Source organism: Fretibacterium sp. OH1220_COT-178, assembly GCF_003860125.1.
Taxonomy (GTDB): domain Bacteria; phylum Synergistota; class Synergistia; order Synergistales; family Aminobacteriaceae; genus CAJPSE01.
This window is the reverse complement of record NZ_RQYL01000005.1, coordinates 1-57671: the sequence shown is the minus strand read 5'-3', so window position 1 is coordinate 57671 and position 57671 is coordinate 1. Positions and strand designations below refer to the sequence as shown.

Sequence of the window (57671 nt, the reverse complement as noted above, 5' to 3'; positions counted from 1 at the left end):
CGAGACGGATCATGCCGCCGAACGCCTCCGTGTGAATGCGGACCCCGTGCTTGGCCGCAACCTCCCGGACCCGGCGCATCATCAGCCGGTCGTGATCCGACAGGGCCACGGCGACGTCCGCAGCCGAGGGACCGGAACCGAAGATCGAGGTCAACAGGACGAACGGCGCAATGAAGACCCGAATGCGCCCGTCGGCCCCGCCGTTCCAAGCCTCGATGACGGCCTCGGCCCCCTCCATCATCCTCTCGAAGGGGACCTCCACCTCGTGGCGGACGCCGTCTCTCCACCGACTGAACTTCCGCGGGAAGGGCGGATTGCAGGGGCCGACGGCCACGATCCCCCGAACGCCCACGTCGGCGTAACCGCGTGCGTTGTTGCTTCCAAATATCGGGTCGTCGCTGCGTTGAGCCGAGCTGATGACGCTGACTCCGCAGGTCACCCCCATCTTCAAACGCTCCAGCGCCGCCAGGCGCGCCTCGACGTACCAGAATTCGTCCGTCGTGTAGTGATGGTACGTCGGCGTCGCGATGTGCATCCAATGGCTGCGGGTGTCCGCACCGATCGTCTTGAGGAGCGCGTGCCCCGCGTGTCCGTGGGCGTCGATCAGTCCCGGCAGAATCGCCTTGTGAAGGCAGTCGATCTCCCTCTCGGCCCGGTAGGCCGCCTCGATCTCCTCCGCGGGACCCACGGCCGCGATCCGCGTTCCCTCCACGGCCACGGATGCGTTCTCCAGAATGCGCCGCTTCGGGTCCATCGCGATCACGGTACCCCGTCTCAGGACGAGGTCCGCGTGCTTCCTGGTCCCATCCAAAGTCATCAAATTCCGACTCTCCCGTTCCATCGCTGTGCCCCCGGACGGGGCTCAGCTCAAAAGCCGCCCCGTCCCCGGTGACGCCGTTATCTTCTCCCCGTCGAAGACGACCGCACCACGCACCAGCGTCGCCGTGACGCGCCCCTCGAACTCCATCCCAATGTAGGGGCTGTGCTTGTTCTTGTGAAGCAGCATCTCGGGGGCCAGCGTCCACCGCGCATCCGGATCCAGGATCGTGAGATCCGCGTCGCTGCCGATGCGGACGGCCCCTTTTCGGGGATAGAGGCCCATCAGGCGCGCGGGGTTCTCGCAGACCAGACGCACCAGGGCCTCCACGCTCATGCCCCGACGCTTCACGCCATGGGTGAAGAGCGCCGGAAGCATCGTCTGAACGCCCTGCACCCCACCCCACATGTCCCAGAAGCTGCCGCTCGCGGGGTTCTTCTGCGCCGCCGTCGAGGGCGAGTGGTCCGAGGAGATCACGTCCACCGAACCGTTCAGGACGCGCTCCCAGAGGCCCTCGATGCTCTCGCGGCTCCGCACGGGGGGCGTGCACTTCAGGACGCCCTTCAGGCGATCCAGATCGGCGTCGGAGAAGATCAGGTAGTGGGGACAGGTCTCCACCGTGACCCGTGCTTCCCCCCGGGCCCGGGAGGCCCGGTCGATGACCTCCGGCAGGGTGGCGTGACAGATGTGCACCCGAGCCCCCGTGGAGCGGGCCATCTCGAGCAGCGCGTCGACGGCCAGAAGCTCGGTGACGGGCGCGTGGGCGTCCAGAAAGTCGCGTGCGCCGCTGCGCCCTTCCTCCCGGGCTCTCCGCTCCAGGGACGAGGTCAGGCCCTCGTCCTCGCAGTGAACGCCCACCAGAAGATCGCTCCGTTTCGCCTCGATCAGGCCCCGGTAGAGGACCTCCGGCCGGGCGTAGGGGAAATCGTTGCCCGCAAAACAGGTGAACGCCTTGAAGGCGATCGCCCCGGCATCACGCATCGCGCGCAGCTCAGAGACGTTGTCGTCCACCAGACCGCCCCACAGGGCGTAGTCCACCACCGCGCGCTCCGCGGCGGCGCGTTTCTTGAGCTCCAGAGTCTCCACCGAGGTCACGGCCGGAGCGCCGGAGAGCGGCATGTCGACGACCGTACCGACCCCGCCGGCCGCAGCCGCGGCGGTGCCCGTCGCCATGTCCTCGCGTTCGGGGAGCCCCGGGTCGTTGAAGTGGACGTGTGCGTCGACCACAGCCGGCAGAACCAGCTTGCCCGCCGCGTCGAGGACGCGCTCCCCCCCGCCGAGCATTCCTCTGGCGGCCAGGGCCGCGATTTTACCGTCGGCTATTCCGATATCGGCCTCGACGACCCCCGAGGGGGTCGCGACGAGGCCGTTCGTGATCGTACAGGAAAAAAGGCTTGTGTTCATGGTCAGTTGTTTGAGGACGATGTGGAGCCATCGACCTCTCCGCCCAGGTAGGCCTTGCGCACCCGCTCGTCGTCGCGCAGGGCCGCCGAATCGCCCTCCAGGGCGACCCGTCCCGTCACCATCACGTAGGCACGGTGGGAGATCTTAAGGGCCATGCGGGAGTTCTGCTCCACCAGGATGATGCCGACCTTGTCCTCTCGGTTGATCTGGACGATGGCTCGGGCGATCTCCTGAACGAAGATGGGCGCCACCCCCAGCGACGGCTCGTCCAGCAGCAGGAGCTTGGGACGCGCCATCAGCCCGCGGCCGATGACGAGCATCTGCTGTTCGCCGCCGCTCATGGTCCCCGCAATCTGGCCGATCCTTTCCTTGAGCCGGGGGAAACGGGCGAAAACCTGTTCCAGGGACTCCTCGATCTCCGCACGCTTGCGGCGCAGGAAGGCCCCCATCAGCAGGTTGTCCTTGACCGTCATCAGCGGAAAGACGTGACGCCCCTCCGGGACCATGGTGATCCCCCGCTCCACGATCTCCTCCACCGAGAGGCGGTCGATCCGTTCGCCCTCGAAGGTGATCTCGCCGGAGTCCAGACGGCGAAGCCCCGTGATCGCGCGGAGCACCGAGGTCTTGCCCGCCCCGTTCGCCCCTATGAGCGTCACGATCTCCCCGCTCTTCAACGAGACGGAGACGCCGCGAAGCGCCCGAACGCAGTCGTAGGTGATGTTCATATTCTTGGCTTCCAGCATCAGAACCCCACCTCCTCATCCTCACGGCCAAGGTAGGCCTCGATAACCGCCTCGTCCGATTGTATCGCGGCAGGGACGCCCTCCGCGATCTTCTTGCCGAAGTTCAGCACCACGATCCGGTCGCTGATGCTCATGACGGCGGGCATGTCGTGCTCCACCAGCAGCACCGTGACGCCCCGGTCGCGAATGCCGCGCACCATCTGCATCGCGTGCTCCGTCTCGTCGGAGTTCATGCCGGCGAAGGGTTCGTCCAGAAGCAGCAGTTTCGGTCGGGCCGCCATCCCGATGGCGATGCCCAGGGCGCGGAGGTAGCCGTGCGGCAGCGTGGAGGCCAGCATCTCCTTCACATCCCCGAGCCCCAGGTAGTCGAGGATCTCCGCGGCGCTCTCCCGGAAACGGGCCTCGTCGCTCCGCGCCGCCGGAGTCCCGAGGAAGAAGCCGGGCAGGGATGCCGTGCTCTGCAGGTGGTGGGCCACCACGACGTTGTCGATGGCCGTCATGTTGCGGAAGATCGTCGTCTCCTGGAAGGTCCGGACGATTCCCTTGCGGGCGACCAGATGGGGCGACATCGAGGTGATGTCCTCCCCCCGATAGACGACCTTGCCGGAGCTGACGGAGAGGAAGGACGAGATCAGCTTGAAGAGCGTGCTCTTTCCCGCCCCGTTGGGGCCGATGACGCTCAGGATCTCCCCCTCCGTGACCGAGAAGGAGACGTCGTTCACGGCCGCCAGTCCCCCGAAGCGCTTGGTCAGATTCCTGACCTCCATGAGCGGAGCGCTCATCTCTCCACCTCCCTTTCTTCCGGGGCAGAGTCATCCGCGCAGACGAAATGGTTGCGCCCCCAGGGCAGTTTGAGGCTCAGAAGCCCGTTGGGCAGCCAGAGCATCATGCCGATCATGATCAGGGAGTAGATGAGGGGCTGATACTGGTTGAGCCCCTGGAGCATCTCGAAGCTGATGAAGAGCACGAACGTCCCGACGAGCGCCCCCCAGACGCTGCCCAGGCCGCCGAGGAAGCAGTAGAGCAGAAAGTAGGTGGAGTCCTGAACGGTGAAGGACGCAGGATAGACGGACTGCTGCATGGCGACGAAGAACGCGCCGCCGACCCCGGCGAACGCGGCGCAGATCGCCAGAGCGATCACGCGCAGCCTGGGGACGTCGACCCCGAAGGAGGAGGCCAGGTCCTCGTTCTGCTGCAGGGATCGGAAGAGCCAGCCCAGGCGGCTGTTGACGATCCTGTAGAGCACGGCGAACCCCACGATGAGGAGGAGCGCACCGAGGTAGTAGAAGGCCAGGTGCTTGTCCACCGTCGCGAAATCGGGCACGAGGGTCAGCCCGCCGATCTTCAGCGCCCCGGGCAGAGGCAGGTTGAGGATGCCCTTGGCCCCGTTGGTGATCGAGGGAAAGCTCTGGGCCGCCAAACGCGCCGTCTCCGTCAGGCTCAGGGTGATCATCGAGAAATAGACGCCCTTCAGGCGCAGCAGGGGCATCCCGATCAGGATGCTGAGCAACACCGTCACGACGACGGCGCCCACCAGGGAGGTCCAGAAGGAGCAACCCAGCCGGGAGACCAGGATGGCGGAGGTATAGCCCCCCACCAGGGTGAAGGCTCCCTGACCGATGTTGATGCGGCCGATGTAGAAGATCAGCCAGACGCCGGCGCTGATCACGCTCAGGACGGACGCGGTGGTCAGGACCCCGAGAAAATAGGGTTTCCCTTTGAGGACGAGGGGGATCCCCACGAGATAGATCAACAAAAACAGCGCGAGCAGCGCGATTTTTTTCGGTTTCATGAGTTCGCCCTCCCTAGCTGACGGCCTTGCCCATCAGGCCGTTCGGACGCAGGGCAAGGAAGACGATCAGTGCCGCGAAGATGATCAGGTACGTCTCTCCGCCGGGGAAGAAGTAGTAGCCCCAGGACTCGAGCATACCTAGAGTGAGCCCGCCGAGTATGGCCCCCGAGATGGCTCCGGCCCCGCCGATCATGACCATGATGAAGGCCTTGACGGAGATCCACTGCCCCAGCCCCGCGTTGACCCCCGAGATGGGCACCAGCATCGCGCCCGCCAGGCCGGCCAGCATCGCCGCGAGGGCCCAACCCAGGATGGCGTAGCGTCCCACGTTGACTCCCATCAGGCGGGCGGTCTCGGCGTCCTGAGCCATGGCCCTCAGGGCCCGGCCGGGACGGGTGTAGCGCATGAAAAGGATGAATACTGCGATGAACAGGCAGGAGAGGCCGATCACGAGAAGCCTTCCCTTGGGGATGAAGACGCCGCCTACGTTGAAGACCCCGCCGATGACGGCGGGGACCCCGCGGTGCTTCTCCCCGAAGAAGATGAGGACGAGGCTCTCCACCATCATGGCCGTTCCGGCGGAGAGAAGCATCGAGCTCTCCTCGCGGGCGCTGCGACGAAGAACGGGACGGAAGAAGAAAAGCTCGAAAAGACAGCCCACCGCGGCCAGGGTCAGTGCGGACGCGATCAGGGCGACGAAGAACGGCAGCTTCATGCCGCCGTAGATGTAATAGGTGACGAATCCGCCCAGGACATAAAGCTGTCCGTGAGCGAAGTTGAGGACGTTCATCAGGGCGAAGATCAGCGTCAGCCCCAGGGCGATCAACGCGTACTGAGCCCCTGTGTACAGTCCGTTAAACAATACTTGTCCCAAAGACAATCCCTCCTACCGGGACGGCGAGGCCCCGGATCGTTCCGCCGGAAACGTCCTCTGCCAGGGGAGAACGCCGTCCGACACCAAGATATCTCGACAAGCTTCGAGGCGCACTTCGAAAGCGCGCCCCGAAGCCTCCCAAACCGGCGAAAGAAAAAATCAAAAAACACCTTCGCCTCGGAAAACAGCCCTATCCCGTTCCCCAAGTCGTATGCGGGCAGGGCGGGCTAAGACACGCGACCGTTCTCTCAGAGGGCCGACACTACTCCGCGCTGCCGACGAAGAGGGTCTTGAAGTCCCCGCCCTCGAAGACGGTGACGACCATGGGGATGGAGATCTGGCGCTTCTGGCCGAAGTAGGGCGTGCCGATGTAGTGCAGGGGCCTGTTGTCCTTCAGGTAGGGGTTGGGCATCGTGAAGGTCTCCATGGCGGCCTTGAACTTCTCCACGTCGTCGATGGCCTCGGGACCGGCCTGCTTGAGGGTGTTCAGGATGATCTCGAGCGCGTAGACCTTCGTCCCCGCCTCGTCGTTCCACTCGCCGGCGACCTTCTCGTACTCCTTGATGAACTCCTCCATGTAGTCGCTGCGGATCTCGGGGGTGCTCGCGCCGCCCACGGAGATGAATCCGTTGGCCGCATCGCCGGCCAGTTCCGCGATCACCTTCGCGTCCTGGGCGGTCTCCGTGCTGAGGATCCCCTCGAACCCGAGCTCGCGCGCCGTCTTGATCAGAAGGGGCGTGTCCGCGGGAGCGGCTCCGGAGAGCACCAGCAGGTCGGGCTTCTTGCCGACGACGCTCGACATGACGGGGAAGAAGTCCGTGGTGCCGGGCTCGTAGGTGTCCTTATCCGCGACGATCTCCAGCCCCAGTTTCTTGGCGGCCTCGACGCCCTCCTCCCTCTGGTTGAGGGACTCGGAGTCGTTGCGCGCGACGAACGCGATGGTCTTGATGCCCTTCTCCTTCATCAGATAGGAGTAGATGACGGGCCCGGCCTGGTAGGAGGCGATCATGCCCAGGATCGAGTTGCTGGCCGGGGCGGTGTAGAGCTTCTTGGAGAAGGCGTAGGGGATGCTGATGGCCTTGCCCTTCTCGATCACGGGGACGATGGCCATGGAGGTGGGGTCGATGTTGGGACCGATGATGTAGCGGATCCCCTCCTCGTAAATGAGCCGCTCGGCGCCGGACACGGAGACCTTGGGATCGTTGCGGTCGTCGACCGCGACGATCTTGATCTTGTAGGTGTCCTCCCCGATCTGGAATCCGCCCTTGTCGTTGATCATCTTGGCGGACGCCTCGGCGCAGTAGCGATTGACCAGCCCCCAGGAGGCCGCCGGGCCGCTCATGACGCCAAGCACTCCGATCTTCAGTTCCTTCTCCGCCGCCAGCGCGGCTCCGCAGAGCGACAGGGAAAGCAGGACAACCAGAAGCGACGCGAGGACCTTACGAGACCCAACACAGAACTTACCCATTACAAAAACACGCTCCTCTCGCGGGACAAGACGTCCCAATCCAGACTCCACGGCGGCCGGGGGTCGACCCCATTCTCCGCCCGGCGGAGGAGGGGAATCCCCGTCCCCCGCCCGCACGCGCACTGCTTTGTTCCCTCAAAGGCGAAGGGCGCTCTTTGGAGCGTTCAGGCGCCCCGACGTCTCACCAACTGCCCGCACCCGAACGGCGCACGAACGGCGCCGTCGCTCCAGACGACCCGGCCGCGCACGATGGTGGTCTCGGGCACCCCCTTGCCCTCCAGCCCGACGAACGCCGAGATGCGGTTGAGGTATTGAAGGGATTCCTCGGTAATCCTCCACCCCCGGTTCGGGTCCAGAATCACCAGGTCCGCGTCCGAGCCCACCCGGATCGTCCCCTTGCGCCCCCAGAGGCCGAAGATCCGCGCCGGCCCCTCGGAGAGACGGGCGGCAACGAGCGAAGGGGACAGGCCGCGGCGGTGTACGGCACGGTCGAAGAAGACCGCCATCAAACTCTGGATGCCGCTGATCCCGCCCCAGGCCTTGAACGCTCCCTCCGATTCGTCCTTCTCCTGCGGGGCGCAGGGCGAATGGTCGGAGGCCACGCAGGCCAGGGTTCCGTCGACGACATAGTCCCAGAGCCCCTCCCGAGCCGCCGAATCCCGCAGCGGAGGGGCGCACTTGAAGAGCATCCCGCGCTCCAGGACGTCGTCCTCCCCGAAGACGAGGTAGTGCGTGCAGGTCTCGCCCGTCACGGACAGCCCCTCGGCCCGGGCCCGACGGATCAGCTCCGCCACCTCGGGATGGCTGACGTGGCAGATGTGGACCCGCGCGCCCGTCGCGCGAGCCAGCTCGATGACCCCCGCGGTGGCGATGCGCTCGGCATCGACCGGACGGGATCGCAGGAAGTCCGGGCGCCCGGTCCTTCCGGCACGAATCGCGCGGTCCTCCTCGTGCCGGATGATGGAGTAGTCCTCGGCGTGAAAGCCCAGCAAGCCGCCGAACGATGCGGCGATCTCCAGGGCCTCGCGGACGACCCCCAGATCGAGCGTCCGGTAATCCGGGGACACGGGGCCCAGAAAGACCTTGAAGGAGGTGACGCCCGCCTCGTGGAGCTCGTGCATCCGGTCGAGGTTGTCGCCCGTCAGACCGCCCCAGAACGCATAATCCACAAGGGCCTTCTCCCGAACGGCCTCGTGCTTGCGGGCGAAGATCTCGGCGTTGGTCAGGGCGGGCTCGTTCTGCAGCGGCATGTCCACCACCGTGGTCACGCCGCCGGCCGCCGCCGCAGCGGTCCCATGGGCAAAATCCTCGCGCCAGGTGAACCCCGGATCGTTGAGGTGCGCATGGACGTCGATCGCCCCCGGCAGGACGAGCTTGCCCGCCGCATCGAGAACCCGGTCGGCGCGGACATCCTCCCGAGCGCCTGGAGAGAGCAGTGCGGCCACCCGCCCATCCTTCACGACGACGTCCGCCGCATCGACCCCCTCGGCGGTCACGACCCGACCATTTTTGACCAGCAGATCGCAGTTCATTTCCATCGCTCCACGAATCCCTCCGAGACGCCCTAAATCTCCACTCCGCCCGGCAGCGTCCGCACCTTGGCGCGCGGAGCCTCGAAGAGCCCCACCTTGCTGCTCGTGTAGCCGAGGCTGTGATAGGCCTCCGCCTGCTTGAGAGCGGCGGACAGCCCGTCGATGCAGACCACGCCGCCCGCCTCCTCGCCGATCGCACGATCCCGGCCGGAGAAGGAGGCCCCGCCAAGGCAGATCACCTCGGCTCCGTCCTCCTCCACGGCCCGGCGCGCCTCGAGGGCGAAGACCCTGTTGGCCTCCTTGAGGTTGTCGAAGGACTGCTTGACATCCATCGTGTTGACCGTTCGGACCGAGGCGCACAGGGCCTCCAGCCCGTAATAGCGAACCAGGCTCTCGATCACGGGCTTGAAGCGGTTCAGGGGGGAGAGGATGCTGAAGCGATGCCCGAAGGTGCATGCCGCCAGCATGGAGGACTGGGCGATGCCGTAGACCGGCTTGTCCGTCAGCTCGCGGGCGGCATAGAGGCCGGGGTCGCAGTAGCAGGCGATGACAAAGGCGTCGTAGTCCTCTTCATGGCGCTTGACCAGCTCGACCGTCGCCAATGCGCCGAAGGCCGCGTCGTAGTTGCCCTCGATCACCGGCACGCCCCACTCCGCACAGATCACGTCCACCGTCGTTCCGGGGTTCACCAGGCTGCGGGAGACGTCGCGGATTTTGTCCGTGATGTCTCGGTTCATGTTGGAGTTGATCACCAGCAATTTCATTTCGATACACCTCTTCGTTCCGGTGCCGCGGGCATGCCGCGGATACTTGGGGAATCGACCTTGCCCCCGGCGTCGTCAAAGCTGTTCCGGATGCCCTTGCCGGACGTTTGCAGTTCTTGGGGCTCAAGAGGTTGATCCCCGAGCCCCAAGCGATTCCCTAAATCTCCACGCCGCCGGGCAGCGTGCGCACCTTGGCGCGCGGGGTCTCGAAAAGCCCCACCTTGCTGCTCGTGTACCCGAGGGCGTGATAGGCCTCCGCCTGTTTGAGGGCCGCGGACAGCCCGTCGATGCAGACCACGCCGCCCGCCTCCTCGCCGATCGCGCGGTCGCGGCCGGCGAAGACGGCCCCACCCAGACAGATCACCTCGGCGCCGTCCTCCTCCACGGCCCGGCGCGCCTCGAGGGCGAAGGCCGTATTGGCGGCCTTCAGGTCGTCAAAGGACTGCCTCACGTCCATATTGACGGTCCGGACCGAGGCGCACAGGGCCTCCAGTCCGTAGAACCGCACCAGGCTTTCGAGCACCGGCCTGAAACGGTCCAGGGGGGAGAGGATGCTGAACCGGTGCCCGAAGGTGCATGCCGCCAGCATGGAGGACTGGGCGATGCCGTAGACCGGCTTGTTCGTCAGCTCCCGGGCGGCATAGAGGCCGGGGTCGGAATAGCAGACGACGATGAAGGCGTCGTAGTCCCTCTCGTGGCGCTTGACCAGCTCGACCGTCGCCAGCGCGGCAAAGGCCGCGTCGTAGCTGCCCTCGATCGCGGGCACGCCCCACTCCGCGCACACCGCATCCACCGTCGTCCCCGGGCTTGCCAACCCCCGGGCGACGTCGCGGATCTTGTCCGTGATCGCACGGTTCATATTCGAGTTGATGGCCAGAATCTTCATAGCGATACCCTCTCAGGATCCCGACGCTGCGGTCATGCCGCGGTCCGCGTGGGATCGACCTTGCCGTCGAAGATGTCCCGGTTGAACTCGCCCTCGCCCTTCGCGATGATCAGGGCGATCAGCGCGTCGCAGTCGACGTTCGGGATCGTCGTGATCATGCCCCGGAACCAGTCCACGCTCGCCAGGATGGCGATGCCCTCCGCAGGAAGCCCCAGGGTCGGCATGAGGCTCGCCAGGATGATCAGGGCCCCGCCCGGAACCGCCAGGGTACCCATGCAGGCCAGGGTGGAGATGGCGACGACCTGAATGGCCCTGCTGAGGGGCATGTCGATGTGGAAGAACTGGGCGATCATGATGCTGCCCATGGACAGGAACAGGGCCTGTCCCGCGCTGTTGAGCACCATGCCCAGGGGGTTGACGAGGTTCGAGATCTTCTTGCTGACGCCCAGCTTGTTCTCCGAGTCCTGCATCTTGACGGGCAGGGATATGGCGGAGGACGTGGTCGTCGCGGCGACCAGGGTCATCTCGCTGAGCTTGGCGGCCAGCTTGAAGGGATTGACCCCCACGTAGACCGCGGTGACGGCGATCATGACCACCATGATGAGGACGACGCCGAGCGCGATGCCGCCAAGGTACTTGGCCAGCGGAAGGATGATGTCGAAGCCCAGGGACCCCGAGACCCAGGCCATGAGCGAGAAGACGCCCAGGGGCGCGGTCCTCATGATCACCTTGATCATGGTCAGGAGGGACCTGTTGAAGACGCGCAGCCCGTTCAGCAGGGAGCGGTCTCCGTCGTCCCTGACGTTCAGGCTGACCGCCACCCCCAGCACGATCGCGAAGACGATGACCTGGATCATGGAGCCCTTGGCCATGGAGTCGACGATGTTGACGGGGAAGAAGTTGAGGATGACCTGCGTTATCGTCTGAGTCGGAGGCTGGACCGGATTCGCCGTCTCCATGGGCGGGAGCCCGACGCCGGGCTGGATCGCAAAGGCCAGTCCGAGTCCGACGACGGCAGCCAGGACCGTGGAGATGCCGAACCACGCAAACATCTTGAAGCCCAGCTTGCCGAGCTCCTTGGGGTTGATCTGTCCCACGGCCTCCAGGACCGCGCCGAGGATGATCAGAGGCACGGACATCTGGATCAGACGCAGGAAGATGTCGCCGAAGATCTTGATCGGCGCGATGCTCGGCCCGACGATGTATCCCGTCACCATGCCCAGCACGGTGGCCAGAAGGATGCTGTGCGTCAGGGAAATTTTGAACTTTTTTGGGGTGGCGCTGGTTTCTGTCATCAATCGATTCTCCCTTGGTAGGTTATAGGTGTGAGGTACGCAAAAAACTGAGGTCCTCGAACATCGTCACTGCCAGCCGATCATCTGCGCCACCACCAAAAATCCGCTGCCCAGTAAGGCTTGGATGAAAAACAGCGGCAGCATGAAGCGCAACCAGCGGTCCCAAGGGACCTTGGCCAGAGCCAGAACGGCCATGAAGTAGCCGGAAGTCGGGAAGATGATGTTCGACAATCCATCCCCAAGCTGAAAGGCCAGGATGGCGACCTGTCTGGTGACGCCCACCAAATCCGACAAGGGCGCCATGATGGGCATTGTGATGACGGCCTGACCGCTGCCCGAGGACACCAGGAAGTTGAACCCCGTCTGAGCCAGGAACATCCCCACGGCATTCACTGCCGGCGGGATGTTCTGGATCATCTGCGCCATATAGTGGATCACGGTGTCGATGATCTGCCCCTGGGTCATCACCACGGCCACGCCGCGCGCCACTCCCATGATCATGGCTCCCAGCAGGACCTCTCCGAACCCTTCCTCGAAGGCGCGGCAGATGGCATTGGGATTCAGGCCTCCGAGTACCCCGGAGACCAGTCCGATGGCCAGCAGCATCCCGGCCATGTGGATCATCTCCCATTTCCAGGCCAGGACGCCCCAGATCATCCAGGCAAACATCAATACGGCTGAGACCCCCGCCAGCATCTCGCGCGTCGTTGCCTTGGTACGTGTCGTCTCCCCCTCGGCGGCAAATTGCGCCCGCCAGCGCTCGTCGACCTCGCGTACGAGGCTTTTTGAGGGATCCTTTCGGACCTTCCCCGCGTAGCGCATGACGTAGAGGACCGTGGAAAAGGTCAGAACAACGAGCACAAGGAAGCGGTAGCTGGATCCGGAGTAGAGCGGTATGTCGGAGATCTTTTGGGCCAGGCCGACCGTGAACGGGTTGGTGATCGCTCCGGTGAAGCCGGCCGTCGTAGCGCAAAGCGCTGTAGCGGCGGCTGTAATGGAATCGAACCCAAGCGCCAGCATCAAAGGCAGGATGATGGGCACGTAGATCAGCGAAAGTTCCTGGGTTCCTATAAAGGCCGCTATGGCGGAAAAGACCACCATCAAAACGGGGATGACCAGGATGCCTCGCTTGGACATCCGTCGTGCCAGCGCTGCGACTCCGATGGAAATGGCTCCGGTACGCTTGACGACGCCGAACGCTCCCCCCACACAGAAGGTCACGGCGATTACGGCCGCAGCCTCCGTGAACCCCCGGGGAATGGACATGAAGATGCCCAACAGGTCCACCGGGGTGTTCTCCACCCGACGATAGGAGGAGGGGTCCACCATCATGCGTGTGGAGCCTTCCACTTCGATAGGGACGCGGTTGTAGAGGCCTGCGGGAACGATGCGGGTACAGAGAGCCATCAGAACGATAAAGAAGAAGAGGATGGCAAAAATATGGGGCTCGGCAAAACGCGTTTTTCTGTTGAGAGGCATTTCCTTCATGTTGTTTTCACCTCGTTTCGGGATCGGGGACAAGACGCTCCCTGGAGACTGCCTTTGGAACGCCGTACTTTCGGTGCCCTCAAAAGCGGAAGAAAAAGACGAGGCAGTCCCCTTAGGACCTCCTCGTCTTTATATTGATAAGCCTTTTGTCAGTCCACACCGACCATTCCGGCGATCAGCGCCATGCGGATGGGAACGCTGAAGGCCATCTGGCGGAAATAGAGCTGGAACTCGCTGTCGTCGATCGCGTAGTCGAACTCCACGTCGTTGCGAGGCAGAGAATGCATGATGCCTACGACCTTGCCGGTCTTCTCCTTGATCTTCCTGAGGCCGTCGAGGGTGATGTAGAACGGCTTGATCGTGTCCAGGAAGGCCGCGCGCGCCGCAGGGTCGTCCTTGGGCACGCTGCATCCCGGAAGGTAGCAGGCGTCGACATCAGCCATGCACTCCATGTACTCCTCGTTGCTCAGGTCGTTGTGCACCGTGACCTTGGCCCCCGTCGCCTTGATCTTGTCCATGATGACCTGCGGGATGGGGTTGACGCTCGTCCCGACGTACACCAGCTCCGCCCCCATGGTGGCCAGCCCCAGGGCGAAGGAGTGACCGCTGCGCGCCCTGGACAGGTCCGAGGAGGCGATCATGACCTTCACGCCCTCGAAACGGCCCAGCGCCCGGTAGATGGTGTAGACGTCGAGCAGGCCCTGGGTGGGGTGCGTGACGTTGCCCCAGCCCCCGCTGATCACGGGGACGCGCGCACCGGAGAGCGCGGGGAAGACCTCCGCATCGTTGGGGTGCCGGAGGGCGATGATGTCCGCGTAGACCGACACGGTACGGAGATAGTCCGAGAGCGATTCGCCCTTCGCGGTGGAGGAACTGGTGGTGGGATTCGACTCCGAGAGTACGCTGCCGCCGAGGCGCAGCATGGCGACCTCCGTGCTGAAGCGCGTGCGGGTGCTCGGCTGAAAGAAGAGCGTCGCCAGCACCTTGCCCTCCATCAGGTTCAGCTTGGACCGCCAATAGGGCTCCAGCATCTCGCCGGCCTCGAAGAGGCTCTGGAGCTGCTGGCGCGTATAATCCGTCAAAAACTCGAAATTCTTTCCCCTGAGCCCCGTCTCGGCCAGTTTGTCCTTGATCTGAAACGGGGTGAAGCTCTTCGGCAAAGCCATGAAACGATTTCTCCTTTCGGTTCTTCGGGATCCCGCGAGACTAGATCTCGGCGTCCCGGTTGAAATCCTTGGAATAGATGTAGCTCAGGCGCTCGCGCCCCGTGGCGTAGACGGCCTGCTGCGTGAAGGGGCCGAACCAGACGAAGTCCTCCTTCTGCACCTGGACGTAGTCGTCGCCCAGAATGTAGACGCCCTGCCCCGAGAGCATGTAGGCCCCGTGCTCCTGGACATGGGTCTCGATGAAGGGGTGGCACCCGGCCGGCTCGAAGCTCAGAATGTGGAAGTTCATGTCGAACCCGAGGTCCGTGGGCAGCAGGTCCTGCAGGAAGACGTTGGCCATGTCCTCGTAGATGCGCTCCGGGATGTCGTGGACGTTGCCCCAGACGGTGCGCGCGGAATGCCCTTCGATGGGCGTGTAGCGCTGTTTGTAGAAGAGAATCCGCATCGTCCCGTTGGATTTGTTGAGGAAGTCCATCCCGACCCCGGCGGGCGAGTAGGCGTAGCCGCCCTGCTTCAGCGCCTTTTCCTCTCCGCCGATCCGGACCGTCAGCTCGCCCTCGCCATCCATGAAGTAGACGAAGGTCTCGATCCCCTCCTCGGCGCACCAGGTCTTCGTGGTCTTCGCGCCCGGCTCGACGGTCGAGATGTAGAACACGAAGCTGGCCCCGTACTTCGGAGAGGCCAGAATGGTGGTCGAAAAGCCCTCGAAGAAGGGAAGGACGTTCTTCACCCGCCCCTCCGGGGGAATCACCGTGTAAAGACCAGGTTTCACCACTGCCCGCGTCGTCAGGTTGCCCTTCGGATAACCCATTGCAAAACACCGCCTTAGCTTGATTTTTTCCGAGAAAGCCGGAAGCGGCCCCCCGCTGCAAAACGGCCCCGTTCCTTCACGACGGGGCCGCCAGAGCGACAACCCCGAGGGGGTGCGCCGTTTCCTTTTGAGAAAAGTATAGGGAAGGATGAAAGGAAAATCATTGTAAACAAGATACGAAAAAAGCGACCTCGAATTATGGACAAAAAACAACAAAGAGGAGAGCCCTCTCATGAAGAGCGGGCGTGCCTGAGCCCCGGAGCCCTCACGGAGTAAGGCTGCGACGGGAGGCAGCGCCTTTTTCTTCAGCCGCGCGGGAGCGTTGCGTCGGCATCACGGGGCCGCCGTTCCCGTAAATAATATATTCATCTCGAGCTTTCCGCTCGAGAAACGCCCCCAAAACGTGGAAATTTTGCCCGGCGGCCCCACATTTCCTCGCCCCGGGCCAGCCTGGCCTCGGGACGGCGGGAGCCCGCCCCCTATTCCCCTCCCTCCGGCCGATCGGCATCGGCGGGCTTGGCCACCCCGCCCTCGATGCGGATGCGCCCCCTCTCTTCGAGGCGCCGCAGCACGGCCTCGGCGAGGGGCCTCGGCCAGCCGAGGTGCCGATGAATGGAGTCGATGCCCGATTCCTGGGCCTCGGTCCCGCTGCCCTCGTGGTGGTGCAGGTGGATCAGGACGATGCGCTCCCGGTACTCCATCCTTTGCCGGGCCCGCCGCCGCACGACGCTCAGCAGCCCCCGGCTCGGCGACAGGATGAAGACGCCGAGAAACGAGAGCCCCGTCATCACGGCGATGCTGCCCGCGATGGAGACGTCCAGCCATGCGGCCATCCAATACCCCGCCACGGCGTTCAGCCCCCCGATGAGGGCGCTCAGGACGACCATGCGCCTCAGGTCGTCGGTCAGCAGGTAGGCGCTCGCCGGAGGCCCGATCATGAATGCGACCACCAGGATGGATCCCACGGCCTGAAAGGCCGCCACGGCGGTGATCGACACCGCCGCCATCAGGCCGTAGTGCAGCCACACGGGGGCGAAGCCCATCAGAGCCGCCAGGACGGGATCGAACGTCGTCAGCTTCAACTCCTTGAAGAACAGGGAAAGGGCGGCGAGGTTGAGCAGCAGCACGCAGCCCATCGACCAGGCCGCCCTGGGGCCGATGTCGGCGCCGCCCACGATCATGCGGTCGAATGGGGCGAAGGCCAGCTCCCCCAGCAGCACGGCGTCCGCATCCAGATGGACGGAATCCGCATAGCGTGTGATGAGGACGATCGCGATGCTGAAGAGCAGCGGGAAGGTCAGGCCGATGGCGGAATCCTCGGAGACGCGGCGCGAGTGCTGAAGCGCCTCCGCCATCCAGACCGTAAGCAGGCCGACCGACGCGGCCCCCACGATCAGGAACGGGGAGGTCAGGCTGTGCGTGGCCAGGAACGCGAGGACGATCCCCAGCAGCAGGGTATGGGTGATGGCGTCGGACATCATGGACATCCGGCGCAGCACGAGAAAGCAGCCCGGCAGCGCACAGGCGACGGCGACGAGGACCGCGATCAGCTGGATCTCAAGCGCGGGAGACACGGTCCGCCGCCCTCCCTCTCCGCCCCCGGCTTTCCCTGGCCCTGCCGAAGGCCAGGCTGACGAGCACGATCACGTCCGCGGCCACGACGATGGCGGGGCCGGCGGGAAGCTTCGCCGCCGCGGAGCTGGCCAGAGTCCCCGCCACGCCCGATACGGCGCCGAAGAGGGAAGCCAGCCCCACCATGACCCCCAGCCGATTCGTCCACTGCCGGGCGGCGACGGCCGGGGCCACCAGCATCGCGCTCATCAAAATGACCCCGACGGTCTGGAGGCCCGCGATGATGGCCGCGACGGTCATCGCGGACAGGAGGACGTTCAGGGCGCGGGTGGGAAGCCCGAGGCTCCTCGCGAACTCCGGATCGAAGCTCAGCAGCTTGAGCTCCTTCCAGAACAGGAGCGTGAGGGCCAGCAGCACGGCCCCCGTGACCGCAATGACGAGGATGTCGCCCTTCAGGAGGATGGCGGCCTGGCCGAAGATGAAGCGCTGGAGGCCCGCCTGGTTCGAGTTCGGGATCTTCTGCACGTAGGTGAGCAGAACCAGCCCCAGCCCGAAGAACACCGACATCCCAAGGGCCAGCGCAGTGTCGAACCGGATGCGGGAGTAGCGCACGACGCCGAGGATGAAACCGGTGGCCGCCAGTCCCGAGCACAGGGCTCCGACCAGCAGCCACACGGTATCCTTCGTCCCGGTCATCAGAAAAACGGCTGCGATGCCCGGCAACGCCGCGTGGGACACGACGTCCCCCAGCAGGCTCTCGCGGCGCAGCACCGCAAAGCTGCCGATCAGCCCGCTGGTCATGCCCAGCAGGGCGGCCCCCAGGGCGACCACCTGAAAGGTGTAGTCATGAAACAGGGAGAGCGCGCTCATCACGCGTTCTCCCCCAAAAGCGTCTCCGTGCTGCGGTAGGTGCGCCTTATGTTCTCCTCCGTGAAGACCTCGTCGGTCGGCCCCGCTGCGATGAGGCGCAGATTGAGCAGCACCGCACGATCGAAGTAGCTTCGGACCGTATGGAGGTCGTGGTGCACCACGACGACGGTCTTCCCCTTGCCCTTCAGGAGCTTGAGCAGATCGACGATGATCCGCTCCGTTCGCGCGTCCACGCCCTTGAAGGGCTCGTCCATCAGGTAGAGGTCCGCCTCCTGAGCCAGGGCCCGGGCCAGAAAGACGCGCTGCTGCTGCCCTCCGGAGAGCTGGCTGATCTGCCGATCCGCGAAATCGGCCATCCCCACCTGGGACAGGGTCTCCATCGCAATTCGCCGGTCCGCCGCTCCAGGCCGCCGGAACCATCCCAAGTGCCCGTAGCGCCCCATCAGGACCACGTCCCGGACCGTCGCGGGAAAATCCCAGTCCACGCTGCCGCTCTGTGGCACGTAGGCGACCCGTTCGGCATGAATGCGCACCTCGCCCGCGACGCAGCGCACCAGATTCAGCACGGCCTTGATCAGGGTGCTCTTGCCCGCGCCGTTGGGGCCGATGACCGCGGTCAGGCTGCCCCTGGGAATGCCGAGGTCCACGTCCCAGAGCACCGGTTCGATATCGTAGGCGACCGTGAGGTCCTCGACCTCCAGCGCCCAGGGAGCCTCTTCGGTCAGCTGCATCTTTATGTCCCTTCCCTTCGTGCTCACGGGTGCGACCCGTCCCAAGCCATGCCCGGAAATGCAGGTTACTTCAGGGCGCCCGTGATGGTGTCGACGTTCGCCCTGACCGTCAGGATATAGGTCTCGGCCCCCGAGCCGGCCCCGCCGAGCGAATCGGAGTAGAGCTCTCCGCCGATGCCGACATCGAAGCCCTTGGCCTTCACCGCGTCCTGGAGGGCCTCGATGGTCTTGCGCGGAACGGAGGACTCCACGAAGACCGCCTTGATCCTGCGTTCGACGATGAAGTCCGCCAAGGCCCTGACGTCCGCGGTCCCCGCCTCGGCCGCCGTGCTGATCCCCTGAAGTCCGCGCACCTCGAAGCCGTAGGCCCTGCCGAAGTAGTTGAAGGCGTCGTGAGCCGTGACCATAACGCGCTGCCCCTCGGGAACCTCCTTCACTTTTTCCGTGATGTAATCCTGAAGGGCATCCAGCTCCTTCCTGTAGTTCTCGGCGTTGGCCCTGTAATCCCCGGCGCGCTCGGGGTCCGCCTCGCCCAGCCCGCGGGCGAGCTCCAAGGCGGCATCCTTCCAGAGCCGCACGTCGAACCAGATGTGCGGGTCCGGAATGCCCCCTTCCTCCGTCAGAAGGTCCGCCTTGTCGATGCCGTCGGCGATGCACACCACGGTCTTGCCCTGCCGGTTCAGGGCCGCAAAGACGTCCCCCATCTTGCCCTCGAGGTGCAGCCCGTTGTAGACGACGACGTCCGCATTCTGCATCCTGCCCACATCCCCCGCGCTGGCCTGGTAGAGATGCGGATCGATTCCGGGCCCCATCAAGGCCTCCACCGCAACGTGCGGGCCTCCGACGACCCCGGCCAGATCGGCGAGCATCGTCGTCGTGGCGACGACCCGGACCTCGGCCCAGCCGACGGCGGCGGAGAGCAGGAACAGGGAAAGCGACAGGACCCTCAGCACTTTGAAGCGTTTCATGGAAAAACCTCCTCGATTTTTGAAGCCGGCGCATCCCGGGCAATCCGCCCCGGAATTTTTCGCCCAAATAAAGTTTGACAAACAAAACTTTATTTCGAGAGGATATTATTCCCGAGAGATAAAAGCAATACGTAAAGTTGCGGAGCGGGGGAAGAGGGAGAATGGTCTTATCCGCTTAAAAACGTGTTCATGGTTCCTATTTTATATTTTAAGATCGTTTATGCTATGATAATACAATCGCAAGATGTTTTTGCGTCATTTTTTATGCTTATCCTGGAGGTGTTCCCGATAGAGGCGCGCAGATACCCGACGATACGGGAGATTTTTGGGTCCATGGTCTTCGACCGCAGGGTGATGAAGGAGAAGTTGAATCAGGACGTCTACGAGCGGCTCGTTGCCGCGATGGAGGGACGCCAGAAGCTGGATGCCGGGGTGGCCGACATCGTGGCGATGGCGATGCGGGACTGGGCCGTGGCGCATGGGGCGACGCACTGGGCGCATTGGTTCCATCCTCAGACCGAGCTGACGGCCGAGAAGCACCAGGCCTTCACCGTAGCCGGCTCCGAGGGGACGCCCATCGAGGTGTTCCGGGGATCGGACCTGATGCAGGGCGAGCCGGACGCCTCCTCCTTTCCCTCGGCGGGAAAGCGCTCCACCTTCGAAGCCCGGGGCTACAGCGCCTGGGACATCAGCAGCCCCGCGTTCATCGTGAAGAGCGCCAAGGGGGGGACGCTCTGCATACCCTCGGTGTTCCTGTCCTGCGACGGCACGCCTCTCGACCTCAAGACGCCCCTTTTGAGGGCGCTCGACGCCCTGGAGAGCCGTTCCCTCAAGCTCCTGAAGCTCTTCGGCCGCAGGGGGGTGCGCGGGGTTCGCATGACGGTCGGGGCGGAGCAGGAATTTTTTCTCCTGGACCGCCCGCGCGCGCAGGGGCGTCCGGACATCCGGTTCTGCGGCCGAACCCTGATCGGAGCTCAGCCCGCAAAGGACCAGAAGCTGGACCATCATTATCTCGGCGCCATCCCTCCCCGGGTCCTGAGCTACATGGAGGACGTGGAGCGGGACCTCGCCCGGCTCGGGATCTCCGTCGCCACCCGGCACAACGAGGTGGCGCGCTGCCAGTTCGAGTTCGCGCCCCTCTTCTCGGACGCGAACACGGCCTGCGACCAGAACCAGATCCTCATGGAGACGATGCGGAAGCTCGCCCGCCAGCACGACCTCAGGCTGCTCTTCCACGAGAAGCCCTTTCAGGGGATGAACGGGAGCGGAAAGCACGTCAACCTCTCCCTGATGGACAGCGAGGGGGTCAACCTGCTGAAGCCGTCCCACGGCCACCGGCGCAACGTCGTGTTCCTGACCTTCCTGGCCGCGGCCGTACTGGGCATCTCGGAATACCACGGTTTGCTCCATGCCGCCACGGCCACGGCGGGCAACCTGTTCCGCCTGGGCGGGCACGAGGCGCCCCCCTCCATCATCAGCGTCTACCTGGGGTCCGCCCTGACCGATCTCCTCTCCCGGCTCGATCAGGCGGACGTCTCTTTGCCGGACAGGGGCCTGATGGACCTGGGACTCGCGAAGCTGCCGGCGATCATCCCCTTCGACAGCGATCGGAACCGGACGGCGCCCGTCGCCTTCACGGGGGACAAGTTCGAGTTCCGGGCGCCCGGCGCCTCGCAGTCCATCGCCCTGCCCGTGACGATGTTCGCCTCGATCTGGGCCTGGGGAGTGCAGCAGCTTACCGAGATGATCGAGGCGCGGAGTGCGGGGGGCGGGGATCCCGTAGACGTGGCCCTGGATGCGGTGAAGGAGGCCGTGAGACGGGGGGGCAAGATCCTGTTCGAGGGGGACGCCTATTCGCACGAGTGGCACGGGGAGGCACGGCGCCGGGGCCTGATCCAGGCCGAGACCCTGCCCGGCAAGATCGACCTCCTGCTGCTGCCGGAGAACAGGAGGATGCTCGACGAACTGGGGGTGTTCCGCGCACACGAGCTGGAGGCCCTGCACGACATCCGGATGGAGTCCTTCGTGAGGGCGCTCGAGATCGAGGTGGCGATACTCTACGACATGCTGTGGGAGGGGGTTCTCCCCGCCATCTCCAGGCAGCTGGTCCTGGAGAAAAACTCCCTCTCCGCCCTGGACGGGATGGATTTCCAGGAGGCCGCCCCCTGGCGGGAGTACATTCTTGACCTGGGCCGGACCAAGGCGCTGCTGATCGCGGACGCCCACAGGCTGAACGAGCTCCGCGGCCGCATGGCGGAGCTGCCCGTCAGGGAGAGGGCGGACTTCCTCGTCGGGACGGTCGTCCCCCTGATGGAGACGATCCGCGGGCGCTGCGACGCCGCCGAGCTGAACATCGCGGCCGATATCTGGCCGTATCCCATATCGCGCAACCTGCTGTCGCTGTCGGTATAAATCCGCCTCCCGATCGCCGGGAGCGTTTTTCCCTACTTCGGGGCGCGCCCGGCCCCCCGCTTCATCTTCGCGATCCGCCCCCAGGACTCGCGCAGCCGTCCCTCCGGGATTCTGCCCTCTTTGACCAGCCTCACCAAAGTCTCGTGGGCCCTTCTCGGGAGGTCGGGATCGAAATCCATGTCCTTTCGGTTCTGGGCAAAGATCAGCAGGTCCGACCCGGCGGAGACGGCCAGCAGGATGCGCTCCTCCAGACTGTAGCTCCGCGTCAGGGCCCCCATGTCCAGATCGTCCGTGACGACGATACCGTTCCAGCCCAGGCTCTCACGCAAAAGGCCGGTCACGATCCTCTCGGACAAGGAGGCGGGCAGAGCGGGGTCCAAAGCGGCGTTGAAGATGTGGCTGGTCATGATCATGCCCCGCCACCCGGACGCGACGGCCCGGCGGTAGGGAATCAGCTCCTCCTCCCTCCAGGTGTGCGTGACGTCGGCGGCGCCGATGTGCGTATCCGCGGCGGCGCTGCCGTGCCCGGGAAAGTGCTTCAGACAGGGGATGATCCCCGCGGCCCGCAGCCCCTCGGAGAACGCGGCCGCGTGCCGGGCGACCGCTTCGGGATCGGCGCCGAAACTGCGTCCGAGTGCACCGATGGCCGGACTCTCGGGATTGACGTTCACGTCGGCCACCGGCGCGAAATCCACGTCGATCCCCAGCTCCGCCAGCTCCCGTCCCATCCGTTCCCCCACGGCCCGGGTCAGGGCGACGTCGTCGCTGGCTCCCAAGGTTCCAGCGGAGGGATAGTCCTCATCGAACCCCTGGCTGGGACGCAGCCTCTGCACCCTGCCTCCCTCCTGATCCAGAGCGACCCAGAGCGGCATGTCCGCTGGGACCGCAGCCTTGAGGCCCGCCGACAGGGCCTTGAGCTGCTCGGGCGAGCGGATGTTCCGGCCGGGACCCGCCCCCTTCGTCAGATCGCGGCCGAACAGGATGACGTTGCCGACGCATCCCGCTTTGATGTGACGCACGATCGGCGCTTCCGGTCCCGCCTCCATGCCCCGGAATCCGACCATCAGCATCTGAGCGGCCATCTCCTCCACCGAAGGCCCCGCAACGGCGGGCGGGACTAAGGCCGCAAGGAGGCAGAACACCGCGAGCCCAAACTTTACGATCCATTGCATCATTCCAAACACCCCTTCTCGACAGCACGAAAGATTTTCCGGCAGGAATCGGAGGCCCCAAGGGAAAACCCCGTACGAAGCGAAACCTTTCCACCGGCCGGGGAGCCGTCGGTTCATCCCCCAGGGCGCGATATACCTCCGGGCCGATGTTCCGATGCCCCCCCGGGGCCGCCTGCTCATCGCCGACCACGGGATATCGGGCTTCGCAGTCCTCTCCGCCGTCCTCCTCCCCCCATAAAACAGTACCACATCATCCCCAAGCCCCCGACCGATACAGTCCCCGAGGGAGCTCTCCGCCGGACGAAAAACGGCCGCACCGAAGGGGCCGGCGCTATAATGGGAGGGGAAATCCAAACATTTTTTCCGAGGTGCGCAAACATGACGAACGCCTATCTTTGCTTCGACGCGGGTACCCAAAGCGTCAAGGTCGCGGTCTGCACGGCGGAGGGCGAGACGCTCGCCCGATCCGTCCATCCGACGACGCTCTCCTGTCCGCACCCCGGCTGGGTCGAGATGGACGCGGACGAGTACCTGACCCTCGCCCTGGCCGGCATGAGGGACTGCGCGGAGCAGATGGAGCGCAAGGGCCTGGACCCCGCTGGCGTCCGGGCCATCATGGGGGACGGCATCATCTGCGGCATCGTGGGGGTGGACGACTCGGGGCGGGCCGTGACGCCCTACATCAACTACCTGGATTCCCGGACGGGAGCGGACGCCGAGGCGCTCGCCTCCCGACGGCTGGAGATCTGGGGACGGGAGACGGGCAACCCCGATCCGCTCTGCCTCTTCCCCGCCCTGCACGCACGCTGGCTTCTGGCCAACTCCGAGCCCTTTCGGAGGAGGGGCCGGAAGTTCGTCCACAACGCCCCCTACATCCTGATGCACCTCGCGGGGCTGAGCGCGGAGCGGGCCTTCCTGGACTGGGGCGCGATGTCCGGGTGGGGCCTGGGCTACGACGTGACACAAAAACGCTGGTCCGACGAGCAGCTGGCCCTGTTGGGGATCGACGCTGCGCTCATGCCCCGGATCGTGAAGCCCTGGGACATCGTCGGGACGCTCTCGGAGGAATCGGCCGCCCGAACGGGCTTTCGCACCGGGATCCCGGTCTGCGCCGGGGCTGGGGACACCATGCAGTCGCTGCTGGGCTGCGGCGTCTTCGAGCCCGGACACGCCGTGGACGTCGCCGGGACCTGCTCCATGTTCTGCATCTCGACGGGCGGCATCGTCCCCGGCCTCAGCCGAAGGGGCAGCGGACTGATCTTCAACAGCGGCACCCTTTCGGACAGCTACTTCTACTGGGGGTTCGTGCGGACGGGAGGGCTGGCCCTGCGCTGGTTCCGCGACGGGGTCTGCGGCCGCTCTGGGGACGACGGCTGCTACGCCGAGCTCAGCGAGGGGGCCGCGCGCGTGCCGGCCGGCTCGGGGGGCGTCCGCTTCCTGCCCTGGCTGACGGGCGGCCCCGCGGGGCACGAGGAGGTGCGCGGCTGCTTCCTGAACATGACGCTCGACACGGACCGGTTCGTCCTCTGGCGCGCCGTGCTGGAGGGCATCGCCGCCGAGTACGGGGACATCGCCGAGACCTGCCGGGCGGCGGGCACGCCTGTGGACCGCATCATCGTGACGGAGGGAGGCAGCCGGGACGCGCTGTGGAACCAGATCAAGGCGGACACGACCCGGGCCGAGACCGTGACTCTGGAGACGGGCGGGGCCCTGACGACCAACGCCCTCGTCGCCGCCCTCGCGGCGGGCGACATTTTAGGCGGGGAGGACGGGCTGAAGGCCGCCCTGCGGCGGACCCTTCGGGTCACCGGACACTGGACCCCGGGCCCCAGGCCGGACCTGGGCAAAATCCCTTTTGCGAATCGGGAGGACCGAGCATGATCGTACGCACGCTGCTGGAGAACACCTCGCTGTCCGCGGAGCTGGGCTGCGAGCACGGGCTGAGCCTGCACATCGAGACGGAAGGGCGCAGGATACTCTTCGACACGGGGCGCACCGGGCTCTTCGCGGAGAACGCCGGGAGGATGGGCGTCGACCTCGCCGCGGTCGACCTGCTGGCGATCTCCCACGGGCACTCCGACCACGGCGGCGGCATCCGGACCTTCCTGAGCCGCAACGCCAGCGCCAAGATTTACGTCTCCCGCCGGGCCTTCGGGGACTACCGTCTCCGCACCGCCGGTGGGGAGAGCGTCTACATCGGGCTCGATCCGGAGCTTCGCGGCCATCCGCGCCTCGTCCCGACGGACGAACACACGGTGCTCGGCGGGGGGCTGGAGCTGTTCTCCGGGGTCCGGGGGGAGCGGTTCAATCCGTCCGGCAACCGGGTGCTGCTGATGAAGGAGGGGGACCGTCTCGGGCCGGACGACTTCGCCCACGAGCAGAGCCTGGCGGTCACGGAGGGGGGGACGAGCGTCCTGTTCGCGGGCTGCGCCCACGCCGGGATCCTCAACATCCTGGACCGATTCCACGCGCTAAAGGGGTTCATGCCCGATCACGTGTTCGGAGGCTTCCACCTCACCAACCCGACGGACGGCACCCGCGAGACCGACGAGACCGTCGACGCCATCGCCGACGCCCTGCTGAGCACCAACGCCCGCTTCTACACGGGACACTGCACGGGTTCCGAGGTGTACGAGAGGATGAAGAGGAGGATGGGCGACCGCCTGCACCCCATCGCGACCGGCGGCGTGTTGGTCCTGTGAAGCCCGCGGGCCCGTCTCATGCCAGGAGCTCGGGGTCCAGACGACACAGGCCGAGCGCCACGGCCATCTCCAGCCGGGCCTCGGGCCCCGAGAGGTCGCCCGCCAGCTCGCAGATCCGCTCGTAGCGATAGCGGACGGTGTTGTAGTGGATCCGCAGCTCCCGGGCCGCCTCCCTGAGGTTCCAGCCGCACCGCACCAGCACCTGAAGCGTGTCGAAGAGCTCGGCATACGTCTCCCGACTCCGGAGCGCCCCCAGCCGCCGCAGGCAGAAATTTCGGGCCTCCCTGCTCCCGACGAGGGGGGCGAGCACGGTGAGGATTCCCAGCTCCTCCCAAAAATACAGGGCGTCCCCTCCGCAGGATGGACGCATCATCTCGATCGCTTTGCGGGCCTCCTCATAGCTCTCCTCGCATCCCATGAAGTCCGGCTTCTCGTCCCCGCAACCGACGGTGACGGTGAAGTCCGTCCACGACCGAACCTTTTTCCGGATGCTCTCGAACACCCCGCGGAGCCTGGCCCCAAAGTTCTCCGCCCGGCCCGGCGTCGTCAGGAAGACGATGAAGTCGCTCATGGCGGAGTAGGGCCCCTCCCGGAAAACGCTCCTCATCTCCTGCTTGCATAGGGCGTAGATGCGCTGCCGGGCCTCCTCCAGCTCCCGAGCCTCCGCCCTCGACATCGGACGGCCGAAGTGCCGCTTGTAGTCGTCGATGTCGAAGATCACGCAGCGGACGGAGCCGGACAGGTCCCATCCGAACTGAAGGCCCCGGTTCAGGAGCTCCTCCCGGTAGCGGATGTTGTGGGTGATGAGGTCCTGGACGAACTCGTCCCGGTAACGGGCCTCCACCTGCCTGGCGGCGATATCCCGCTGAAAGCTGAAGAGCATCGCGGTCTTGGCGTGCTCCAGGACGATGCGCCAGGAGTTGCCTTGCGGGCAGCGCTTGAAGATGAAGTAGCCGTACGTGGTGTTTCCCAGGCCGATCCGCTCGTTGTAGTGCCGATTGAGGAGCGCCTTTTTCTCCCTCGCGCTCGACACCGGGCTGAAGCTGCCCTCCGAGGCGCAGAAACAGCGACCCGAGATCGTGTCCAGAAAACAGACCTCGGTATTCAGGAAGGACATCAGGTTGCGGACGATCCCCTCCGCGCCCCCTCCCTCCGCCACGAGCTGAGTGAAGGACCGAAGCACCGACTCGGAGAAGCGGAGGTTCTCCACCTCGTCCGTCCGCAGGATGACGATTCGGATGATGTCCGAATAGGGCAGCTCGAGGGGCAGGCTGATTATGGGCAGTCCCAGCCACTCCGCCAGGTCCCTGGCGTGCGGCGGAAACTCGTGCAGGAAACGGCCTTTGAACCCCAGGGCCGCAGCTCCGGCGCCGTGCAGGGCCATCACGAGGTCCTCGAAGTCCTCCGGCTGGTCGCGGAACTGGTACCCCGTGGAGAGCAGAAGCTCCCCCCCGCGCAGCCACCGGGCAATGTCCGGGGCCTCCATGACGTTGACGCTCCGGATCGGACGGTCCAGCCCGCCGGCGCCCGCGATCAGCTCGACTCCGTCCAGTTCCCGCAAGGTTAAAAGTTCACGGACGGTCAGAGAAATGCCCCTCGCCTCCCTCGCACTAACGACTCGATCGAGGCCATTATACAAGCTCCCCTACGAAAAAGGCGGCCCCGAAGGACCGCCCCGCTCGTCTTTCCGTCATTCCTTCGCAAGGCCGGCCTGGAGAGCGCCCAACCCCTTGCCGGGCTCGATCTTGTAGCCGCACTTGAGGCAGGCCCGCTCGACGGCGGCCATCGCACCGACCAGGATGTGCTTGTCGATGTTGCCCATGTGCCCGAGCCGGAAGCCCTTGCCGGCGAACCCGGCCAGGCACCCAGCGGACTGGACGCCCTCCTCCGCCAGCTTCGCGCGGAAGGCCGCATCCTCCAGCCCCGACCCCTCGGGATAGAAGAAGATGGTCAAGGTCGGCGCGCGCAGCTCCTTGGACGCCGCGGTCCGGAACCCCAGGGCCTCCATCCCCGCCACGAAATAGCCGGCCTGACGGATGTGGCGCGCATAGCGCTCGTCCAGCCCCTCCTCCTTGATGATCCGGACGCTCTCCTTGAGGGCCCAGATCATGTTGACGGGCGGAGTGCCCCAATACTTGGAGGGATCGTTCATGATGGGGATCCAGCGCTCGAAATCGGCGTAGGACTCGGGGATGGTCCCCAGGGAACGGCGCTTCTCGACGGCCTGCTTGCTGGCCCAGAGGATCGCCAGGCCCGGGGCGACGCCAAACGCCTTCTGGCTGCACGTCAGCAGGACGTCGATGCCCCAGTCCATCCAGGACTCCGCCCCCGCCGCGGCCGCGACCGCGTCGACGATCAGCATCACGTCGGGGTGCTTCTTCTTCATCATGTCGCAGATCGCCTTGAGGGGCACCACGACGCCCGTGGAGGTGTCCACGTGGGTGACGGTCACGGCCGCGTATTTCTTGGCCGAGAGCGCGGCGTCCATCTGCTCGGGCGTGTAGACCGTGCCCCACTCCGCCTTCAGGGTGTCCACGTCGAGCCCCTTGTTCTTGCACATGTCGATGAAGCGGTCCCCGAAGAACCCATGGGAGCAGATCAGGACGGAATCCCCTCGCTTGGTGACGTTCGCCACCGCCATCTCCATGGCCAGCGTTCCGCTGCCCGCGATGACGAAGGCCTCGCCGTCGCAGCGCCACATCGACTTGAGGTCCGCGACCACCTCCTTGAAGTCCGCGACGAACCCGGCGTCGCCGAAGGCCACGGTCTCCCGGGCCATCTGGTCCTGAATCGAGCGGACCACCGGCGTGGGTCCAGGGATCATAACAAGTTTCGGCGTCTTGATCATCACTGCATTCCTCCCTTTGAAATATGAAATGAATACGGACACGAACCGACATACCGCCAACCCGACGAAAAGAGGAGCGCAACCGTTCCCACGGCCGTCCCCATGCCGGGCCGTCACCGCTCCCCGGCGTAATAGCCGCAGTCCGCGGAGATCCTCGTACAGGCCTCCAGCAAGCGGTCCTTCAGCTCCAGCAATCGAGCCATATCTCCGCGCACCGTGGGACACGAGACGCTGGCGGCCCCGATGACCGCCCCCGAATAATCGAAGATCGGCGCCCCGACGCAGACGATGCCCTCCACGTTCTCCTCGAGGTCCAGAGCGTAGCCGCGCTCGCGGATGCCATCGAATTGCCTCTCCAGCTCCTCCCAGGACGAAACGCTGTGGCGGGTTCGGCGTTCCGGGACCTCGGCCTCCATGATGTAGCGCCGTTCGGACTCCGGCAGAAAGGCCAGCAGCACCTTGCCCACGGAGGTGCAGGTGAAGCTGGCGCGCCCTCCGACGCGCGAATGCAGACGCAGGGATTTGGTGCCCTCGAACTTGTCGACGTAGATGACCTCTCCGTTGTGGTAGACGGCCAGATTGATCACCTCGTTGACGGCCCGCTCGAGAGCCTTGAGATGCGGCCAGGCCTCGGTGCGGAGGTCGATGGACTCTATGAGGCGCGTACCGAGCTCGACCAGACGATACCCCAGGCGATAGTGCCGGGTCTGAGGATCCTTGCGGACAAATCGACGCACCGCCATCGTGGAGAGCATCTTCGAGACCGTGGCCTTGTTGATCCCAAGACGCGCGGAGACCTCGCTGACCCCGGCCCCTTCGGCCCCGTCCGCCACGCATTCGAGAATGTCCAGCGCCTTGGCCAGGGACTTGATGCCCTCGGAACGTTCTCCCGCCAACCCGACTCACCCCCTCCGTCTTTCTCCTTGGAGTATACCACCGGCATTTTCACAATCAAAAACTATATTTCCTATTAAGAAACAATCGAAGGCCAAAAAACTTTTTCCCGTTAGAATTGAAAATGGAGAAACCAAACGGCAAATCACGAAAGGAGACTTTTGACCATGATCCGAGCTCTTCTGGAGGACGCGGAACGATACTACCCTCTCGGCGAGGGCGTGAGGCTGGCGCTTGAGTACATTCGGGGCAACGACCTGCTCGCCCTGGCGCCGGGGCGGTACCCTATCGACGGAGACCGCGTGTTCGCGCTGATTCAGGAGCCGACCACCCTGCCCCGGGACCGGGCGCCGTTCGAGAACCACATGAAGCACGCCGACCTTCAGGCCACGCTGAGGGGCGTCGAGTACGTGGGGTACTGCCCTATCGGCAAGCTGACCCCGAAAGGCGACTACAACGCCGAGACGGATGTCCAGCTCTACGACGGCGAGGGGGACTTCCTGATGCGCAACGACGCGGGCAGGAGCTTCGCCCTCTTCTATCCCGAGGACGGCCACCAGCCCTACGTCACCTTGGGCGAACCCGCCCCGATCAAGAAGGTCGTCATCCGAATCCGTACGGACATGCTGGCGGGGGGACGGTAGGGGCAATCCTGTACGCCGGGCTACAGCAGTCCGGCGTATGCATTCCCGAAATCCATGCCGGCGATAAGCCGGTTCAGAATGTCCAGTGCCTCGACCGTGGTGCCCTTGGGGTAGCGGTGGGTCAGCTTGTAGCTCAGCCTGTCCGGCGGCGGCGGGACAAGCGTCTGGACCATCAAATCCCGCTCCATCATGAAGGGAACGGAGGATTCGGGAATGATGGCCCATTGGCGCTCGTCCTGCAGGAGGTTTCGGACCAGGAGCAGGGTGTCGACGAAGATCTCCCCGATCTCCTCGGGAGGCCAGACCTTGTCGTGCCAGAGCTGATAAGGACTGGACCATGGGAACCGGAGCTCGAAACGGGGATCCAGCTCGTCGGCCCGAATCCGTGAAGGAAGCCCCTCCTGTTTTACACGCAGCACCAGCATGCGCTCCCGAGTGAACGGCTCCACGGACACGTAGGGGAAGTGCTGCTCCTGAAGCACGAAGGCGACGTCGACCTCTCGACTCTCGATCTTGCGGTAGAGCACGATGGAATCGCTGGTCGTTATCCTGCAGAAGACGGGAGGTTCGTTCTTCCTAAGCGCCTTGAACAAGGGAGGCAGGACGTGGTTGTTCATGCTGTCCACGCTGCCGATCATCAAAAAGTGGGCGGGAACCTTGGAACGAAAGCTGCGAACCTGCCCCTGCAATTCCTGCCACTGCATCGCCAGAGGAAGAAGGTCCCGTCCCGCCGGGGTAAGGCGGATCGCCTTCAGCCCCTTCCTTCGGTCGACCAGAATCGTCCCGAGGTCGTCCTCCAATTCCTTCAGCCGATAGCTGACCGCCGATTGCGTCAGGTTCAAAAGCTCCGCCGCACGCCTCAGAGTCTGCCCCATGACGATGGCGGTGAAGGCCTCCAGCCCGCGTTCGTTCACACCGACCCCTCCAAATACAAAAAAAATTTATATCCATTATAGCCAATTATCGTTTTTTTATTTTGCACCGATGCCTTATTCTGAAACGGAGACGTGCACCTCTCTTTTCAACTCCGAATCGAATCGGCCCTCTTTCCCGGCCGCGGCACACACGGCGGGGGCGTCCCCTTCAAAAACGCCCGTCCGCGAAACCATCTCATTTCCGGCTCTGCAGAATCTGCCGTGAAGCTGGAGGGGGACGGGGCGTCGCTCATGCATTCGATTGGGAGAAGGCCCCATCCATTCCATTTTGCAGGAGGGACGAGCAATGTACAGGATCAACGATCGCTCCACGATCGTACCGGCCGAGACGATCCGCCGGCTGGGACGTCTGCCGGTTCCCGTGATCGGCGACGCTCTGGGGCGCTTCGGCTGCATGCACAGCAGTATAAAGCCTCTGAGCGACGCCATGCGCTTCGCCGGTCCGGCCCTGACGGTACAGACCTACAGGGCGGACAACCTCATGTGCCATGTGGCCCTGGAGATGGCGCATCCCGGCGACGTCCTTGTCGTCGACGCCTGTGGCTTCCGTGAGACGGGGCTTTGGGGAGCTCTGATGACGACGATGGCCATGAAAAAGTCCCTGGGCGGTCTCGTCGTGGACGGAGGGGTTCGGGACAAGCTGGAGATCGTCGAGATGGGGTTTCCCGTATTCGCGGCCGGCATCTCCCCCATGGGAGGGTTCAAAGATTCTCCCGGCTCGGTCAACGTCCCGATCGCCTGCGGGGGCGTCAGCGTCTCTCCGGGGGATGTCGTGGTGGGCGACGCGGATGGGGTCGTGGTCGTCCCGGCGGCCTTGGCCGAGTCCGTGGCGAGCGCGGCCGAGGGCACAGCGGCCAAGGAGGGGGACCTGGCAAGAAGGATCGGCGAGGGAGAATCCCTGTTCGACCTTCTGGGCCTCCCGGCCGTGGTGGAAAGGCTCAAGCTTCCCCCTTTCAGGCGTTACGGGGCGTAGCCCCTGAAGAAGTGCATTTTTGGGTTTTCTCGATCGGAACCCCACAATAGAAAAGGAGCGTGGAAAAATTGAAGCACTGGTTCGGATTGCCGCTGCACAAGAAGATCTTCGTGATGCTTCTCCTGGGTATTCTGACCGGCTGGCTGGCCGGTCCCAAGGTCCTGGTTCTTCAGCCTTTGGGGGACGCCTTCATTCGTCTGCTGAAGATGCTCATCGTTCCGCTCGTCTTCTTCACCCTCTCCTCCGGGGTCACCCGGATGGGCAGCCCTGCCCACCTGCGCCGAGTCGGGGGCTTCATCGTCTCCTATTATCTTCTCTCCTCACTTCTGGCGGCTGCCGTGGGCTGTGCAGTCGCACTCGTCATCCGTCCCGGCATCGGAGCCGAAGGGATCCTCGGTACGGTCGGCGAGATCAAAACGTCCAGCTACTCGGTCGTCGCGTCGGTCCTCAACTGGATTCCCACCAACCCGGTGGAGGCAATGGCCAACGCCAACATGCTGCAGGTCATCTTCTTCTCCCTGATCGTGGGCATCGCCCTCCTGATCCTGGACAAGAGGACGGAGACCTTCAGGCGCTTCCTCCAAGAGGGCGCGGAGGTCATGATCCAGATCACGGACTTCGTCATGAGGGTTGCCCCCTACGGCATCTTCGCCCTTGTGGCCATCCTCGTCGGAACCATCGGCGACAAGATGATGTCCGCCGTCCTCAAGTTCATCCTGGCCGACTACATCGCGGTGGGAATCGTCCTTTTCCTGATCTATCCCCCAATCCTCAAGTTCTACTCCGTCCCCGTCCTGCGCTTCTTCCGCCACATCTTCCCGGCCATGCTGGTCGCCGCCACCACCACCTCCAGCGCGGCCACCCTGCCCGTCTCGATGCAGGTCGCCGAGGAAAAACTGGGCCTTCCCGAACCGATCTACGGCTTCGCCCTGCCCCTGGGCAACACCGCCAACATGAACGGGATGGCCGTCGCGATCGGCGTCATCGCCGTCTTCGCCCTCGACCTTTTCAATATTCCGGTCACCCCGGGGCTCCTCTTCCAGATCGTCTATCTGGGATTGCTGCTCTCGGTCGGAGCGGCGGGTGTGAAGGGATCGGGCATCGTCATGTCGACGGTTCTTCTGGAGACGCTGGGGCTTCCGCTCACCCTGATTCCCATCCTGGCCGCCATATGGCCGATCATCGACATCGCCCATACGACAGGCAACATCACCGGCGATCTGGTGGGGACCACCGTCTGCGCCTCCAGGCTGGGACAAATGAACCGTGCCGTCTTCGACGCGGACTGAAGGAGGAGGGGACATCATCATGCCTGATTTTTCACGAAAGATAGGAGCGCTTGCAGGCTCCAGCACCGTCGCCATATCGGACCGCGCACGACAGCTCCAGCAGCAGGGGGTGAACGTCGTCAACCTCGGAGGCGGCGATCCGGATTTCGACACGCCTGCCCATATTGCGGACGCGGGCGTCAAGGCCATACGGAGCGGCCAGACCCACTACGTCGCCAGCCAGGGCATCCCCGCACTTCGACAAGCCGTCGCGGAGAAACTTCTTCGGGAAAACGGGCTCTCCTACGATCCCGCAAAGGAGATCATCGCTACGGCCAGTGGGAAACTGGCGCTCTACATCGCGCTGGAGTCCCTTCTGGACCCGGACGACGAGGTGCTCTATCTGGAACCCGCCTGGGTCAGCTACCGCCCCTTGATCACTCTGGTCGGCGGGCGCCCCGTTGCGGTGCCGCTCTCCCCGTCGGAGAACTTCGCCGTTCGCGCCGAACAGCTGGAAAAAAAGGTGACGCCGCGTACGAAGGCGATCCTGATCAACTCCCCCAACAACCCGACCGGTCGCGTCCTGACTGAACAGGAACTCCAGGCGATTCGGGATGTGGCGGTCAAGCACGACCTCTGGGTCGTCGGCGACGAGATCTACGAGCACCTGGTCTACGATGAGCACCGGCACGTCAGCATCGCGACGCTTCCCGATATGCGGGAGCGGACCGTAGTCGTGAACGGGATGTCCAAGGCCTATGCCATGACGGGCTGGAGGCTGGGGTACCTGGCGGCCCCGGCGGCCCTCACCGAACAGATTTTGAAGGTCCAGCAGCACGTCGTCACCTGCGCCACATCGTTCGGCCAGGTCGCCGCAGCCGCGGCTCTGCAGGGGTCCCAGGACTGCGTGGAGACGATGCGCCAGGAGTACGATCGACGCCGGCGCCGGATCTCGGAGGCACTGAACGCGATCCCCGGGGTCCGCTGTCCCCTGCCGGAGGGCGCCTTCTACCTTTTCCCCGAGATCGACTACAAGGGCTACGATTCCTGGCAGCTCGCGGAATATCTGATCTCCGAGGCCCACGTGGCGGTCACCCCGGGACAGGCGTTCGGCGAGTCGGCACGGAAGAACATCCGCCTGACCTACGCAACATCCATGGAGAACCTCACCGAGGCGGTCGAGAGGATAAAGAGGGCCCTGGCGCTCTGACGGACAAGGAGGAAAACGACACCATGAAAAAGATAGAAGGCATCTTCGCCCCCATCGCGACGCCGTTCGGCGACGACGGCGCCATCGATTTCGGGAGGCTCGCCGAAAATTTGTCCAAGTTCGACAAAACGGGCCTTGCGGGCATCGTCGCCCTGGGCAGCAACGGCGAGTTCGCGCTGCTCTCCCACCAGGAAAAGCTGGACCTGATCGCCGCCATCCGCAAAGGCCTTTCCCCGGACAAGCTCGTCATCGCCGGTACCGGCTGCGAGTCGCTCAAGGAGACGACGGAGCTGAGCCGGGCCGCCGCCGATAGGGGAGCCGACGCGGTACTCGTGATCAACCCCAGCTACTACAAGCGCGACCTGAACGAGGGGGCGCTGGAGAAGTTCTACACGGCCGTCGCAGACGCCTCTCCCGTCCCGCTCATGGTCTACAACATGCCGGGCAACAGCGGGATCAACCTCCCGTCCGGGCTGGTCGTGCGCCTCTCCGCCCACCCCAACATCGTGGGGGTCAAGGACTCCGGCGGCAACATCGTGCAGATCTCGGAGATCATCGCGGGCACGCCCGAGGACTTCTCGGTGTTCGCCGGCTCGGGCAGCTATCTCTTCGCGACAACCCTTCTGGGCGGACGGGGCGGGACCCTGGCCGTGGCGAACGTCGCCCCCGACCTCTGCGCCGGGATGTACGCGCTCTGCCGTAAGGGAGAGATCGAGCCCGCCCGCAAAATCCAGCTGAGCCTCCTGCGGCTGAACGCCTGCGTCACCGCGCGCCACGGGATCGGAGGCATGAAGGCCGCGATGGACCTGGCCGGGTTCTATGGCGGTGCTCCGCGCCTGCCCATCCAGCCGGCGGGCGCCGATGCGGTCCGGGAGATCCGCGGCGAGCTCGAAAAGCTGGGTCTGCTGGGGAAATACCGATAAAAGGACGGGAGCCGGGGAAATCCCCGGCTCCCTATCTTTGGGAACGGAACGTTCCCCACCCGTCTCAATTCATCCACGTGATCGCGACAGCCTTGCGCGGCGGCAGCCGCCGGGAACGCCCCTGTGCGGAGTAGCCCAACATCTGGGCGCCGGCGACGAGCTCGTCCTCCGCAACGCCAAGGGACCTCCGCAGCGCCTCGGAGGCCCGGCAGGCCCTGGTGAGGAAACCGCCCCAACAACAGCCGATCCCCAGCGCATGGGCGGCCAGCTCCAAGTACGTCAACGCGATCGCCCCATCCTCCGGGGTGAACCCGTCGCCCTTGGGGACGACGGCCACGGCCACCTGCGGCGCGCCCCGCAGGATGATGGGCACCCCCGCATCGGAGCGGCGGACGATCGCGCGCAGCAGCTGGGCCCGTCCGGAAGGTACGTCCGGCGCCTCGGCCGCGGCGCGGAAGAAGCCCACGACCTCGCGCTCCAGCCTCTCGACCCTCTCCCGGGTCTCCAGGACGATCCACCGGACCTTTTGGAGGTTCTGGGCGGTCGGTGCGTAGCGGACCGTCTCGAAAAGGCGCTCAAGAACCGCTCGGGGCACCCCCTCCCTCCGGAATCGGCGCACGCTGCGCCGGCTGCGCAGCAGCGTCTCGGCCGCCTCGGGCGTCGGGAAGAGCTCCGGCAGAACGGCCAGAGGAGGCCCCTCCTGAAAGGCAAGGGCGTTGCAGGACACGGGACAGAACGACACGCACTGCCCGCAGCGGATGCAGAGCGCCTCCCGGCCCTCCTCCACGAAGGGACGGCCCTCCGAATCCGCCGTGATGATCCGCGCGGGACAAAGTTCGACGCACAGCCCACAGCTCGTGCAGGCCTCGCCGACGGTGTAGAACGACAAGACGACACACCCCCTCGGTGCTCCGACCGCAGAAAGGGACGGCCCCCTCGCCGCCCGTCCCCGCGGAAAAAAGTTTCTCCGTGCGGAAGCTCACTTCCCCACGCAAAATCGGCTGAAAATGGAGTCGAGCAACGCATCGTCGCAGGCGATGCCCAGGAGCCGCTCCAGGGATCCGCGGGCCGAGCCCAGGAGCCCCGCGACCACATCCTGGCCGACGCCGTCCGCAGCCGCCGTCTCCGCCTCCACGATGGCGTTCAGGGACTGGCGGATGTCCTCGAGCTGGCGGGCCGTCACGTTGAGCCCGGCGTCCAGCGAGCCGTTGCCCGTCGCGATCGACAAAATCGCCTCCTTGAGGAGCTCCAGCCCCTCGCCCGTCCTGGCCGACAGGGAGATCACGGAGCTCTCCGGGACGATCTCGTGAACGTCGTCCTCCGTCACGACATGCGCCTTGTCCGCCTTGTTCAGCAGGACGATGTGCTCCCGCTCGCTCAGGGATCGCAGGTAGCCCAGCTCCTCGTCGTCCAGCGGGACGGAGCCGTCCAGGAGCCAGAGGCAGATGTCCGCCTGTTTCAGCTCCATCTTGGTCCGTTCGATCCCGCTGGCCTCGATCTCGTCGACCGGAGTTCGCAGCCCTGCGGTATCCACCAGGCGGATCGGGACGCCCCGGTAGGTGATGGCCTCCTCGATGACGTCCCGCGTCGTGCCCGGGAGCGCCGTGACGATGGCCCGGGCCTGTTTCAGGAGCGCATTCAGCAGCGAGGACTTGCCGACGTTCGGGCGGCCCGACAGCACGACGCGGATGCCCTCCCTCAGCAGCAGCCCCAGGGAACACCGGTCCAGCAGGTCCTGCAATCCCAACTTCAGCGTCGCAACCGCATCCAGCAGCGTCGTCTCGTCGACGTGAGGGGCCTCGCCCTCCGGGAAGTCCAGCCCCACCTCGAGCCCGCTCTGAAGTTCCAGGAGCTCGTCCCGAATCTCCCGGACGAACTCCGAAAGCTCGCCCGAAAGGGTCCGGGCCGCCGCGCGCAGGGCCTCGGCACTCCGCGATCGGATGATGCCCAGCACACCCTCCGACTGCGAGAGGTCGATGCGCCCGTTCAGGAAGGCGCGCTTCGTGAACTCCCCGGGCTCCGCAAGTCGCGCTCCACGACGGAGCAGGGCCTCGAGACAAAGCTGCACCACCAGGGTGCCGCCATGGGTGTGGATCTCCACCACGTCCTCGCCCGTATAGCTTCTGGGCGCGGCGAAGTGGACCACCAGAACCCGGTCGATCACGCTCTCCGTGTCGTCCAGCAGGGACGCCAGGCGCATCTCCCGGGGCGGGGGGAACCCTCCCGGGCCGAAGCGCAGGGTCGTCCTGGCGAGGGCGACGGCATCGGGCCCCGACAGCCGGACGATGGCCACGCCCGCCTCGCCCCAGGCCGTGGCGATCGCCGCTATGGTCTCATAGAGAACATCCACGGCGCAGCACCCAGTCCTCGGCCTCGGACCGGCTGGCGACCCGACCGGTCCCGACCGCCACATCCAGACCGCCCAGGATCTCCCCCACCTTTCGTCCCGGCGGGAGCTTCAGCAGGTCCATCACCTCGTCGCCCGTGAGGAAACGACTCGACCCGTCCGTCCGGCGCGCCACGGACTCGAAGCGCCCCACGACCTGCTCCAGCCTCCAGCGGTTGCCCTTCAGCACGTCGGTCCCCGGGAAGCGCTCCGCCAGTGCACCGCACGACGCGAACTCGAACGTCATCTCCACCGCCTCCAATCCGTCCCGAAGCACGTCCCGGCAGAGCTCCTCCTCGGTCCGGGGCGCGTAGAAAGCACGATAGTTCATGACGATCGCGGCCACCCTGTCGATCGTATCGGAAGGGATGTTCCAGCGTCCGAGGTACCCGGACGCGATCTTCGCCGCAGGGGCGAGATCCGGAGCGTCGAGCTCCCGCGTCCCCAGACGGCAGAAGAGCCCAGCCAGGGAAAAGGACTGGTGATCTTTGATCTTGTTGCCCCCGAGGCGGTCCTGAACGGCCCGGAGCGTCGTCATGGCGTGTTCGAAAAGGGTCAGGCCCGTCCGGGGTTCGACGACCGCCTTGAGGTCCTCGAGCTCCGGCAGGAAGAAGGACAGCAGACGATAGCCGTCGCACAGGCGCACGAAGTTGTAGGGGCAGCGGCGAACACCGTTCAGGATCTCGCGCCCCCAGCGCTCGGAGGGCATGCCGCGGATTTGGCCGGGGTAACTCTCGATGAAGGTACGGACGTCGGTCTCGGTCTTCCAGAAGATGTCCATGCCGAGCTCGGCGGCGAAACGGAGCATGCGGACAATGCGCAGCGGGTCCCGCCGGACCAGCTCGATATCGTCCCCCGTCAGGCGTATCACCCGGTTGCGGATGTCGTGGCGTCCGCCGAAGGGGTCGACCACCCCGCCGTCGCCGCGGAACGCGATGGCGTTCATGCTGAAATCCCTGCGCGCCAGGTCCTCCTCGATCGAATCGCCCTGCAGGAGCACGATCTCCACGGGCGTGTCCAGGACCTTTGCGCGAAGCACCGGAAAGCCGCCCACGGCGTCGACGGTCCCGTTGCCCAGCGCCGCGGCCAGGGCGTCCAGATCGCACGGCTCCGCGACCATGGAGAGGGTCGCCGGCTGGGCGTCCATGGCGATCATCCGGGCCGTATCCCCGACCAGCCAGGCCCTCACCCCGGTCTCCTCCACCGCTTTCAGAGCGCTCATGTAGCTTCTCATTCCACCACCTCCCGGAAGGACGAGAATCCTGCGGGCCTCGCTCCGCGCCCTAAGTTTAACCCAAAAGGGACGGGATATCCATCGGCAAGAAAGGGAGGGGAGCCTTCGGAAGGGCTACAGCAGCGCGGACCAGAGGCGGCCGACTGCGGCCTGCGCCTTCTGGACGAGGGGCCTTCCCCTTCTGCCCGCCAGGGACTCCTCCTCGCACTGCTCCAGATCGTCCAGGAAGGCGGTCTCCAGGTCCGCGGCCAGAGATTTCGAGCGCACGAAAGCCTGAACTTCGTAATTGATCTCCAGGCTCCGGACGTCCAGGTTCGTCGTGCCGACCGAGGCGACCTCGGAGTCCGCCACCATCGTCTTGGCATGGATGAAGCCGCCCTTGTAGCTGAAGACGCGGACGCCGTTCCGCAGCAGAGCGTCGACGTTGAACTGCGACGCCCAGAACACCAGGGTGTGGTCCGCCTTGGAGGGGACGATCACGCGCACGTCCACGCCGCTCCGGGCGGCGATGGACAGGGCGTTGGACAGGGTCTCGCCCGGGACGAGGTAGGGCGTCGTGATCCAGACGCGCCGGCGCGCCGAGGTGATCATCTGGAAGTAGCCGTCCGCCACGGCCCGGAAGGTGGGGCCGGGCCCGCTGGACGCGATCTGCACCGCAACGCCCCCCTCCCGGGGCGGAGGGGACGGGCGCAGCTCGCAGTCGTCGCGCTCCGCGACCGGCCCGACGCACTGCTCCCACAGCTCCCAGAAGACGCGGTCCAGCTCGGACACGGCCGGCCCCTCCAGCTTCAGGTGCGTGTCGCGCCATAGGCCCATCCTGGGATCCCTGCCCAGGTACATGTCGCCGATGTTCAGCCCCCCCAGAAAGCCCACCTCGCCGTCCACCACGACGATCTTCCGGTGGTCCCGGTGGTTCAGCCCGCTCCGGAAACGCGCGAAGGCCACCGGCATGAAGGCCCGGACCTCCACCCCCGCCGCGCGCAGCTCCTCCACAAAATCGCGGCCGATGCGCCAGCTGCCGACCGCGTCGTAGAGGAACCGGATCCTCACTCCCGCCCTCGCACGGTCCGTCAGCAGATCCTTGATCCGCGTTCCCAGCTCGTCGTGGGCCACGGAGAAGTACTCCATGTGGATGCTGTGGCGCGCCGAGATCAAAGCCTCCTCGATGGCCGAGAAGGTCTCCTCCCCGTCCAGCAGGAGCCTGAGCTCGTTGCCGCAGGTCGGGACGGCGCCGCTCGAGACCTCCAGCAGGCGCTCCAGGCCGTTGGGCGCATCGGACGAGACCCGTCCGCGGCCCCTTCTGCGCCGCCGGGAGCGTCGGAACACGCGCCAGCGGTGCGGGACGCTCCGCACGTCTGGCCCGAAGAACATATAGGCCGCGAGGCCGACGAAGGGGAACAGGAGCAGCGTGAAGAGCCAGAGGTTCGCGCGGTCCGGGTTGCTCTCCTCGAAGAATACCGTGAGCGCGGCCACGACCGCGTAGGCGGCCAGTATCCAGTAGATGTAACGCCGCACCGCCCCCCACAGCGCGTTCAGCTGTCCCCAGATCTCCTGCGAGAGCGCCAGGCCTCCCTGCACCCACCGGACCGGGGACTCCCTGAGGGACGCGAGGTAGCGCCAGCAGGCCAACACCGCCAGCAACAGCAATGCGTACCCGAGAAGGGACTTGAGGGAAATGCGCATGGCCTCAGCCTCCCGAAGCCTCCTGAAGCCGGACGGCCACCGTCCCCGCCCGCCCCGGAATCCCCCGCGGGGCGACATCGGAGACGGGCAGATCGCCGCGGTCCGCCAGGGCCTCGCGCAGCGTCAGGAACGCCATCTCCCCCGCGATGCAGGCGTCCAGGAAGCCCTCGAAGACGGCGCTCATCGCGCCGCCCTCCATCTCCGTATGGATGGTGTGGACGTTCAGCCCCGGCTCCAGCAGGTCGAGATAGCGGTCGTTCACCGTCTCGGCATTCAGCCCGTCCGTCCCCCAGAGCTCGTCCAGGGTCGGAAGCGTCGTGGGGATCTGGGGCGTGCGGAACGTCGTTCCCCCCATGCGGGGCAAAAACGGTCCCGCCGGCCCCGCCCCCCGGACGTCGCTGCAGTAGTCGAAACCCAGCTCGTCCTGGACGGCCAGGGCGTCGGGCGTCGTCTGCCAGCCCGGCGCGGCACAGCAGGCCGGGGTCCTCCCCGTCACCCGCTCGAAGAGCTCCATCGCGCGTCCGAACTGCTCCCGGACGGCCTCGCGGGAGAGCCCGGTCAGCCTGTCCTGCCAGAGCACGTGGTCCCACGCGTGGATGCCGCAGTCGTGCCCTTCGTCCACCGCCCGGCGCAACAGGTCGGGCCGGGATTCCACGATCATCGGCGCCGGCAGCAGCGTGCCGTAGAGGAGCGTCCTCAGACCGTAGGTCGAGGGAGCCCGGGTGCGCAGCATCTTGGAGACGAAGCCCCTCCGGAAGATGCGCCGCAGCGCCTTGCCGGAGTTGTCCGGCCCCATGGAGAAGAAGATCGAAGCCCGGATCTCCCGGCGCTTCAGAACGTCCAGGAGCCGCGGAAGCCCCTCCCGATATCCCTTCAGCGTATCGACATCTATCTTCAGCGCCAGAGCGCAATTGTCCGTCATTTTATGAACGTTCCTCCCAGGGGAGCGTCCCCCTCGAATGTGATATTTTCCCCGATTTTCTCCCTCGGGCCGCGCGCAGGGCGTCAGCCCAGAACCGCCCCGACGGCGATGCGGGGGCAGTCCCCGTCCCGGCCCTCCTCGTCGGCCCATCGCGCGCTCAGGACCGTCAGCACGCCCGAGCCCGTCGTCACGGTCAGGGGCTCCGCCGCCAGCACCGTCCCGGGCGCGGCCTCCGCACCGTCGGCCCCCTCCGCGGGCCGGGTCCTCCACACGAAGAGCTTCCGTCCCTCCAGGAAGGTGAACGCTCCGGGGAAGGGCGGGGCCACGGCCCGGACCAGGTCGTGGAGGGCCCGTGCACCCTTCGACCAGTCCAAGAGCCCATCCGACGGCCGGCGCCGCCCGAAGGTCGTCGCCCGGGACTCGTCCTGCTCCACGCCCTCCGCCCGCCCCGCCAGGATGGCCGGCAGGCTGCGCCGCAGCACCTCCCCCGCCCGGGGGATCAGCTTCAGAAATACGTCGTGCGCGGTTTCGTCGGGCCCGATGGGGACGGCCGCGCAATCGACGATGCGGCCGCGGTCCGCACGCGCGGTCATGCGGTGCAGCGTCACCCCGGTCTCCGTCTCGCCGTTCAGGACGGCCCAGTTGACGCAGGCCCGGCCCCGATAGCGGGGCAGCAGCGAGCCGTGCATGTTGAAGGCCCCGAGCGGCGCCAGGTTCAGGATCCGCTCCGGGATCAGAGAGCGGTAGTAGAACGAGAAGATCAGGTCGGGCGCCAGGGCGCGGATGCTCTCCTCCTCGGCGTCCAGAGCCTCCGGGGTGAGGACGGTCAGGCCGTGGGAGCGCGCGCGGTCGGCCACGGAGGCGAACCAGCGCTCCTCCCCGGGGTCGTCCTCGTGGGTGTAGACCGCGGCCACCTCGACGCCCCCCTCCAGCAGCGCGTCCAGACAGACGCAACCGACGGAGCTGTAGGCGAAGACCACCGCCCGGCGCACGGCCCTCACCGGCCGGGCTCCGGCCCCGGGTCGTCCTGGGGGCCATAGACCTTCCGCACCACGTAGCGCGGACGTCGGCGCACCTCCTGGTAGATGCGCCCCACGTACTCCCCCGCGATGCCGACGCAGAAGATGGTGACGCCCATCAGCAGGAAGTTCAGCGCCAGAAGGGTGAACACTCCCTCCGCCTCGGGCCCGATCCAGAGCCTGCGGACGAACATGTAGACGGCGAAGAGCAGGCTCAGCACGGACAGGAGCATCCCCGTCATGGTGACCGCCTGGAGCGGCACGAGCGAGAACCCCGTCATCAGGTCGAAGTTCAGCCGGATCAGGCGGAACAGGCTGTACTTGGACTCCCCCCGCTCCCGCTCGCTGTGCCCCACGTCGATCTCCACGGGATTGACCGCGAACTTCTGGGCCAGGGCGGGGATGAAGGTCGTGCTCTCCGCGGCCTCGTTGATGATGTCGACGACATCCCGCCGATACCCCCGGAGCATGCAGCCGTAGTCGTGAAGCGAGAGGCCCGTGATCCGGTTCGTGATCCGGTTGACGATGCGGGAGGCCGCCTTCCGGAAAAAGGCGTCCTTGCGCTGGCTGCGCACCGTCCCGACGACGTCGTGCCCCTCGTCGATGCAGGCCGCGATGCGGGGGATCTCCTCCGGAGGGTTCTGAAGGTCCGCGTCGAGCGTGACGACGATCTCCCCCCTCGAAGCCTCGAAGCCCGCCATGATCGCCATGTGCTGGCCGAAGTTGCCGTTGAAGTCGATGATCCGGACGACCTCCGGCCGTTCGGCCCGCTGACGCAGCAACAGGGGCAGCGACGCGTCCCGGCTGCCGTCGTTGATAAATATCACCTCGTAGGGGCGTTCCATTGCGTCCAGCACCGGAAAGAGCCGCCCGAACAGCCCGGGCAGGCTCTCCTCCTCGTTGTAGACGGGAACGATCACCGAGACGTCCGTTTTTTCCATGTGCACCGCTCCAAATCCCTCGCGATCGACGACGATCAAAAATTGGCGAACAGCACGCCGCCCGGGGTCTCGCCCAGGCGCACCGGCTCCCGGCCGAGGTCCGACGCCAGAAGGCCCGCGTGCCTCGGCTTCGTCACCAGCAGCACCCGATCCGGCCCGTTCCACAGCCTGCGCAGCTGTGCGGCGTCGATGAACCACTGGGGGTCCTCCTCCCGAGCGGCGCCGAACTCCAGCTCGTTCAAAGTCCCGGCGACGACGATGCGCCGCCCCAGGTAGAAGGAGAGCCCCTGCATCAGCGACCGGTAGGCGACGATCCGGTCCCCCTCCCGGCCCCTCTCACGGACCAGTGCCGCGACGTCACGGGGCGAGTCCAGCCGCGCCTTCGCCTCGAAGCCCCGCGAGAACGCAAAGGCGTTGAGCAGAGCCAGGACGCACAGGACCGCGGGCATGAGGGAGAACGACCTCCGGCGGTGCATCGCCAGCGACGCGCCCCAAAAGAGCAGGAGGGCGGCCAAGGCGGGCAGCGTATGGGCAAGCAGATCCCCCGCCCCGGGGCGGGAGCTCAGCACCGGATACAGGACGCCCGCCGACGCCAGCGGAAGGAGGACCATCCCGTTCAGGATGACGAAGCGCCGGGACATCGGCACCGCCCCGGCACGGCCCTGAGACAGGGCCTCGAGCGCCGTACCGATCAGGATGGCCAGCGGGGGCATGCAGGGCGCGACGTAGGGGATCAGCTTGGAGTCCGAGAGCGAGAAGAAGAGGAACGGGAGCGCGACCCAGAGCCCCAGGAGACGCCCCGAGTCCCGCGAGAGGAAGCTCCACTTTCCGCGCGCCGCGTGCAGGGCCTCCAGCAGCATCCCGGTCCAGGGAACGAGCCCCGCCAGAAGGATGGGGACGAAGAACCAGAACGGCTCGTAGCGGTCGTGCACCTTGGTCAGGTAGCGCATCAGATGTTCCCGGACGAAGAAGAAGTCGAAGAAGTCGGGGTTCGCGCGGCAGACCGCCCAGAACCACGGCACCGTGAGCGCGAAGTAGAGGGCGATCCCCGACGGGGGAAAGATCCGGGGCAGCTCCCGCCACCGCCGTGCGAACAGCAGGTGCAGCACGGCGATCCCGCCGGGGAGCACCACGCCGATCAGCCCCTTGGACAAGGTCGCCAGGGCCATCCCCGCGTAGAAGAGGAGCAGCCAGGGGCGACCGCGGGACCGGTCCGGCTCCGAGGACCACATCCCGTAGCCGAAGAGCGCCGCCGTGAAGAAGAACGTCAGCGTCATGTCGATGATGTTGAGCCGGGACACCCCGAACCAGAGGAGCGAGCTCGCCAGCACCAGGGCGGAGAGGACACCGGCCCGGGCGCTGCCCGTCATCCGCCTCGCGAGAAAGAGGGTCAGGAGGCAGCCTCCCAGCCCGCAGAGCACCGGCACCAGCCGGGCGGCGAACTCGTTCCGGCCCAGGACGAGGAAGGACCCGGCCGTCAGCCAGTAGTGCAGCACCGGCTTCTCGAAGTACTTGACGTAGTTCAGCCGCGGGGTCACGAGGTCCCCGGACTCGAGCATCTCGCGCGGGATCTCCGCGTAGCGCCCCTCGTCCGGGTCGATCAGCCCGTAGGCCCCCAGGTTCCAAAGATAAACGAGCAACACCAGCAGGACCGCTAGGATCCGGCTGCGCCGCCCCTCCAGGGCCGTCATCGCTCCTCGAACTCCTCCAGGGTCCTGCGGATGGCGTCCTTCAGGGAGACCTTGGGCTCCCAGCCCAGCAGGGCGCGGATCTTGTCCACGGAGGGAACCCGGTTGCGCATGTCGTCGTACCCGTTGCGGTAATACCGCTCCGCCGGGACGGACTCGATCTTCACGCCGTTCAGGCGGGACTCGAAACGGGGCAGGCTCCGCATCGTTTCGAGGATCGTCTCCGCCAGCTCGCGGATCGAGACGTTGTTGGAGGGGCTGCCGATGTTGAAGATCTGGCCGTCGGCCCGATCCCCCTCGTTCCGCAGGATGGCCATGAGGGCGTCGGTCCCGTCGCCGATCCAGGTGAAGCTGCGGCGCTGCTCCCCCCCGCCGACGAGCGTCACCGTGCCGCGGTACAGGATGTCGTGGACGATCTGCGTGATGGACCGGGCCCGGCGCTCCCGGGCGTCCTCGAGGGTGTCCAGCCTGGGCCCCACCCAGTTGAACGGACGGAAGATCGTGTAGCGCAGCCCCCGTTCCTGTCCGTAGGCCGCGATGACGCGGTCGAGCATCTGCTTGCCGCAGCTGTAGATCCAGCGCATCTTGCCGATGGGGCCCACGATCAGGGGGCTCTCGTCCTCCAGCAGCAAATTGTCGCTGGAGAGCCCGTAGACCTCCGAGGTCGACGGGAAGACCACGCGCTTCCCGTGCTTCGCGCAGAGCCGAACGATCTTGAGGTTCTGCTCGAAGTCCAGCTCGAAGGTCCAGAGCGGGTGGCTGAGGTAGTAGGCGGGCTTCGCCACGCCCGCAAACGGCAGGACGACGTCGCAGGCCGCGACCTGCTCCTCGATCCAGGCGTCGTCGGTGAAGATGTCGCCCCTCCGGAACGAGAAACGTTCCCGCCCGGCGAAGCGCTCCAGGTTCGCGCCCTCCAGGTCGAACGCGACGACCTCGTCGTCCGAGGCGTCCAGAATTTTTTCGGTCAGGTGGCTCCCGATGAATCCGTTCGCCCCCAGCAAAAGTATCCGCATGTACAGCCTACCTCCAAAGTACAGAGATCGAAAAAACGCTCGCGCCCCGAAAAACGGCGGATTTTCCGGGGTTCCAGACCGGTCCGGGGCCGGCCGCCTGCCAGGACTCGAAAAAAGGACCGCACGCCGCGAAGGACGTTCGCAGTCCCGTCGGATGCACTCCGTAAGCATCAAAAGAAAAGCACGGGTTATTTTACCCTAAAAAGGGCGTGGAGACTAACGCCGATCGCGTCCGTTCCCGTCCTTGGGGAGGAGCACGCCGCCCCGCTAGCCGTCCCCGACCCGGCGGCACCCCGGCCCGGACAGCCGGCTCCGCCCCCCGGTCTGCGGCGTCACCCGGATCTGCGTCCCGATCCGCTCCTTCAGGGCCGGGACGTGCGAGATGACGCCGATCAGCTTGCCGTCCCGCCGCAAAGTCGCCAGGGCCTCCAGCGCCGTGTCGAGCGCGTCCTCGTCCAGCGTTCCGAATCCCTCGTCCAGGAACAGCGAATCGACCCGGACGTTCCGGCTCGCCATCCGGGAGAGCCCCAGGGCCAGGGCCAGGCTGACGATGAAGCTCTCGCCGCCCGACAGGTTCTTGGTGGACCGGACCTCCCCGGCCTGGTAGTCGTCGATCACGTTGAGCTCCAGGGGCTGGGCGTCGTCGCGGACCAGGAGGTAGCGGTCGCTCATCCTGCGCAGCTGCCGGTTGGCGTGGCCGACCACGAGGTCGAAGGTCAGTCCCTGGGCGAAGTTGCGGTATTTCTTGCCGTCCGCGGACCCGATCAATTCGTGCAGATCGTCCCACCTGCGGCACTCCTCCTGCTGGGCCTCGAGGGCCGTCCGCCTCTCCCTCACCCGCTCCCTGGCGGCGGCGTCCTCGGCCAGCCGGTGCCCGAGGCCGGCGAGGACCGCCCGCAACCCTCTAAGGGCCTCCTGACACGCCTCGAACCGGGTTTCGAGCTCTCCCAGCGGCTCGTCGGTCACTTTTTTTTCCAGCTCCGCCGCCAGGCGCGCCTCCCGATCCCTTCGCCTGGCCCTCAGGTCCGTCCGCCGGTCGTCGAGCTCCCTGGCCCTGGCCGTCAGCTCGGCCCTCCGTCCCGGGGAGAGGACGGCCGCCAGAAACGCGCCCTCGTCGGCGAAGCCCAGGGGGACGAGGGCCGCCGCAAACCCGGCCTCCAGCCGCTCCAGTTCCGAACCGCGCTGGCCGATCCGTCTCCTCAGGGCCTCGACGCGGGCCCTCGCGTTGTTCCATTGCTGCCGCAGCGCGTCGTGCCGTTCCCTGGCCTGTTTCTCGGCTTCCTCGGCCCTGGACGCCCCCTCGTGCAAAAGGCGCTCCTCCTCGTCGGGGCTCCCGTCGCCGTACAGCGCCCTGCGCTCCTCGCTCCCCGCGGCGAGCTCCGCCTTCAGGGCCTCCAGCCGCTCCCGCCTCTCGGCCAGGGCGGCGCTCTGAGTCTCGATCACCGCCTCGAGCCGCTTCACCTCGCCGTCGATCCCGGCGATCCGCCGTTCGGCCTCCGACCTCTTCCCGACCTGGTCCTGCCACGCCCTCAGGCGCGCGCCGAGGGATTCGATCACGGACATGAGGTCCGACTCGGGAAGCTCCGAGACGCCCAGCGGCGACAGCCTCTCGGCCACGGCCCGCCGGCGCTCGGAAAAATCGGCCAGGAGCCTTTCCAGACCGCCCTTCGCCTCGTCCAGGGTTTTCTCGGCGGCCCCTCGGCCGTGGTCCGCCACCGCCTCCAGTCGTTCAGCCTCCGCCAGGTTTTGGCGGGCCAATCCCTCCGCCGCCTCGAGCTCCGCGATGCGCGCCTCCTGCCCCTCCGCCCGGTCGATCAGGTGGGACAGCTCCTCGATCCTTCGTTCCATCGCGTCGGGGACCGGGGCGTTGCCCTTCGCAAAGGGGTGTTGGGTCGCCCCGCAGAGCGGACAGGGCTCCCCGTCCACCAGGCTCGCCCGGTGCGCCTCGAGCTCCGCGATGCGGGCCTGCAGGGCCGTCTCCCGGAACAGGCTGTCCTTTTCGGTGCGGTACTCCCGCAGCAGACGGTCCCCCAGCAGGCGGTCCAGCGCCTCCCGGGCCTCCCGAATCCGCTCCGCCGTCTCCTCCAGCTCCCGCCTCCGAACCTCGGTCCCCCTCCGGCGGTCGTCGAGCGACCGGCCCGCCAGCTCCAGGGCCTCGGCGGCCGCATCCCGCCCGACCTCCCTCCGGACGATCTCCTTTTGCACGGAGAGCAGGCCGGCAAACTGCTCCTCAACACCGGCCAGTCCGCCGACCAGCCACTCGTCACACGCGTGCTCCCGGAGGTAGGCGCCGGCACCCTCCAAAGCGGCGGCGGCCTCGGCCCGCCCCTCCCTCTCCCGCAGCATGGCCCGCCGGTCCGCGTCGATCCTCGCGGCGTCCCTGGCACAGTCCGCCTCGGACTCCGCGATCGCCCTCGCCCGGTCGGAAAGCTGCTGGTCCAGGGCGCGGACCCTCTGCAGGGTCGGCGCGGCCGCCCTCAGCGCCTCCTTGGCCCGGGCAGCCTCCCGCTCGGCCGATTCCAGGGCCCGGGACGCCTCCCCGGCGGAGGATTCCAGCCCGGGAAGCGTCTCCTCCTCGAGCTTCAGCGCCGCTTCGTCGGCCGCCTGCTGCTTCCGCGCGGCGGCGAGCGTCGCGTAGGCGCCGTCCAGGGAGGCGGCGCGCGTCGCCCGGCCCAGTTTTTCCCGCTCCGGCTCGAAGGCCTTGAGAGCGCTCCCGAGCTCGGACTCCTCCCCGGCCAGGCCGACGAGCTCCTCCTTCAGGCCGTCGATGGCGGTGAGCCAGGCCATGGCCCTTCCGACCTCGGCGGACCTGGCGGCCAGGTCCGCCTCCTCCCCCTGCCTGGTCTCGAGCGCCCGCCGGAGCTCTTCCTCCTCCTCGGGCCCCAAAATCGCGATGCCCGCCGTCTCGGCCTGGAGGCGGTCCAGCTTCTCCCGCTCCGCGCGCTGGCGCTCGTGGACGCGGATGGAGATCCGGCTGTAGATCTCCGTCCCCGTGATCTGCTCCAGGATCGGGGCCCGATCGTCCGGCGCCGCCTGGAGGAACGCGGCGAAGCCGCCCTGGGCCAGCAGCATGGAACGGGTGAAACGGTCGAAATCCATGCCGGTGACCGACTCGATCCGTTCGGCCACCCCTCTGATGTTGGACTCGAGGATCGTGCCGGAGTCGGCGTCGGCGATCTCGTGCTTCGGGGCCTGGAGCTCTCCGTCCGGCCTCTTGCGGGCCCGGCGCTGGCTCCAGTGGCACCGGTACCGCCCGGCCTGGGTCTCGAAGGTCACCTCGGCGCAGCACTCCCCGGTCCGGCGGGACAGGATCTCGTTCCCGCTCTTGGTGACCTTGGGCAGGCGCGGCGTCCGCCCGTAGAGGGCAAGGCAGACGGCGTCGAGGATCGTGGTCTTCCCCGCCCCGGTGGGACCGGTGATGACGAAGATCCCGTCCGAGGCGAAGGCGGGGTCCGTCAGGTCGACCTCCCATTCCCCGGCCAGCGAGTTCAGATTCTTGAAACGGACCTGCAGAATTTTCATCGGCCTGCCCCCTACTCCGCCATCGGGTCGTCCTCGTGAAGGGAGGCGACGGCCTCACGGTAGGACCGGAGCAGCTCCGTCCTCTGCTCCCCCGTCACGCCGTGGGCCGCGAGGCACCGCTCGAACACGTCCTCCGCGTTCAGATCGTCGAGCGTCTCCCCCTCGAAGGCCCGTTCCAGCACCCGGTCCGCGATGCGGCCGTTCCGGACCCGGAGGACCTCCATGCGGGTGCCGGAGACCGCGGACTCCAGGCGTTCGCGCAGATCTCCGACGACCGCCTCCCCGTCGTAGACGACCTCGAGCCAGCTTTCCGAGCCCGCCGCCGCCAGCTCGAGGATGCGGCCCGCGATGGCGTCCCAGTCCCCCGCGATGCGTTCGAGCTCCTGAAACACCGGCACGTCGATCAGGGTCACGGAGGGGACGGCGCCGCGGAACTCGACCCGGCAGACGCTCTTGCGCTGACCGGCCTCCCCGAACCCCATGGGCAGGGGCGATCCGCTGTACCGCAGGATCTCGGAACCGTTCACCCTCTGCGGGACGTGGAGGTGACCCAGTGCCACGTAGTCGAGGCAGTCGGGAAAGGCGTCGGCCGTCACGCGGGCCAGGGAGCCGATATAGAGCTCGCGCACGCCGTCGCCCTCGACGGTCCGCCCGCCGGCCGCGAACAGGTGCCCCGTCGCGACGATGGGGATGTCGGGCCCCAGCTCCTCCCGCCTCCGCTCGGCCAGGGCGGCGACGGCCGCGTAGTGCTCCCGGATGCCGTCGGTCAGCTTCCGGTCCTTGTCCTCCGGGCTCTCCCCCGCCTCCGCCGTACGGACATCGCGGTCCCGGAGGTAGGGCACCGCGCAGACGATCAGCTCCGGCGCACCGTCGCGTCCACGGAGCACCAGCACCTCGTCCTCCGGGTCCTCCGCGGCGCTCCCGACCACGTGCACGTTCAGGGTCGCCAGCAGCGACCTCGGGGCGTCCAGGAAGGTGGGGGAATCGTGGTTGCCCGCGACGACGACGACGTGCCGGCAGGGCGAGGCGGCCGCCCGGCACAGGAAACGGTAATAGAGCTCCTGGGCGCGGTTGCTCGGAGCCCCGTTGTCGAAGACGTCCCCGGCCACCAGCAGGACGTCGATCCCTTGCCTTTCGATGGTCTCCGCCAGCCAGTCCAGAAAGGCCCCGAACTCCTCGTAGCGCTTTCTGCCGCAGAGGGCCCGGCCCAGGTGCCAGTCGGAGGTGTGGAGGAGCTTCAGCATGGTCTTATCTCGTTTCGTTCCATTTCCGCCAATCTCGATTGGCCCTTTTCATCAGGCGCTCCAACGGAGCGCCCCGGTCAGCGCATTCAGGGGAAGAGCGGGCCGAGGCCGGATATCGTCCAGGCGCAGTAGAGCAGCAGCACGGCCATGACGGCATCGACCTCCGCCTCGTAACGAGAGAGGTACCGCTGGAACAGCGTCCCGAAGAGCCCCCACAGAAGCAGGGAACCGAACCCCACGACCCCGGCGGCGGCCGAGACCATAAGGATCAGGGGCAGGGAGTCGCTCCAGGGCACGATGAAGCTCGACATCAGCGTCAGGCTGTAGAGCAGGACCTTGGGATTGACGAGCTGGAGCAGCACCCCCTGAAGCAGGCTGTAGCTCCTCTCCGGCTCGCGCGCACCTCCAGCGGACCTCCTCAGGAAAGGTCTGAAGGCCAGGTAGAGAAGGTAAAGCGCTCCCAGCATCCCCAAAACGGGCTGAACCTTCGGAACCAGCGTCTTCAGGATCAGGTTGAACGCCCCGGACATCGTCATGACCATGACCAGCCCCGACGCCATGCCGACGAAGAAGGGCAGGCTGCGCCTCAGCCCGAACCGGCGCGCCCCGTTCATCGCCATGATGTTGTTGGGCCCCGGGGTATAGCTCGCCACAAGAGCGAAGAGTATCGCGGCCTTCCAGGGTATCATGCACAGACCTCCCAGTTGTGGACCTGTCGTTCGACGAGTCGTCGTCAGGCCCACAAATTCGGTTCCCGCCCATTTCCGGGCGGTACTTTTGAAGTATAGCAAAGCCCAAACGGAAGCACACGCGGACACTACGCAAAACTCACCATACGGGAATCGCTAAAACGCCCGATATGGTCAATAAAGGTCAGTAGTATCATATTGGTCAGAAACGAGATGCCCCCTCGGGGGCGATTTTGAAAATTTGGAGGGATAACTCATGAGGAACAGATATTTTCCGGTGGTCTTCGAGCGTTTTTCGGATCCGACGGCCTCCCTGTTTCAGGGGATGCAGAGCTTGGCCGAGCAGATGGGGATGCCGCTTTTCGACTCGGCGTCGGGGCTGAGCGCCAAGGTGGACTTCTATCGGCACGACAGCAAGCTGTTCGTCGAGGCCGAGCTGCCGGGGGTCAAGCCCGAGGAGGTGGAGCTGCACGTCTGCGCCGACAAGCTCACCTTCTCCGCGGAGAAGAGCTTCGAGAAGAAGGAGGGCGGCGAGGACAAGAACTACTTCCGGTCCGAGCGCAGCTACGGCAAGGTCGAGCGGATGATCGCCTTCCCGGTGGAGGTGGACCCGGAGAGCGCGAAAGCCTCCTTCAAGAACGGGGTCCTGACCGTCGAGATGGCCGAGAAGAGCCAGGAAAAGGGCTACAAGAAGGTCGCCATATCCGCCGAGGCCTAGCCCGGCAGCTTTGGGGCAACATCCTCCTTGTAAGAGAAAAAGCGAATAAGTGCAATCGCCGCAGTGTACGGGGCAGCCTGAAGGCTGCCCCGTCACATTTTCGAAACCAATAGATCAATTTTGATCAGCCTCAACATACTCTTTTCAAACCTTTTTTTCGGATATTCTCCGCCCCAAATACCGGTATCCATGGACAGGACAGGGGCCGACCCTCTCGGGCCGGCCCCTGCGTCACGCCGGATGATTTTCCGACGCCGTCTCTAATCCATCCGCTCCCATTCGACCGTGTGGACGGTGCCGCCCACCGCCACCCGCAGCCGGCCGTCGCGCGCGCAAGGTGCGGGACCGCCCGACGGCGCACAGGGCGCCGGGCCGGGACGCGCCCGCCACGCCGCCCGAAGAAGACGGGCTTCCTCGTAAAGCCGGGCCTCGTCACGGAGCAGGTCCAGGGCCTGCGAGAGAGAGATCCTTGAAAAACGCGCCTTCTGCCCCGGAAGGCGCTGAGCCAGAACCGGGATGTCGACGGCGCAGACCGTCGCTATTTTCGTGTAGCCCCCCGTCGTCTGCCGGTCGGCCAGCATCACGATGGGCTGCCCGTGTCCGGGCACCTGAACGCTGCCCAGGACGATGGCGTCCGAGACGATGTCCGGCCCCGCGACGTGCTCCACGACCGGCCCCTCCATTCGATACCCCATGCGGTCCGCCGACGCGGATATCGCGTACTCCGCGCTCAGGAAGGTCCGGAGCCCCACGGGCGTGAAGGCGTCGTCCTGCGGCCCCGGCACCACGCGCAGCGGGGCCTCCGGGTCCCGCCGCGGACGCAGCGCGAAGGGAAGCTGCAGCCCCTCGGAGTCGGCCCAAAGGACGTCCGGCCTCCCGGTACGAAGCGAGTCGCCCGCCTTGAGGGGCCGCCCCTCGTACCCGCCGAACCGTCCCCGCACGTAGGTGGAACGGCTCCCCATGACCACCGGGACGTCGATCCCCCCGCTGACGCAGAGATAGGCCCGCGATCCGGTGGACGGAGCGGAGAACGCGAGCGCGTCGCCCGCCCTGACGCGATGGACCCGCCAGGACTCCAGCACCTCCCCGTTCCGGGTCAGGCCGGCGTCGGCGCCGGTGACGACGATGCAGCCCTCCCCTTCCGCGACCTCCAGGGTCGGCCCCAGCACGGTGATCTCGAGCGCCGCAGCCCCCTCGTGGTTGCCCAGAAGAATATTGCCCAGCCGCAGTGCGGGGCCGTCCATCGCCCCGGCGACGGGGACGCCCTGGAGCTGGTAACCGTAACGGCCCAGGTCCTGAACCGTGGTGAACATCCCCGGCTTTTCGATCGACAGGCGCATCACGCCCCCACCTCCCGCCTCGTGATCTCGGGACGCCAGTCCGGGCACGCGGCGTCCCTCTCCAGGCGCTCGAAGTCCTCCATGGGGATGGGGACAAAGCGCACCCACATCCCCGCATTCAGAAAGATCGGCACGGGGCGGTCCGGGTCGAAGAGCCGCAGCGGGGTCCGCCCGATCAGGTTCCAGCCCCCGGGGCTGTCGATCGGGTAGATCCCCGTCTGTCGGCCGGCGATCCCCACCGAACCCGCCGGGATCCTCTCCCGGGGCTCCGGAAGCCGCGGCGTCTCGAGCGTCGCGTCCATCCCTCCAAGGTAGGAGAACCCCGGCGTGAAGCCCAGCATGTAGCAATAGCACTCGGCGGCCCCGTGGCGGCGGATCACCTCGTCGGGCGCAAGGCCCGTGTGCTCCGCCACTCGTCCGAGGTCGGGGGCGAACTCCCCCTCGTAGCAGACGGGAACGACGACCACCTCGCCGCCGCCGCCGACCGCTTCCGCCGTCGTCTCGGCCATCTTCAGGAGACGCTGCCCGAGCTCGGACGGGTCGGGCGCGCGAAGCGGATCGAAGCAGACGGCGAGCGATCGGTAGGTGGGCACGGTCTCGACGAAGCCGGGGAAGGGCGAGCCCTCGATCCTCCTCCGCAGGGCCTGGACGCGGGCGTTCACGCCGAGGTCGATGCCACTGCCGAACTCGACGACGAGGCAGCACTCCCCCGCGTTCAGAATGCGGGGAACGATGGGGTCGGCCATGGAGATCCCTCCTTGCATGACATGAAAAACCGTCCCTGAATCCCGGGACACCGTTCAACCCCCCGAGGAAGGGGACCGCCGGCGCTCATGAGCTCACGAGAAGAGCTTGCTCAGGCCCATCAGCGCTCCCCAGCCCATCCAGGCCGTGAAGACGACCATGACCCAACCCAGGGCGGTGAGCCAGACGGGGTGACGGTACTCTCCCATAATGTCCTTTCGGTGGGCCGCCAAAAGCATGGACGCCAGCGAAAGAGGCAGAATCATGCCGTTGATCGAGCCGGCCAGGATAAGCAGCGTCACGGGCCGGCCGACCCACGTCAGAATCGTCGTCGAGGCCAGGATGAAGCCGATGATCCAGAAGCGGTAATGGCGCTCGACTAAACCGAACAAGGTGCGCAGGAAGGAGACGGAGGTGTAGGAACAGCCGACCACGGAGGTGATGGCCGCGGACCAGAGGATGACGCCGAAGATCTTGTAGCCCACCTCGCCCGCCGCGATGCGAAACGCGTCCGCCGCCGGGTTGGACGGATCGAGTTTCACCCCGGTGACGACGACGCCCAGCACCGCCAGGAAGAGCAGGAAGCGCATGACGCCGGTGATGAAGATGCCGTTGACGGAACCGCGGCTGATGCGGGCGATATTCTCCGTCCCGGTAATGCCCGCGTCGATGATGCGGTGGGCCCCGGAGAAGGTGATGTAGCCGCCGACGGTGCCGCCGACAAGGGTCAGGATCGTCGTCCAGTCGACGACGGAGGGGGTCACGATTTCCCGGACGGACTCGGCTGCGGGGGGATTGGTCTTGAAGACCACGTAGGCGATCATGGCGATCATCACGAAACCCAGCACCTGGGTGAACCGATCCATGGCCTTGCCCAGATCGCGCCAGAGGAAGATGGCGATTGCCACGAGGGCGCTGGCGACGGCCCCCACGGTCTGGTCGACCCCCAGAAGGACGTTGCAGCCCAGGGCGGCGCCCCCGACGTTTCCTATGTTGAAGGCCAGCCCGCCGAGCGCCACGGCAAAGGCCAGAAAGTAGCCCAACCCCGGCAGCACCCTGTTGGCGACGTCCTGCCCGCGCAGGCCGGAGACGGCCAGAATGCGCCAGACGTTGAGCTGCACGACGATATCCACCAAGATGGAGACCACGATGGCGAAGGCAAAGGCGGCCTTCAGCCGTTCGGTGAATACGGTCGTCTGAGTGATGAACCCCGGCCCGATCGCCGAGGTCGCCATCAGAAAGGCCGCGCCCAGAAGAATGCTTACGGTCTCTCCCTGTGAATGTTTCTGCCGCAGTTCCGTCATGTTCCCTACCTCCCCTTTGTGTGGCGCAAAGCGGCGTAAAGGCCTCGCACTGCCGCGTCGCTCGTGTTCTCAATTATACATGTATACACACAAAAAAAAGCAACGAAAATCGATGGAATATTTCGCTTGACTTTCTCCCCTTCAATGCCTAACCTTAAAACGATCCATCGCTTCGGCCGCTTTCGGAATACGTCCTGCCGGAGCGAATCCGCGACCTGTCGAAGGGGGCGTTTTTACGATGTGGACGATAGACCTGAACAGCGACCTGGGGGAGAGCTTCGGCGACTGGAAGATGGGGATGGACGAGGACGTCATGGCATCAATCAGCTCCTCGAACGTGGCCTGCGGCTGGCACGCGGGCGACGCCGTGGTGATGCTCGGGACGGTGCGCGCGGCCAGGGCCAGGGGCGTGGCCGTCGGGGCGCATCCGGGCTACCCGGACCTGATGGGGTTCGGGCGCCGTGCCATGACCTGCACGCCCAACGAGCTCTACGCCTACACCCTCTACCAGTCGGGGGCGCTTGCGGCCGTCTGCCGCTCCGAGGGACTCGAGCTCCAGCACGTCAAGCCGCACGGGGCGATGTACAACCAGGCGGCCAAGGATCCGAAGATGGCCGAGGCCATCGCCCGGGCCGTGCGGGCCCTGGGCGGGGACGTCGTGCTGATGGGGCTCGCGGGCTCCGCCTTCGAGGCGGCTGCCGCCGAGGCGGGCGTGCCCTTCGCCGCGGAGGCGTTCGTGGACCGCGGCTACATGCCCGACGGGACCCTGGTCCCGCGGAGTCAGCCGGGGGCCTTCATCCACGATCCCCAAACGGCCGCGGCCCGGATGGTCCGGCTGGTCAAGGAGGGCAAAATCACGGCAGCCGACGGCAGCGAACTGCATTTGAAGGCCCAATCCATCTGCGTCCACGGGGACAACCCCGAGGCGGTCGCGATGGCCCGCACCGTGAGGACGGTGCTGGAGGGCGAGGGCATCGCGATACGCCCCTTGCGGGAATCGAAACGGTGAGGACGGAGCCCCGTACGCCCGCATCATCCATTCGGGCCCCGGGGCCCGGCAAAGGAGGTTTTGAATCGTGTCCAAGATGAGCGACTACGCGAACCACAGCCCGCAGGAGGTCCGCCGGATGATCCGCGAAGGGCGTTGGGACAGGCCCACCTCCGGCATGTGTTCGGGCCACGTGCAGGCCAACCTGGTGGTGCTCCCCAAGGATCTGGCCTACGACTTTCTGGTGTTCGCCCAGCGCAACCCCAAGCCCTGTCCCATTCTCGACGTCACGGAGCCCGGGGACACCGAGCCGCGGCTGGTGGCGCCGGGCGCGAACGTCGCGACGGACATCCCGCGCTACCGCGTCTGGAAGAACGGCGAGTGCGTCGACCAGCCGACGGACGTGACGCAATACTGGAGGGACGACCTCGTCGCCTTCCTCCTGGGCTGCTCCTTCTCCTTCGAGGGGGCACTGATCCAGTCGCACATCGGCGTGCGGCACATCGAGTGCGACTGCAACGTCCCCATGTTCGTCACCAGCATCCCCTGCCATCCCGCGGGGCGCCTGAGCGGTCCGATGGTCGTCTCCATGCGGCCGATCCCCGCCTCCCTGGTGCCGAAGGCGGTGCTCTGCACGGGACGGTTCCCGGCGGTGCACGGTGCTCCGGTCCATATCGGGGACCCGGCGGCCATCGGCATCGCGGATATCGGCAAGCCGGACTTCGGCGACCCCGTCGAAATCCGGAAGGAAGAGATCCCCGTCTTCTGGGCCTGCGGGGTCACGCCCCAGGCGGCGATCATGGCGGTGAAGCCGGAGTTCGCCATCACCCACTCCCCGGGCTGCATGTTCGTCGCCGACCCGCTGGACGCCGACTACGCCGTTTTCTAGCCCGAAAAAGCGTCTGAAAGGGCTGACCTAAACTGCTCTTGTTTCGGGGTGCGGTCTGCCGCACCCCTCCTTTGGGTTCTGTCGTCCTGGTTCCTCGTTATTCTGTGTGGGTAAGGAACTATTCAGTCAAATTCAAATGTCCTGCGACGAGGTAAATCATATCGATGAAGGTCTGTTTGTTTCGA

Annotated in this window: 49 protein-coding genes (1 of these 49 running past the window's edge); 11 read left to right on the top strand and 38 right to left on the bottom strand. The window is 66.0% G+C overall.

The window, feature by feature from the left end; all coding sequences use genetic code 11:
• The 18 genes from EII26_RS03365 to EII26_RS03280 all read right to left on the bottom strand — a co-directional run.
• Positions 1-817, bottom strand: the 5' portion of a protein-coding gene (locus EII26_RS03365; protein ID WP_124887839.1) for an amidohydrolase family protein. The gene continues 701 nt to the left of window position 1, outside the view; 817 of the gene's 1518 nt are visible here — the first part of the coding sequence; it begins with the start codon at positions 815-817; its stop codon lies beyond the left edge, outside the window.
• Between the two features lie 45 nt (positions 818-862).
• Positions 863-2221, bottom strand: coding sequence for an allantoinase AllB (gene allB, locus EII26_RS03360; RefSeq protein ID WP_124887736.1), 1359 nt, complete (start codon positions 2219-2221; stop codon positions 863-865).
• A gap of 2 nt (positions 2222-2223) precedes the next feature.
• The gene (locus tag EII26_RS03355; protein WP_342447297.1) at positions 2224-2964 is read right to left on the bottom strand and encodes an ABC transporter ATP-binding protein; all 741 of its coding nucleotides are present in this window, start codon (positions 2962-2964) and stop codon (positions 2224-2226) included.
• Positions 2964-3746, bottom strand: coding sequence for an ABC transporter ATP-binding protein (locus tag EII26_RS03350; protein WP_124887734.1), 783 nt, complete (start codon positions 3744-3746; stop codon positions 2964-2966). Before EII26_RS03350 ends, EII26_RS03355 begins: the two co-directional genes overlap by 1 nt.
• Entirely contained in the window at positions 3743-4756 is a 1014-nt protein-coding gene (locus EII26_RS03345; RefSeq protein WP_124887733.1) for a branched-chain amino acid ABC transporter permease, read from the bottom strand. The genes EII26_RS03350 and EII26_RS03345 overlap by 4 nt, the downstream gene beginning before the upstream one ends.
• 13 nt (positions 4757-4769) lie before the next feature.
• Positions 4770-5630, bottom strand: coding sequence for a branched-chain amino acid ABC transporter permease (locus EII26_RS03340; protein WP_124887732.1), 861 nt, complete (start codon positions 5628-5630; stop codon positions 4770-4772).
• A 262-nt stretch (positions 5631-5892) separates the two neighbouring features.
• On the bottom strand, positions 5893-7098 hold the full coding sequence (locus tag EII26_RS03335) for an ABC transporter substrate-binding protein (protein ID WP_124887731.1): 1206 nt from the start codon (positions 7096-7098) through the stop codon (positions 5893-5895).
• A 164-nt stretch (positions 7099-7262) separates the two neighbouring features.
• Complete coding sequence (gene allB / locus EII26_RS03330) at positions 7263-8630, bottom strand: allantoinase AllB (protein ID WP_124887730.1); 1368 nt, start codon at positions 8628-8630, stop codon at positions 7263-7265.
• Positions 8631-8662: 32 nt separating this feature from the next.
• Positions 8663-9394 (bottom strand): aspartate/glutamate racemase family protein, encoded by a 732-nt coding sequence (locus EII26_RS03325; protein WP_124887729.1) that lies wholly within the window; start codon positions 9392-9394, stop codon positions 8663-8665.
• Positions 9395-9551: 157 nt separating this feature from the next.
• Complete coding sequence (locus tag EII26_RS03320) at positions 9552-10280, bottom strand: aspartate/glutamate racemase family protein (protein WP_124887728.1); 729 nt, start codon at positions 10278-10280, stop codon at positions 9552-9554.
• A 32-nt stretch (positions 10281-10312) separates the two neighbouring features.
• A complete protein-coding gene (locus tag EII26_RS03315; protein WP_124887727.1) occupies positions 10313-11575 on the bottom strand; it encodes a dicarboxylate/amino acid:cation symporter in 1263 nt (420 codons plus the stop codon).
• A gap of 66 nt (positions 11576-11641) precedes the next feature.
• A complete protein-coding gene (locus tag EII26_RS03310; RefSeq protein WP_124887726.1) occupies positions 11642-13063 on the bottom strand; it encodes a YfcC family protein in 1422 nt (473 codons plus the stop codon).
• A gap of 149 nt (positions 13064-13212) precedes the next feature.
• Positions 13213-14229, bottom strand: coding sequence for an aspartate/ornithine carbamoyltransferase family protein (locus EII26_RS03305; protein ID WP_124887725.1), 1017 nt, complete (start codon positions 14227-14229; stop codon positions 13213-13215).
• Between the two features lie 40 nt (positions 14230-14269).
• The gene (gene allE / locus EII26_RS03300; RefSeq protein WP_124887724.1) at positions 14270-15040 is read right to left on the bottom strand and encodes a (S)-ureidoglycine aminohydrolase; all 771 of its coding nucleotides are present in this window, start codon (positions 15038-15040) and stop codon (positions 14270-14272) included.
• A 479-nt stretch (positions 15041-15519) separates the two neighbouring features.
• Complete coding sequence (locus EII26_RS03295) at positions 15520-16614, bottom strand: metal ABC transporter permease (protein WP_124887723.1); 1095 nt, start codon at positions 16612-16614, stop codon at positions 15520-15522.
• On the bottom strand, positions 16598-17482 hold the full coding sequence (locus tag EII26_RS03290; protein ID WP_199735041.1) for a metal ABC transporter permease: 885 nt from the start codon (positions 17480-17482) through the stop codon (positions 16598-16600). Before EII26_RS03290 ends, EII26_RS03295 begins: the two co-directional genes overlap by 17 nt.
• Positions 17482-18213, bottom strand: a complete 732-nt coding sequence (locus tag EII26_RS03285) for a metal ABC transporter ATP-binding protein (protein WP_124887721.1) — start codon at positions 18211-18213, stop codon at positions 17482-17484. The genes EII26_RS03290 and EII26_RS03285 overlap by 1 nt, the downstream gene beginning before the upstream one ends.
• Positions 18214-18278: 65 nt before the next feature.
• The gene (locus tag EII26_RS03280; RefSeq protein WP_124887720.1) at positions 18279-19181 is read right to left on the bottom strand and encodes a metal ABC transporter solute-binding protein, Zn/Mn family; all 903 of its coding nucleotides are present in this window, start codon (positions 19179-19181) and stop codon (positions 18279-18281) included.
• 264 nt (positions 19182-19445) lie between these two features.
• Between EII26_RS03280 and EII26_RS03275 the strand changes: the two genes are divergently transcribed.
• A complete protein-coding gene (locus tag EII26_RS03275; protein ID WP_124887719.1) occupies positions 19446-21593 on the top strand; it encodes a glutamine synthetase III in 2148 nt (715 codons plus the stop codon).
• A gap of 32 nt (positions 21594-21625) precedes the next feature.
• Here the strand turns inward: EII26_RS03275 and EII26_RS03270 are convergent, their stop codons facing one another.
• Positions 21626-22768, bottom strand: coding sequence for a glycoside hydrolase family 3 protein (locus tag EII26_RS03270; protein ID WP_199735039.1), 1143 nt, complete (start codon positions 22766-22768; stop codon positions 21626-21628).
• 375 nt (positions 22769-23143) lie between these two features.
• Here EII26_RS03270 and EII26_RS03265 point away from each other — a divergent pair, with 375 nt between their 5' ends.
• The gene (locus tag EII26_RS03265) at positions 23144-24646 is read left to right on the top strand and encodes an FGGY-family carbohydrate kinase (RefSeq protein WP_124887718.1); all 1503 of its coding nucleotides are present in this window, start codon (positions 23144-23146) and stop codon (positions 24644-24646) included.
• The gene (locus EII26_RS03260; protein ID WP_124887717.1) at positions 24643-25467 is read left to right on the top strand and encodes an MBL fold metallo-hydrolase; all 825 of its coding nucleotides are present in this window, start codon (positions 24643-24645) and stop codon (positions 25465-25467) included. Before EII26_RS03265 ends, EII26_RS03260 begins: the two co-directional genes overlap by 4 nt.
• Before the next feature lie 16 nt (positions 25468-25483).
• On the opposite strand, the gene EII26_RS03255 is transcribed toward EII26_RS03260, so the two are convergent.
• The 3 genes from EII26_RS03255 to EII26_RS03245 form a co-directional block, all read right to left on the bottom strand.
• Positions 25484-27028, bottom strand: a complete 1545-nt coding sequence (locus EII26_RS03255; protein WP_158612127.1) for a PucR family transcriptional regulator — start codon at positions 27026-27028, stop codon at positions 25484-25486.
• 129 nt (positions 27029-27157) lie between these two features.
• Complete coding sequence (locus EII26_RS03250) at positions 27158-28315, bottom strand: pyridoxal-phosphate-dependent aminotransferase family protein (RefSeq protein WP_124887715.1); 1158 nt, start codon at positions 28313-28315, stop codon at positions 27158-27160.
• A 113-nt stretch (positions 28316-28428) separates the two neighbouring features.
• Complete coding sequence (locus EII26_RS03245) at positions 28429-29211, bottom strand: IclR family transcriptional regulator (RefSeq protein ID WP_124887714.1); 783 nt, start codon at positions 29209-29211, stop codon at positions 28429-28431.
• 165 nt (positions 29212-29376) lie between these two features.
• Here EII26_RS03245 and EII26_RS03240 point away from each other — a divergent pair, with 165 nt between their 5' ends.
• Positions 29377-29853: a YhcH/YjgK/YiaL family protein gene (locus EII26_RS03240; protein ID WP_124887713.1), complete on the top strand. Its 477-nt coding sequence runs from the start codon at positions 29377-29379 to the stop codon at positions 29851-29853.
• Positions 29854-29873: 20 nt separating this feature from the next.
• Here EII26_RS03240 and EII26_RS03235 read toward each other — a convergent pair whose 3' ends face one another.
• Positions 29874-30767 (bottom strand): LysR family transcriptional regulator, encoded by an 894-nt coding sequence (locus tag EII26_RS03235; RefSeq protein WP_124887712.1) that lies wholly within the window; start codon positions 30765-30767, stop codon positions 29874-29876.
• A gap of 307 nt (positions 30768-31074) precedes the next feature.
• On the opposite strand from EII26_RS03235, the gene EII26_RS03230 reads away from it, so the two are divergent.
• From EII26_RS03230 to EII26_RS03215, 4 genes are read left to right on the top strand one after another with little or no spacing between them, the layout of a single operon-like run.
• Positions 31075-31761 (top strand): 4-carboxy-4-hydroxy-2-oxoadipate aldolase/oxaloacetate decarboxylase, encoded by a 687-nt coding sequence (locus EII26_RS03230; RefSeq protein WP_124887711.1) that lies wholly within the window; start codon positions 31075-31077, stop codon positions 31759-31761.
• Between the two features lie 59 nt (positions 31762-31820).
• Positions 31821-33050, top strand: coding sequence for a dicarboxylate/amino acid:cation symporter (locus tag EII26_RS03225; RefSeq protein ID WP_199735037.1), 1230 nt, complete (start codon positions 31821-31823; stop codon positions 33048-33050).
• A 19-nt stretch (positions 33051-33069) separates the two neighbouring features.
• Positions 33070-34239, top strand: a complete 1170-nt coding sequence (locus EII26_RS03220; protein ID WP_124887710.1) for a pyridoxal phosphate-dependent aminotransferase — start codon at positions 33070-33072, stop codon at positions 34237-34239.
• A 23-nt stretch (positions 34240-34262) separates the two neighbouring features.
• On the top strand, positions 34263-35162 hold the full coding sequence (locus EII26_RS03215; protein ID WP_124887709.1) for a dihydrodipicolinate synthase family protein: 900 nt from the start codon (positions 34263-34265) through the stop codon (positions 35160-35162).
• A 64-nt stretch (positions 35163-35226) separates the two neighbouring features.
• On the opposite strand, the gene EII26_RS03210 is transcribed toward EII26_RS03215, so the two are convergent.
• From EII26_RS03210 to EII26_RS03155, 12 genes are all read right to left on the bottom strand, one after another.
• Positions 35227-36051: a nitroreductase family protein gene (locus tag EII26_RS03210; RefSeq protein ID WP_124887708.1), complete on the bottom strand. Its 825-nt coding sequence runs from the start codon at positions 36049-36051 to the stop codon at positions 35227-35229.
• A 90-nt stretch (positions 36052-36141) separates the two neighbouring features.
• Positions 36142-37512 carry a tRNA uridine-5-carboxymethylaminomethyl(34) synthesis GTPase MnmE gene (mnmE, locus tag EII26_RS03205; protein WP_233572577.1) on the bottom strand — a complete coding sequence of 457 codons (1371 nt, stop codon included), beginning with the start codon at positions 37510-37512 and terminating at the stop codon, positions 36142-36144.
• On the bottom strand, positions 37496-38782 hold the full coding sequence (locus tag EII26_RS03200; RefSeq protein WP_124887706.1) for a hypothetical protein: 1287 nt from the start codon (positions 38780-38782) through the stop codon (positions 37496-37498). The genes mnmE and EII26_RS03200 overlap by 17 nt, the downstream gene beginning before the upstream one ends.
• Before the next feature lie 114 nt (positions 38783-38896).
• Positions 38897-40465: a cardiolipin synthase gene (cls, locus tag EII26_RS03195; protein ID WP_158612126.1), complete on the bottom strand. Its 1569-nt coding sequence runs from the start codon at positions 40463-40465 to the stop codon at positions 38897-38899.
• 4 nt (positions 40466-40469) lie between these two features.
• Entirely contained in the window at positions 40470-41387 is a 918-nt protein-coding gene (locus EII26_RS03190) for a polysaccharide deacetylase family protein (RefSeq protein ID WP_124887704.1), read from the bottom strand.
• An 83-nt stretch (positions 41388-41470) separates the two neighbouring features.
• On the bottom strand, positions 41471-42388 hold the full coding sequence (locus EII26_RS03185; RefSeq protein ID WP_233572576.1) for a formyltransferase: 918 nt from the start codon (positions 42386-42388) through the stop codon (positions 41471-41473).
• Complete coding sequence (locus EII26_RS03180) at positions 42385-43347, bottom strand: glycosyltransferase (RefSeq protein ID WP_124887703.1); 963 nt, start codon at positions 43345-43347, stop codon at positions 42385-42387. The genes EII26_RS03185 and EII26_RS03180 overlap by 4 nt, the downstream gene beginning before the upstream one ends.
• Before the next feature lie 35 nt (positions 43348-43382).
• Complete coding sequence (locus EII26_RS03175; protein WP_124887702.1) at positions 43383-45038, bottom strand: phospholipid carrier-dependent glycosyltransferase; 1656 nt, start codon at positions 45036-45038, stop codon at positions 43383-43385.
• Positions 45035-46048, bottom strand: coding sequence for a bifunctional UDP-4-keto-pentose/UDP-xylose synthase (locus EII26_RS03170; RefSeq protein WP_124887701.1), 1014 nt, complete (start codon positions 46046-46048; stop codon positions 45035-45037). The genes EII26_RS03175 and EII26_RS03170 overlap by 4 nt, the downstream gene beginning before the upstream one ends.
• Before the next feature lie 267 nt (positions 46049-46315).
• The gene (locus EII26_RS13595; RefSeq protein ID WP_124887700.1) at positions 46316-49570 is read right to left on the bottom strand and encodes an AAA family ATPase; all 3255 of its coding nucleotides are present in this window, start codon (positions 49568-49570) and stop codon (positions 46316-46318) included.
• Positions 49571-49581: 11 nt separating this feature from the next.
• A complete protein-coding gene (locus EII26_RS03160) occupies positions 49582-50814 on the bottom strand; it encodes an exonuclease SbcCD subunit D C-terminal domain-containing protein (protein WP_199735036.1) in 1233 nt (410 codons plus the stop codon).
• Between the two features lie 86 nt (positions 50815-50900).
• Positions 50901-51503, bottom strand: a complete 603-nt coding sequence (locus EII26_RS03155) for a LysE family transporter (RefSeq protein ID WP_124887699.1) — start codon at positions 51501-51503, stop codon at positions 50901-50903.
• A gap of 256 nt (positions 51504-51759) precedes the next feature.
• Between EII26_RS03155 and EII26_RS03150 the strand changes: the two genes are divergently transcribed.
• A complete protein-coding gene (locus EII26_RS03150) occupies positions 51760-52221 on the top strand; it encodes an Hsp20/alpha crystallin family protein (protein WP_124887698.1) in 462 nt (153 codons plus the stop codon).
• Between the two features lie 260 nt (positions 52222-52481).
• Here EII26_RS03150 and EII26_RS03145 read toward each other — a convergent pair whose 3' ends face one another.
• The 3 genes from EII26_RS03145 to EII26_RS03135 form a co-directional block, all read right to left on the bottom strand.
• On the bottom strand, positions 52482-53561 hold the full coding sequence (locus EII26_RS03145) for a 5-oxoprolinase subunit C family protein (protein ID WP_124887834.1): 1080 nt from the start codon (positions 53559-53561) through the stop codon (positions 52482-52484).
• Complete coding sequence (gene pxpB / locus EII26_RS03140; protein WP_124887697.1) at positions 53561-54307, bottom strand: 5-oxoprolinase subunit PxpB; 747 nt, start codon at positions 54305-54307, stop codon at positions 53561-53563. Before pxpB ends, EII26_RS03145 begins: the two co-directional genes overlap by 1 nt.
• Positions 54308-54400: 93 nt before the next feature.
• Positions 54401-55609, bottom strand: a complete 1209-nt coding sequence (locus tag EII26_RS03135) for an NRAMP family divalent metal transporter (protein WP_124887696.1) — start codon at positions 55607-55609, stop codon at positions 54401-54403.
• A gap of 238 nt (positions 55610-55847) precedes the next feature.
• Here EII26_RS03135 and EII26_RS03130 point away from each other — a divergent pair, with 238 nt between their 5' ends.
• Positions 55848-56618, top strand: coding sequence for a LamB/YcsF family protein (locus EII26_RS03130; protein ID WP_124887695.1), 771 nt, complete (start codon positions 55848-55850; stop codon positions 56616-56618).
• A 76-nt stretch (positions 56619-56694) separates the two neighbouring features.
• Positions 56695-57486 carry a putative hydro-lyase gene (locus EII26_RS03125; RefSeq protein WP_199735060.1) on the top strand — a complete coding sequence of 264 codons (792 nt, stop codon included), beginning with the start codon at positions 56695-56697 and terminating at the stop codon, positions 57484-57486.
• Positions 57487-57671 lie beyond the last annotated feature (185 nt).

Coding starts and splice junctions, on each gene's coding strand:
- EII26_RS03275 (WP_124887719.1), top strand. CDS start 19,446: ATGCTTATCCTGGAGGTGTTCCCGATAGAGGCGCGCAGATACCCGACG.
- EII26_RS03265 (WP_124887718.1), top strand. CDS start 23,144: ATGACGAACGCCTATCTTTGCTTCGACGCGGGTACCCAAAGCGTCAAG.
- EII26_RS03160 (WP_199735036.1), bottom strand. CDS start 50,814: ATGCTGAAGCTCCTCCACACCTCCGACTGGCACCTGGGCCGGGCCCTC.
- EII26_RS03250 (WP_124887715.1), bottom strand. CDS start 28,315: ATGATCAAGACGCCGAAACTTGTTATGATCCCTGGACCCACGCCGGTG.
- EII26_RS03190 (WP_124887704.1), bottom strand. CDS start 41,387: ATGACGGACAATTGCGCTCTGGCGCTGAAGATAGATGTCGATACGCTG.
- EII26_RS03310 (WP_124887726.1), bottom strand. CDS start 13,063: ATGAAGGAAATGCCTCTCAACAGAAAAACGCGTTTTGCCGAGCCCCAT.
- EII26_RS03345 (WP_124887733.1), bottom strand. CDS start 4,756: ATGAAACCGAAAAAAATCGCGCTGCTCGCGCTGTTTTTGTTGATCTAT.
- EII26_RS03290 (WP_199735041.1), bottom strand. CDS start 17,482: ATGAGCGCGCTCTCCCTGTTTCATGACTACACCTTTCAGGTGGTCGCC.
- pxpB (WP_124887697.1), bottom strand. CDS start 54,307: ATGGCCGACCCCATCGTTCCCCGCATTCTGAACGCGGGGGAGTGCTGC.
- EII26_RS03130 (WP_124887695.1), top strand. CDS start 55,848: ATGTGGACGATAGACCTGAACAGCGACCTGGGGGAGAGCTTCGGCGAC.
- EII26_RS03180 (WP_124887703.1), bottom strand. CDS start 43,347: ATGGAAAAAACGGACGTCTCGGTGATCGTTCCCGTCTACAACGAGGAG.
- EII26_RS03285 (WP_124887721.1), bottom strand. CDS start 18,213: ATGCAGCTGACCGAAGAGGCTCCCTGGGCGCTGGAGGTCGAGGACCTC.
- EII26_RS03155 (WP_124887699.1), bottom strand. CDS start 51,503: ATGATACCCTGGAAGGCCGCGATACTCTTCGCTCTTGTGGCGAGCTAT.
- EII26_RS03355 (WP_342447297.1), bottom strand. CDS start 2,964: ATGCTGGAAGCCAAGAATATGAACATCACCTACGACTGCGTTCGGGCG.
- EII26_RS03315 (WP_124887727.1), bottom strand. CDS start 11,575: ATGACAGAAACCAGCGCCACCCCAAAAAAGTTCAAAATTTCCCTGACG.
- EII26_RS03150 (WP_124887698.1), top strand. CDS start 51,760: ATGAGGAACAGATATTTTCCGGTGGTCTTCGAGCGTTTTTCGGATCCG.
- allE (WP_124887724.1), bottom strand. CDS start 15,040: ATGGGTTATCCGAAGGGCAACCTGACGACGCGGGCAGTGGTGAAACCT.
- EII26_RS03145 (WP_124887834.1), bottom strand. CDS start 53,561: ATGCGCCTGTCGATCGAAAAGCCGGGGATGTTCACCACGGTTCAGGAC.
- EII26_RS03220 (WP_124887710.1), top strand. CDS start 33,070: ATGCCTGATTTTTCACGAAAGATAGGAGCGCTTGCAGGCTCCAGCACC.
- EII26_RS03270 (WP_199735039.1), bottom strand. CDS start 22,768: ATGATGCAATGGATCGTAAAGTTTGGGCTCGCGGTGTTCTGCCTCCTT.
- cls (WP_158612126.1), bottom strand. CDS start 40,465: ATGCGCATTTCCCTCAAGTCCCTTCTCGGGTACGCATTGCTGTTGCTG.
- EII26_RS03260 (WP_124887717.1), top strand. CDS start 24,643: ATGATCGTACGCACGCTGCTGGAGAACACCTCGCTGTCCGCGGAGCTG.
- EII26_RS03170 (WP_124887701.1), bottom strand. CDS start 46,048: ATGCGGATACTTTTGCTGGGGGCGAACGGATTCATCGGGAGCCACCTG.
- EII26_RS03305 (WP_124887725.1), bottom strand. CDS start 14,229: ATGGCTTTGCCGAAGAGCTTCACCCCGTTTCAGATCAAGGACAAACTG.
- EII26_RS03215 (WP_124887709.1), top strand. CDS start 34,263: ATGAAAAAGATAGAAGGCATCTTCGCCCCCATCGCGACGCCGTTCGGC.
- allB (WP_124887730.1), bottom strand. CDS start 8,630: ATGAACTGCGATCTGCTGGTCAAAAATGGTCGGGTCGTGACCGCCGAG.
- EII26_RS03135 (WP_124887696.1), bottom strand. CDS start 55,609: ATGACGGAACTGCGGCAGAAACATTCACAGGGAGAGACCGTAAGCATT.
- EII26_RS03200 (WP_124887706.1), bottom strand. CDS start 38,782: ATGAGAAGCTACATGAGCGCTCTGAAAGCGGTGGAGGAGACCGGGGTG.
- EII26_RS03230 (WP_124887711.1), top strand. CDS start 31,075: ATGTACAGGATCAACGATCGCTCCACGATCGTACCGGCCGAGACGATC.
- EII26_RS13595 (WP_124887700.1), bottom strand. CDS start 49,570: ATGAAAATTCTGCAGGTCCGTTTCAAGAATCTGAACTCGCTGGCCGGG.
- EII26_RS03280 (WP_124887720.1), bottom strand. CDS start 19,181: ATGAAACGCTTCAAAGTGCTGAGGGTCCTGTCGCTTTCCCTGTTCCTG.
- allB (WP_124887736.1), bottom strand. CDS start 2,221: ATGAACACAAGCCTTTTTTCCTGTACGATCACGAACGGCCTCGTCGCG.
- EII26_RS03350 (WP_124887734.1), bottom strand. CDS start 3,746: ATGAGCGCTCCGCTCATGGAGGTCAGGAATCTGACCAAGCGCTTCGGG.
- EII26_RS03320 (WP_124887728.1), bottom strand. CDS start 10,280: ATGAAGATTCTGGCCATCAACTCGAATATGAACCGTGCGATCACGGAC.
- EII26_RS03325 (WP_124887729.1), bottom strand. CDS start 9,394: ATGAAATTGCTGGTGATCAACTCCAACATGAACCGAGACATCACGGAC.
- EII26_RS03240 (WP_124887713.1), top strand. CDS start 29,377: ATGATCCGAGCTCTTCTGGAGGACGCGGAACGATACTACCCTCTCGGC.
- EII26_RS03175 (WP_124887702.1), bottom strand. CDS start 45,038: ATGACGGCCCTGGAGGGGCGGCGCAGCCGGATCCTAGCGGTCCTGCTG.
- EII26_RS03335 (WP_124887731.1), bottom strand. CDS start 7,098: ATGGGTAAGTTCTGTGTTGGGTCTCGTAAGGTCCTCGCGTCGCTTCTG.
- EII26_RS03125 (WP_199735060.1), top strand. CDS start 56,695: ATGAGCGACTACGCGAACCACAGCCCGCAGGAGGTCCGCCGGATGATC.